General features: G+C 63.9%; 47 protein-coding genes, 1 tRNA gene and 1 pseudogene (1 of these 49 running past the window's edge). 21 read left to right on the forward strand and 28 right to left on the reverse strand.

Features of this window, described 5'->3' with window-relative positions; all coding sequences use genetic code 11:
* Positions 1-236: pseudogene (locus FXB41_RS06425) on the forward strand (IS3 family transposase); the annotation flags it as partial.
* Between the two features lie 77 nt (positions 237-313).
* Here FXB41_RS06425 and FXB41_RS06430 read toward each other — a convergent pair.
* Positions 314-1321, reverse strand: coding sequence for a KpsF/GutQ family sugar-phosphate isomerase (locus FXB41_RS06430; protein WP_007597143.1), 1008 nt, complete (start codon positions 1319-1321; stop codon positions 314-316).
* Positions 1322-1512: 191 nt separating this feature from the next.
* Here FXB41_RS06430 and FXB41_RS06435 point away from each other — a divergent pair, with 191 nt between their 5' ends.
* A complete protein-coding gene (locus FXB41_RS06435; RefSeq protein WP_219680633.1) occupies positions 1513-3294 on the forward strand; it encodes an outer membrane beta-barrel protein in 1782 nt (593 codons plus the stop codon).
* Between the two features lie 214 nt (positions 3295-3508).
* On the opposite strand, the gene FXB41_RS06440 is transcribed toward FXB41_RS06435, so the two are convergent.
* Both FXB41_RS06440 and gltB read right to left on the reverse strand, forming a co-directional pair.
* Positions 3509-4960 carry a glutamate synthase subunit beta gene (locus tag FXB41_RS06440; protein ID WP_219680636.1) on the reverse strand — a complete coding sequence of 484 codons (1452 nt, stop codon included), beginning with the start codon at positions 4958-4960 and terminating at the stop codon, positions 3509-3511.
* Positions 4961-5117: 157 nt separating this feature from the next.
* The gene (gltB, locus tag FXB41_RS06445; RefSeq protein WP_219680639.1) at positions 5118-9851 is read right to left on the reverse strand and encodes a glutamate synthase large subunit; all 4734 of its coding nucleotides are present in this window, start codon (positions 9849-9851) and stop codon (positions 5118-5120) included.
* 492 nt (positions 9852-10343) lie between these two features.
* On the opposite strand from gltB, the gene FXB41_RS06450 reads away from it, so the two are divergent.
* Positions 10344-11084 (forward strand): hypothetical protein, encoded by a 741-nt coding sequence (locus FXB41_RS06450; protein ID WP_219680642.1) that lies wholly within the window; start codon positions 10344-10346, stop codon positions 11082-11084.
* Between the two features lie 225 nt (positions 11085-11309).
* On the opposite strand, the gene FXB41_RS06455 is transcribed toward FXB41_RS06450, so the two are convergent.
* Positions 11310-11771, reverse strand: coding sequence for an Hsp20 family protein (locus FXB41_RS06455; RefSeq protein WP_007597127.1), 462 nt, complete (start codon positions 11769-11771; stop codon positions 11310-11312).
* A 219-nt stretch (positions 11772-11990) separates the two neighbouring features.
* Here FXB41_RS06455 and FXB41_RS06460 point away from each other — a divergent pair, with 219 nt between their 5' ends.
* Entirely contained in the window at positions 11991-12938 is a 948-nt protein-coding gene (locus FXB41_RS06460) for an alpha/beta fold hydrolase (RefSeq protein ID WP_007597126.1), read from the forward strand.
* A 196-nt stretch (positions 12939-13134) separates the two neighbouring features.
* Here FXB41_RS06460 and FXB41_RS06465 read toward each other — a convergent pair whose 3' ends face one another.
* Together FXB41_RS06465 and FXB41_RS06470 are read right to left on the reverse strand one after the other, a co-directional pair.
* The gene (locus tag FXB41_RS06465) at positions 13135-15900 is read right to left on the reverse strand and encodes a di-heme-cytochrome C peroxidase (protein ID WP_219680646.1); all 2766 of its coding nucleotides are present in this window, start codon (positions 15898-15900) and stop codon (positions 13135-13137) included.
* Between the two features lie 175 nt (positions 15901-16075).
* Positions 16076-17872 (reverse strand): adenylate/guanylate cyclase domain-containing protein, encoded by a 1797-nt coding sequence (locus FXB41_RS06470; RefSeq protein ID WP_219680650.1) that lies wholly within the window; start codon positions 17870-17872, stop codon positions 16076-16078.
* Between the two features lie 246 nt (positions 17873-18118).
* On the opposite strand from FXB41_RS06470, the gene FXB41_RS06475 reads away from it, so the two are divergent.
* Complete coding sequence (locus FXB41_RS06475) at positions 18119-18751, forward strand: LysE family translocator (RefSeq protein ID WP_219680653.1); 633 nt, start codon at positions 18119-18121, stop codon at positions 18749-18751.
* Positions 18752-18757: 6 nt separating this feature from the next.
* Here FXB41_RS06475 and FXB41_RS06480 read toward each other — a convergent pair whose 3' ends face one another.
* Complete coding sequence (locus FXB41_RS06480) at positions 18758-19510, reverse strand: sulfite exporter TauE/SafE family protein (protein ID WP_007597114.1); 753 nt, start codon at positions 19508-19510, stop codon at positions 18758-18760.
* An 89-nt stretch (positions 19511-19599) separates the two neighbouring features.
* Here FXB41_RS06480 and FXB41_RS06485 point away from each other — a divergent pair, with 89 nt between their 5' ends.
* Positions 19600-20490: a LysR substrate-binding domain-containing protein gene (locus FXB41_RS06485; RefSeq protein WP_007597112.1), complete on the forward strand. Its 891-nt coding sequence runs from the start codon at positions 19600-19602 to the stop codon at positions 20488-20490.
* 8 nt (positions 20491-20498) lie between these two features.
* Here the strand turns inward: FXB41_RS06485 and FXB41_RS06490 are convergent, their stop codons facing one another.
* From FXB41_RS06490 to FXB41_RS06500, 3 genes are all read right to left on the reverse strand, one after another.
* Complete coding sequence (locus tag FXB41_RS06490; RefSeq protein ID WP_219680655.1) at positions 20499-21464, reverse strand: Bug family tripartite tricarboxylate transporter substrate binding protein; 966 nt, start codon at positions 21462-21464, stop codon at positions 20499-20501.
* Between the two features lie 75 nt (positions 21465-21539).
* Complete coding sequence (hisN, locus tag FXB41_RS06495; RefSeq protein WP_219680659.1) at positions 21540-22322, reverse strand: histidinol-phosphatase; 783 nt, start codon at positions 22320-22322, stop codon at positions 21540-21542.
* A 538-nt stretch (positions 22323-22860) separates the two neighbouring features.
* The gene (locus FXB41_RS06500; protein WP_219680662.1) at positions 22861-23751 is read right to left on the reverse strand and encodes an N-formylglutamate amidohydrolase; all 891 of its coding nucleotides are present in this window, start codon (positions 23749-23751) and stop codon (positions 22861-22863) included.
* 401 nt (positions 23752-24152) lie between these two features.
* Between FXB41_RS06500 and cpdR the strand changes: the two genes are divergently transcribed.
* Both cpdR and FXB41_RS06510 read left to right on the forward strand, forming a co-directional pair.
* Positions 24153-24512 (forward strand): cell cycle two-component system response regulator CpdR, encoded by a 360-nt coding sequence (cpdR, locus tag FXB41_RS06505; RefSeq protein ID WP_007597092.1) that lies wholly within the window; start codon positions 24153-24155, stop codon positions 24510-24512.
* 74 nt (positions 24513-24586) lie between these two features.
* Positions 24587-24661: transfer RNA gene (locus FXB41_RS06510), tRNA-Val, on the forward strand.
* 190 nt (positions 24662-24851) lie between these two features.
* Here the strand turns inward: FXB41_RS06510 and FXB41_RS06515 are convergent.
* Positions 24852-25550 (reverse strand): Cif family virulence factor, encoded by a 699-nt coding sequence (locus tag FXB41_RS06515; protein ID WP_246648659.1) that lies wholly within the window; start codon positions 25548-25550, stop codon positions 24852-24854.
* A gap of 100 nt (positions 25551-25650) precedes the next feature.
* Here FXB41_RS06515 and FXB41_RS06520 point away from each other — a divergent pair, with 100 nt between their 5' ends.
* Positions 25651-25893 carry a hypothetical protein gene (locus FXB41_RS06520; protein ID WP_035995285.1) on the forward strand — a complete coding sequence of 81 codons (243 nt, stop codon included), beginning with the start codon at positions 25651-25653 and terminating at the stop codon, positions 25891-25893.
* Between the two features lie 202 nt (positions 25894-26095).
* The gene (locus FXB41_RS06525) at positions 26096-27370 is read left to right on the forward strand and encodes a lipase family protein (RefSeq protein ID WP_219680665.1); all 1275 of its coding nucleotides are present in this window, start codon (positions 26096-26098) and stop codon (positions 27368-27370) included.
* On the opposite strand, the gene FXB41_RS06530 is transcribed toward FXB41_RS06525, so the two are convergent.
* Both FXB41_RS06530 and FXB41_RS06535 read right to left on the reverse strand, forming a co-directional pair.
* Positions 27367-28458 (reverse strand): enolase C-terminal domain-like protein, encoded by a 1092-nt coding sequence (locus tag FXB41_RS06530; protein WP_219680668.1) that lies wholly within the window; start codon positions 28456-28458, stop codon positions 27367-27369. The genes FXB41_RS06525 and FXB41_RS06530 overlap by 4 nt on opposite strands.
* 390 nt (positions 28459-28848) lie before the next feature.
* Positions 28849-30072, reverse strand: coding sequence for an ABC transporter substrate-binding protein (locus FXB41_RS06535; RefSeq protein ID WP_219680742.1), 1224 nt, complete (start codon positions 30070-30072; stop codon positions 28849-28851).
* A gap of 449 nt (positions 30073-30521) precedes the next feature.
* Between FXB41_RS06535 and FXB41_RS06540 the strand changes: the two genes are divergently transcribed.
* A complete protein-coding gene (locus FXB41_RS06540; RefSeq protein WP_219680670.1) occupies positions 30522-30683 on the forward strand; it encodes a response regulator in 162 nt (53 codons plus the stop codon).
* A gap of 605 nt (positions 30684-31288) precedes the next feature.
* On the opposite strand, the gene FXB41_RS06545 is transcribed toward FXB41_RS06540, so the two are convergent.
* The 8 genes from FXB41_RS06545 to FXB41_RS06575 all read right to left on the reverse strand — a co-directional run bounded on the left by FXB41_RS06545 (position 31289) and on the right by FXB41_RS06575 (position 40330).
* A complete protein-coding gene (locus FXB41_RS06545; protein ID WP_219680673.1) occupies positions 31289-33232 on the reverse strand; it encodes a glycosyltransferase in 1944 nt (647 codons plus the stop codon).
* Entirely contained in the window at positions 33229-34611 is a 1383-nt protein-coding gene (locus tag FXB41_RS06550; RefSeq protein ID WP_035993653.1) for an HlyD family secretion protein, read from the reverse strand. The genes FXB41_RS06545 and FXB41_RS06550 overlap by 4 nt, the downstream gene beginning before the upstream one ends.
* 153 nt (positions 34612-34764) lie before the next feature.
* Positions 34765-36150, reverse strand: a complete 1386-nt coding sequence (locus FXB41_RS06555) for a putative bifunctional diguanylate cyclase/phosphodiesterase (protein WP_311985801.1) — start codon at positions 36148-36150, stop codon at positions 34765-34767.
* Positions 36137-36748, reverse strand: coding sequence for a hypothetical protein (locus FXB41_RS40525; protein ID WP_246648667.1), 612 nt, complete (start codon positions 36746-36748; stop codon positions 36137-36139). Before FXB41_RS40525 ends, FXB41_RS06555 begins: the two co-directional genes overlap by 14 nt.
* 5 nt (positions 36749-36753) lie before the next feature.
* On the reverse strand, positions 36754-37758 hold the full coding sequence (locus FXB41_RS06560; RefSeq protein ID WP_007597075.1) for a TRAP transporter substrate-binding protein: 1005 nt from the start codon (positions 37756-37758) through the stop codon (positions 36754-36756).
* A gap of 212 nt (positions 37759-37970) precedes the next feature.
* Complete coding sequence (locus FXB41_RS06565) at positions 37971-38900, reverse strand: alpha/beta hydrolase (RefSeq protein ID WP_219680676.1); 930 nt, start codon at positions 38898-38900, stop codon at positions 37971-37973.
* A 134-nt stretch (positions 38901-39034) separates the two neighbouring features.
* Entirely contained in the window at positions 39035-39529 is a 495-nt protein-coding gene (locus tag FXB41_RS06570; protein ID WP_219680678.1) for a hypothetical protein, read from the reverse strand.
* A 231-nt stretch (positions 39530-39760) separates the two neighbouring features.
* Positions 39761-40330, reverse strand: a complete 570-nt coding sequence (locus FXB41_RS06575) for an alpha-ketoglutarate-dependent dioxygenase AlkB (protein WP_219680681.1) — start codon at positions 40328-40330, stop codon at positions 39761-39763.
* Positions 40331-40409: 79 nt separating this feature from the next.
* Here FXB41_RS06575 and FXB41_RS06580 point away from each other — a divergent pair, with 79 nt between their 5' ends.
* Positions 40410-40550: a hypothetical protein gene (locus FXB41_RS06580; protein ID WP_007597071.1), complete on the forward strand. Its 141-nt coding sequence runs from the start codon at positions 40410-40412 to the stop codon at positions 40548-40550.
* Here FXB41_RS06580 and FXB41_RS06585 read toward each other — a convergent pair.
* Genes FXB41_RS06585 through FXB41_RS06595 form a run of 3 tightly spaced genes read right to left on the reverse strand, consistent with a single transcriptional unit; the run spans position 40547 to position 44344 of the window.
* On the reverse strand, positions 40547-42133 hold the full coding sequence (locus FXB41_RS06585; protein ID WP_219680683.1) for an ATP-binding protein: 1587 nt from the start codon (positions 42131-42133) through the stop codon (positions 40547-40549). The genes FXB41_RS06580 and FXB41_RS06585 overlap by 4 nt on opposite strands.
* Complete coding sequence (locus FXB41_RS06590; protein WP_219680686.1) at positions 42130-42834, reverse strand: response regulator transcription factor; 705 nt, start codon at positions 42832-42834, stop codon at positions 42130-42132. The genes FXB41_RS06585 and FXB41_RS06590 overlap by 4 nt, the downstream gene beginning before the upstream one ends.
* A 19-nt stretch (positions 42835-42853) precedes the next feature.
* Positions 42854-44344, reverse strand: a complete 1491-nt coding sequence (locus FXB41_RS06595; protein WP_219680689.1) for a DUF4153 domain-containing protein — start codon at positions 44342-44344, stop codon at positions 42854-42856.
* Positions 44345-44531: 187 nt separating this feature from the next.
* On the opposite strand from FXB41_RS06595, the gene FXB41_RS06600 reads away from it, so the two are divergent.
* Entirely contained in the window at positions 44532-45875 is a 1344-nt protein-coding gene (locus tag FXB41_RS06600) for a glycoside hydrolase family 3 N-terminal domain-containing protein (protein ID WP_219680691.1), read from the forward strand.
* Here the strand turns inward: FXB41_RS06600 and FXB41_RS06605 are convergent.
* From FXB41_RS06605 to FXB41_RS06615, 3 genes are all read right to left on the reverse strand, one after another.
* Entirely contained in the window at positions 45872-47491 is a 1620-nt protein-coding gene (locus tag FXB41_RS06605) for an ABC transporter substrate-binding protein (RefSeq protein WP_219680692.1), read from the reverse strand. The genes FXB41_RS06600 and FXB41_RS06605 overlap by 4 nt on opposite strands.
* Positions 47492-47586: 95 nt before the next feature.
* Positions 47587-49041 (reverse strand): dihydropyrimidinase, encoded by a 1455-nt coding sequence (gene hydA / locus FXB41_RS06610; protein ID WP_007597060.1) that lies wholly within the window; start codon positions 49039-49041, stop codon positions 47587-47589.
* Positions 49042-49154: 113 nt separating this feature from the next.
* On the reverse strand, positions 49155-49763 hold the full coding sequence (locus tag FXB41_RS06615; protein ID WP_007597053.1) for a TetR/AcrR family transcriptional regulator: 609 nt from the start codon (positions 49761-49763) through the stop codon (positions 49155-49157).
* Positions 49764-49864: 101 nt separating this feature from the next.
* Here FXB41_RS06615 and FXB41_RS06620 point away from each other — a divergent pair, with 101 nt between their 5' ends.
* From FXB41_RS06620 to FXB41_RS06645, 6 genes are all read left to right on the forward strand, one after another.
* A complete protein-coding gene (locus tag FXB41_RS06620; RefSeq protein ID WP_007597052.1) occupies positions 49865-50560 on the forward strand; it encodes a PspA/IM30 family protein in 696 nt (231 codons plus the stop codon).
* Positions 50561-50600: 40 nt separating this feature from the next.
* Positions 50601-50876: a YiaA/YiaB family inner membrane protein gene (locus tag FXB41_RS06625; RefSeq protein ID WP_007597050.1), complete on the forward strand. Its 276-nt coding sequence runs from the start codon at positions 50601-50603 to the stop codon at positions 50874-50876.
* A 227-nt stretch (positions 50877-51103) separates the two neighbouring features.
* On the forward strand, positions 51104-52168 hold the full coding sequence (locus FXB41_RS06630; RefSeq protein WP_007597048.1) for an amidohydrolase family protein: 1065 nt from the start codon (positions 51104-51106) through the stop codon (positions 52166-52168).
* A gap of 14 nt (positions 52169-52182) precedes the next feature.
* On the forward strand, positions 52183-53295 hold the full coding sequence (locus FXB41_RS06635; protein WP_007597047.1) for an amidohydrolase family protein: 1113 nt from the start codon (positions 52183-52185) through the stop codon (positions 53293-53295).
* Between the two features lie 15 nt (positions 53296-53310).
* Entirely contained in the window at positions 53311-53724 is a 414-nt protein-coding gene (locus tag FXB41_RS06640; protein WP_007597046.1) for a Rieske (2Fe-2S) protein, read from the forward strand.
* A gap of 71 nt (positions 53725-53795) precedes the next feature.
* Positions 53796-54002 (forward strand): hypothetical protein, encoded by a 207-nt coding sequence (locus tag FXB41_RS06645; RefSeq protein ID WP_007615092.1) that lies wholly within the window; start codon positions 53796-53798, stop codon positions 54000-54002.
* Between the two features lie 132 nt (positions 54003-54134).
* Here FXB41_RS06645 and FXB41_RS06650 read toward each other — a convergent pair whose 3' ends face one another.
* A complete protein-coding gene (locus tag FXB41_RS06650) occupies positions 54135-54980 on the reverse strand; it encodes an SDR family NAD(P)-dependent oxidoreductase (RefSeq protein WP_007597044.1) in 846 nt (281 codons plus the stop codon).
* Between the two features lie 196 nt (positions 54981-55176).
* On the opposite strand from FXB41_RS06650, the gene FXB41_RS06655 reads away from it, so the two are divergent.
* Together FXB41_RS06655 and FXB41_RS06660 are read left to right on the forward strand one after the other, a co-directional pair.
* Positions 55177-56673, forward strand: coding sequence for an aldehyde dehydrogenase family protein (locus tag FXB41_RS06655; protein WP_007597043.1), 1497 nt, complete (start codon positions 55177-55179; stop codon positions 56671-56673).
* Between the two features lie 121 nt (positions 56674-56794).
* A protein-coding gene (locus tag FXB41_RS06660; protein WP_219680695.1) for an alkene reductase crosses the window boundary here: on the forward strand, positions 56795-57671 show its 5' portion. It continues 251 nt past the right edge of the window; only the first 877 of its 1128 coding nucleotides appear in the window; the start codon lies at positions 56795-56797; its stop codon lies off the right edge, out of view.

Genomic DNA, 57671 nt, shown 5'->3' on the forward strand with positions numbered 1-57671 from the left:
AAGCCGCCGGCTTCCGGCCTCAATGAGCCGCAGAGCCGACTGCTACGACAATGCCCCTGATGGAAAGCTTCTTCCACACCCTCAAGACCGAACTGATCCATCACCGTCAATATGAGACCCGCAATGAAGCCGAGCGCGACATCTTCGCTTACGTCGAAGGCTTCTACAATCAGACCCGAAGACACTCGGCCATCGGCTATATCAGCCCGGTCGAGATGGAGCTAAAATCGGCTTGATCCATGTCCACTTTTTTGGGGGAAGATCAAGTCTGGATTGCTTCGCTACGCTCGCAATGACGGAGGAGATGGGCCCCCTACGCCACGCCCGCCCGCAGCAAATCGTGCAGGTGCACGATGCCCACCACCTTGTCAGCCTCGGTCACCACCAGCGTCGTGATCTTGCGGGTGTTGAGCACCTCGATCATCTCGGTGGCCAGCATCGAGGGCGGTACGGTTTTCGGCTGCCTGGTCATGATGTCGTCGACCGACGCCGTCAGCAGGTCCGGGCGCATGTGGCGGCGCAGGTCGCCGTCGGTGATGATGCCGACGGCCTCGGCCGCATCGTTGATGATGCAGACGCAGCCGAGGCCCTTGGCCGACATCTCCATCACCGCGTCCGACATTTTCGTGCCGAGCGGCTTGACCGGGATCTCCGCGCCGGTGCGCATGTAGTCGCGGACGAACTTCAGCATCGCCCCTAACTTGCCGCCGGGGTGGAAATGCGCGAACTCCAGCGCGGTGAAGCCGCGGCCTTCGAGCAGGGCGATCGCGAGCGCATCGCCGATCGCGGCCTGCATCAGGGTCGAGGTGGTCGGCGCCAGATTGTGCGGGCAGGCCTCGCGCGCCTTCGGCAGCTCGATCACGATGTCGGCCGCTTGTCCGAGCGAGGACGCCGCGTTCGACGTCACCGCGATCATGGGGATCGCGAACCGCGCGGAATAGTTCACCAGCGTCTTCATCTCCGGCTGCTCGCCGGACCAGGACAGCGCCATGATGACGTCGTCGGTGGTGATCATGCCGAGGTCGCCATGGGCGGCTTCGGCGGTGTGCACGAAGAAGGCGGGCGTGCCGGTCGAGGCCAGCGTTGCCGCGATCTTGCGGCCCATATGGCCCGACTTGCCGAGTCCGGTGACGATGACGCGGCCCTTCGCGTTGCGGATCAGATCGACCGCCTGGGCGAAGCTCGCGCCAAGCGGGCCGCGCAGGGCGGCGGCGAGCGCGTTGATACCGCCGCTCTCCGTTTCCAGCGTGCGGAGTGCGGATTCGACGCTGTCGGGAATGGGGCCGGATGATTGGGTCATCAGCGGTTTCGAACTCGGCATGTTCTGGTCCAGGGAGGAGGGGCGTTCGTCCGTTGGCGCCTGCTTAGCACGCCACGGCCTTCGAGGCGACGAGGGCGCCCCAACCCTCAACCGGTCGTTAACCATAATTGTTTTAACTCCATTAACGATAGTTCCCGCCGATCGGCTGGGATGATCGCGAAAGTGTTTGATTTCGTTGGAGTTCTTCCATCGTGGGGTCGTCTCCAGGCACGAGCCGGAGCAAGCGCGCGCATTTTCTGCGCGCGGCTTTGCCGTGCTTTGCGCTGACGGTCCTCGGAAGCGCCCCCGGGGCGGCCCAGAGCCTCACCCCCGATCTGTTCAGTCCTAACCGCGGTGGCTTCGCATCGCCCGACACGCTGCCGACGCGCCGGACCGCGGGCGTGCCGCAGGCACCGTCGGATGCACTGCCGACGCTGCCAGATCCCAATGCCGATTTGCGCAAGCGCCAGCAGGCGCCGGCGCGCCCGGGCCAGAAACCGAACAGCCAAAACCCGACCAACCCAAACCCGACCAACCAGGTCCCGATCTACGGCCTGCCTGCCGCCAATGGCGCCAGCGCCTCCGGCTACGATTCGCTCAACCGCAAGCGACAGCAGCCGAAGCTCTATCCCGGACAGCCGAAGCCGAAGCGCCCGGTCGGCCCCGGCTCGCCGGTGCCGCCGGCAACGCCGGAGCGAACGCTCGGCCCGCCGCGCATCGCGCCGCCGCCCTCCGAGACCGCGCACAAGACACCGGTGCCGCCGGCGCTGGCCGGCAACGTGCCCGGCCAGCCGCTGCGCCGCCGCCTCAAGCTCGACGAGGATGCGTTCGGCGCGGTCGGCGACTATGCCGGCAGCTTCCTGATCAAGGGCGGGCTCGAGCTCTCCACAGGCTACGACACCAACCCGGCGCGCTTGAACAAGCCGGTCGGCTCGCCGGCCTATGTCGTCGCGCCCGACCTGCTCGTGGCGTCCGATTGGGAGCGCCACGCGCTGGTCGCGGATCTGCGCGGCTCGTTCTCGGGCTACACCAACAACATGCCGGCGACGATCGACGGCTTTGCCTCGCCCTCGCCGGTCGAGGTCGACCGCCCCGATTTCACCGGCCATGTCGACGGCCGCATCGACGTCAATCGCGATCTCAAGCTGACCTCGCAGCTGCGCCTGCGGCTCGCCACCGATAATCCCGGCAGCCCGAACGTGCAGGCCGGCCTGCAGAAATTTCCTGTTTATGCCACCTATGGCACGACCGTCGGCTTCGACCAGACCTTCAACCGCTTCCAGGTCGCGGCTGGCGCGACCGTCGATCGCACCGCCTACACCAACTCGAAACTCACCGACGGCTCGACCTTCAGCAACGATGACCGCGACTTCAACCAGTATGGCGGCGTGGGGCGCTTCTCCTACGAATTGAAGCCGGGCTTGAAGCCGTTCGTCGAGATCCAGGGCGACACCCGCGTGCACGACCAAGCCGCCGACCGCAACGGCTTCTTCCGCGATTCAAACGGCGGCTACGCCAAGGTCGGCACGTCCTTCGAGTTCTCGCGCATCCTGACCGGCGAGGTCTCGGTCGGCTATTCCGCACGCAACTATGTCGATCCGCGCCTGAGCCAGCTCTCCGGCTTCCTGACCTCGGGCTCGCTGATCTGGAACGCAAGCGGCCTCACCACGGTGAAATTCGCCACCGACACGCAGATCGCCGAGACCACTATCCCCGGCTCCTCCGGCGTGCTGGTGCATACCTACGCCGCCGAGGTCGATCACGATTTCCGCCGCTGGCTCACGGCAGTCGGCAAATTCACCTACGGCACCTACGACTACCAGGGCCAGAATCGCAACGACAAGACCTACTCGTTCGAAAGCAACCTGATCTACAAGCTCAACCGCAACATCTGGATCAAGGGCACGCTGCGCCACGACATCCTGGATTCGAACCAGGCGGGGTCAAGCTCGCAGGGCACGGTGGCGATGGTCGGGGTGAGGCTGCAGAATTAGCGCGTGTGGCCGTTGCCATTGGCGATACCAAGCCCGAGGTGTCGTCCTGGCGAAAGCCAGGACCCATTACCCCAGGGAGTAGTTTGGCGAAGACTCGTCGTTTGGTACTGCGACCGGCCAACGATCGAGGGATCACGCGGTATGGGTCCTGGCTTTCGCCAGGACGACAGCGGATTTATTGCCTGACTCCGAGCTTGCGCGGCTCGCGCAAAGTTCAGCGCGGCAGATCCGTCTTCCCCATCAGGAACGTATCGATCGACCTGGCGCACAGCCGGCCCTCGCGGATGGCCCAGACCACCAGCGATTGGCCGCGGCGCATGTCGCCGGCGGTGAACACGTTCGGGCGTGAGGTCTGGTAGTCGAGCGTGTTGGCCTTGACGTTGCCGCGCGGGTCGAGCTCGACCGACAGCAGCTTCAAAAGGCCCTCGTGCACGGGATGGACGAAGCCCATCGCGAGCAGGACGAGGTCGGCGTCGAGCTCGAACTCGGTGCCGGCGATCGGCTTGAACTTGTCGTCGACGCGCACGCAATGCAGCTTCTTGACCTTGCCGTTATCGCCCGAAAACTTCTGCGTCAGCACGGCGAATTCGCGGACCGCGCCTTCGGCCTGGCTCGAGGACGTCCGCATCTTCAGCGGCCAGTTCGGCCACGTCAGGCCCTTGTTCTCGTGCTCGGGCGGAGCGGGCATGATCTCGAGCTGGGTCACGGAGAGCGCGCCCTGGCGCAGCGAGGTGCCGATGCAGTCGGATCCGGTGTCGCCGCCGCCGATGACAACGACATGCTTGCCGCCGGCCAGAATCTCCTGGACGCCGTTCAACGGTTCATTGGACACGCGGCGGTTCTGCTGCGGCAGGAAATCCATCGCGTAGTGGATGCCGGCGAGGTCGCGGCCGGGGATCGGCAGGTCGCGCGGGGCTTCGGCGCCGCCGGTCAGCGCGACGGCGTCGTACTCGTTGAGCATCTCGCGCGGATCGACATTGCCGTCGACGCCGACATGGCTGTTGTAGTGGAAGGTGACGCCTTCGCCTTCCATCTGCGCGACGCGGCGGTCGATGACGTTCTTTTCCATCTTGAAGTCGGGGATGCCGTAGCGCAGCAGGCCGCCGGCCTTGGCGAACTTCTCGAACAGATGCACGTCGTGGCCGGCGCGTGCGAGCTGCTGCGCGCAGGCCATGCCGGCCGGACCCGAGCCGATCACCGCGACCTTCTTGCCGGTCTTGTGGGCGGCGACCTCGGGCTTCAGCCAGCCATTGTCCCAGGCGCGGTCGACGATCGCGCATTCGATGGTCTTGATGGTGACGGGGTTGTCGTCGATGTTGAGCGTGCAGGAGGCTTCGCACGGCGCCGGACAGATGCGCCCCGTGAACTCCGGGAAATTGTTGGTCGAGTGCAGATTGCGCGAGGCCTCTTCCCAGTTGCCCTGGTAGACGAGGTCGTTCCAGTCCGGGATCTGGTTGTTGACCGGGCAGCCCGGTGTACCGGGCGAGACCGAGCCGGTGCCGTGGCAATAGGGAATGCCGCAGTTCATGCAGCGCGCGGCCTGGTCGCGCGTTTCCTTTTCGGAGAGGGGAACGACGAACTCGTGGAAATGCTTCACGCGCTCGGCGACCGGGGTGTACTTGCGGTCATGCCGTTCGATTTCGAGAAAACCCGTGATCTTGCCCATTAAACCCGAAGTCCCTGCCGCTTAAATTCGTTTGCTTTCTCTCCCCTCATCCTGAGGAGCGGCGCGCTTGGCGCCGCGTCTCGAAGGATGAAGGCCCCCGCTGTGGTTTCATGGTTCGAGACGCGCTTCGCGCTCCTCACCATGAGGCTTTTCTTAGCTAAGCCCCGATCGCGATTTTCGGCTCGGCGTCCGCGTTGGCGGCCATCTCGCGCAGCGCGCGCCGGTATTCGACCGGCATCACCTTGCGGAATTTGGGCAGCCAGTCCTTCCAGTTGGCCAGGATGTCGGCAGCGCGCCTGGAGCCGGTCGCCTTGGCATGGCGGGTGATCAGGACATGCAGCCGCTCGACGTCGGAGGCGAGCAGGTCCTTGAACACGTCGACCCGGCCGTGCGCCTCGAGGTCACCGGAGTGGTGATAGGTGCCGGCGTTGATCAGCTCTTCCGACAGCACCGGCTCGAGCTCGACCATCGCCATGTTGCACAGCCTGTCGAAGTCGCCGGTCTCGTCCAGCACATAGGCGATGCCGCCGGACATGCCGGCCGCGAAGTTGCGCCCGGTCTTGCCGAGCACGACCACGATGCCGCCGGTCATGTATTCGCAGCAATGGTCGCCCGCGCCCTCGACCACCGCCACGGCGCCGGAATTGCGCACGGCAAAGCGCTCGCCGGCGATGCCGCGGAAGTAGCACTCGCCTTGAATGGCGCCGTACATCACGGTGTTGCCGACGATGATGCTCTCTTCCGGCACGATGCCGCTGTTGGCCGGCGGCTTGACGATGATCTTGCCGCCCGAGAGGCCCTTGCCGACATAGTCGTTGGCCTCGCCTTCGAGCTCGAAGGTGACGCCTTGCGCCAGCCAGGCGCCGAAGGCCTGGCCGGCGGTGCCCTTGAGGCTGACATGGATGGTCTCATGCGGCAGGCCGGCATGGCCGTAGATCTTGGCGACCGCACCCGACAGCATCGCGCCCGCGGAGCGGTTGGTACTGTTGATCTTGGCCTCGATCTTCACCGGCGCACCGCGGTCGAGCGCAGGCGTCGCCTGCTCGATCAGCGTGCGGTCGAGCACCGCTTCCAGATGATGGTTCTGGCGCTCGGAGTGATAGATCTTCTGGCCCTTCTCTTCCTTCTGCTTGACGAACAGCTTGGAGAAGTCGAGGCCCTTGGCCTTCCAGTGCGCGACCAGCTTGGTCTGGTCGAGCAGCTGCACCTGGCCGATCATCTCGTTGAAGCTGCGGAAGCCGAGCGAGGCCATGATCTCGCGGACCTCCTCGGCGACGAAGAAGAAGTAGTTGATCACATGCTCGGGCTGGCCGGTGAAGCGCTTGCGCAGGACCGGGTCCTGGGTGGCGACGCCGACTGGGCAGGTGTTGAGGTGGCACTTGCGCATCATGATGCAGCCGGCCGCGATCAAGGGCGCGGTGGCGAAGCCGAACTCGTCGGCACCGAGCAGCGCGCCGATCACGACGTCGCGGCCGGTGCGGAAACCGCCGTCGACCTGGACCACGATGCGGCTGCGCAGCCGCTCGCGCACCAGCGTCTGGTGGGTTTCGGCGAGGCCGATCTCCCACGGTGATCCCGCGTGCTTGATCGAGGTGAGCGGCGAAGCGCCGGTGCCGCCCTCGAAGCCCGCGATGGTGACATGGTCGGCGCGCGCCTTGGCCACGCCTGCGGCCACCGTGCCGACGCCGATCTCCGAGACGAGCTTGACCGAGACCGCGCCGTCGGGATTGACGTTCTTGAGGTCGTAGATGAGCTGCGCCAGATCCTCGATCGAGTAGATGTCGTGGTGCGGCGGCGGCGAGATCAGGCCGACGCCCGGCGTCGAATGCCGGACCTTTGCGATGGTCGCATCGACCTTGTGGCCGGGCAGCTGGCCGCCTTCGCCGGGCTTGGCACCCTGCGCCATCTTGATCTGCATCATGTCGGAGTTGACGAGATACTCCGTGGTGACGCCGAAGCGGCCCGAGGCGACCTGCTTGATCGCCGAGCGCATGGAATCGCCGTTCGGCAGCGGCTTGAAGCGGTCGGCTTCCTCGCCGCCCTCGCCGGTGTTCGACTTGCCGCCGATCCGGTTCATGGCGATCGCGAGCGTGGTGTGCGCCTCGCGCGAGATCGAGCCGAACGACATGGCCCCCGTGGCGAAACGCTTGACGATGTCCTTGGCCGGCTCGACCTGGTCGAGGGCGACAGGCTTGCGCTTCTCTTCGTCCGCGTTCTTGATCCGGAACAGGCCGCGCAGCGTCAGGAGACGCTCCGACTGCTCGTTGAGGATCTTCGCGAAGGCGCGGTAGCGTTCCAGCGAATTGCCGCGCGCGGCGTGCTGCAGCAGCCCCACCGACTCGGCGGTCCATGCATGGTCCTCGCCGCGGCTGCGATAGGCATATTCGCCGCCGACATCGAGCGAGGTCTTGTACACGAGCGCATCGCCGAACGCGTCGGCATGACGGCGCACCGCCTCTTCGGCAATCTCGCCAAGACCGACGCCCTCGACGCGGGTATGCGTGCCGGCGAAGAATTTTCCGACGAATTCCGCCTTCAGGCCGATGGCGTCGAAGATCTGCGCGCCGCAATAGGATTGGTAGGTCGAGATGCCCATCTTGGACATCACCTTGAGCAGGCCCTTGCCGATCGACTTGATGTAGCGCTTGACGATCTCGTAGTCGTCGAGCGAGCCGGGCAGGCGGTCCTTCATCGCGATGATGGTCTCGAACGCCAGATACGGATTGATCGCTTCCGCGCCGTAGCCGGCCAGACAGGCGAAGTGATGCACTTCGCGCGGTTCGCCGGATTCGACGACGAGGCCGACCGAGGTGCGCAACCCGGTGCGGATCAGATGATGATGCACGGCGGCGCAGGCCAGCAGCGACGGGATCGGAACCCGGTCGGTGCCGACCATGCGGTCGGACAGGATGATGATATTGACGCCCTCGCGCACCGCGCTCTCGGCGCGCGCGCAGAGCTCGTCCAGCACCTGGTCCATGCCGGCCGCGCCGAGGCCGGCGTGGAAGGTGGTGTCCAGCGTGCGCGACTTGAAGTGCGACTCCGCGACCTCGGAGATCGAGCGGATCTTTTCGAGGTCCGCGTCGGTCAGGATCGGCTGGCGTGCTTCGAGGCGCTTGGTGGTGGCAAGGCCTTGCAGGTCGAACAGGTTCGGCCGCGGTCCGATGATGGAGACGAGGCTCATCACCAGCTCCTCGCGGATCGGGTCGATCGGCGGGTTGGTGACCTGCGCAAAGTTCTGCTTGAAATAGGTGAACAGCGGCTTGGCCTTGGCCGACAGCGCCGAGATCGGCGTGTCGTTGCCCATCGAGCCTGCGGCTTCCTCGCCGGTGGAGGCCATCGGCGTCATCAGGATGGTGATGTCTTCCTGGCTGTAGCCGAACGCCTGCTGGCGATCGAGCAGCGACAGGTTGGAGCGCACGCCGGTGGTCGGCACCTTCGGCAGCTCTTCCAGCACGATCTGGGTTCGCTCCAGCCACTCGGTGTAGGGATGGCTCCTGGCGAGCTCGGCCTTGATCTCGTCGTCGGGGATCAGGCGGCCCTGCTCGAGGTCGACCAGCAGCATCTTGCCGGGCTGCAGGCGCCACTTGGTGATGATCTGGTCCTCGGGAATCGTCAGCACGCCCATCTCGGACGCCATCACGATGCGGTCGTCCTTGGTGACGAGATAGCGCGCGGGCCGAAGGCCGTTGCGGTCGAGCGTGGCGCCGATCTGGCGGCCGTCGGTGAAGGCGATCGCGGCGGGGCCGTCCCAGGGCTCCATCAGGGCTGCATGATATTCGTAGAAGGCGCGGCGCTTCTCATCCATCAAGGGATTGCCGGCCCACGCCTCCGGAATCATCATCATGACGGCGTGCGGCAGCGAGTAGCCGCCCTGCACCAGGAATTCGAGCGCGTTATCGAAGCAGGCGGTGTCCGACTGGCCTTCGTAGGAGATCGGCCAGAGCCGGTTGATGTCCTTGCCGTACAACTCGGAGCTCACCGAGGCCTGGCGCGCCGCCATCCAGTTGGTGTTGCCGCGCAGCGTGTTGATCTCGCCGTTATGCGCGATCATGCGGTAGGGATGCGCCAGCGACCACGCCGGGAAGGTATTGGTCGAGAAACGCTGGTGAACGAGCGCCAGCGCGCTCTCGAAATCCTTTTCGTGCAGATCGGGATAGTACTTGCCGAGCTGATCGGCGAGGAACATGCCCTTGTAGATCACGGTGCGGCACGACATCGAGCAAGGATAATAGCCGGCGAGGCCGCGGTCGCGGCGCTGATAGATCGCTTGCGAAATCGACTTGCGCAGGATGTAGAGCCGGCGCTCGAAATCGTCCTCGGTCTTGGCGGTGCCGTTGCGGCCGATGAACACCTGCATGCAGGCGGGCTCGGTCGGCTTCACGGTGACGCCGAGCGAGGAATTGTCGGTCGGCACGTCGCGCCAACCGAGCAGCGTCAGGCCCTCTTCCTTGATCTGGTCGGCGATGATGCTCTTGATGACGTTGCGCCAAGCGGTGTCGCGCGGCATGAACAGCGCGCCGATGGCGTATTCGCCGGGATTGGGCAGCGCGAAGCCGAGTTCCTTCGCCTTGCGGCTGAAGAAAGCATGCGGGATCTGCACCAGAATGCCGGCGCCGTCACCGGCGCGCGGGTCGGCGCCGACGGCGCCGCGGTGCTCGAGGTTGCACAGGATGCTGAGCGCGTCCGCGACGATCTCGTGCGACTTCTTGCCCCTGATGTTGGCGATGAAGCCGACGCCGCAGGAATCCTTTTCCAGGCTCGGATCGTACAAGCCTACGGCCGGCGGGCGTGAATTGTGTTCCTGAATCGGATCAGTCGTTTTCGAGGCGACCGTCGCCGACAGTTGCTCTGCCACGATGTTTCCGCGCTCGACTTGCGACCCGTTCATGTCCTCGTCCTCTCCATGCGGCAAGCTGCCTCACCGCCATCTTCGGCGCACCTTGGGCGTCCCGCGGCACCCGCTTCTGGGTCACCGCTCGTCCGCTCGCGAGCCGCATTTTCTTAAATTCAGGCCAAGGCGTTCTTCGTCCCCGAGAACGGCTTTGCCTGTTGCCTTCTTGGCGCTCGAAAGCACCGACTTTCGTTGCAATCCCTATGCCGGAACCGCAAGCAAAATTGAGACAGTCTTCCTGTCCTAACCGCCACCTTGCCAAACTTTTGTCTATCACACAAGCGCGCGCAAGTCCCGATTCCCCATAGATCAATCGATCCCTTTCCAAAAGTTGCGCGGCCCCGCTTTTGAAGCAAACGCGCCCTGATCCGGCCCCGCCGACGCCGGAATCCCCAATGAAGCTTCTGATCAACCGTTCGGAAGCCGCGCCACGCCGCAAGAAGCGAAAGAGTGCGATCCATCCGGGGGCCTGACAGGAGCGTCTCGATCATGAAGTTTTTCACAGGATGGATGGCTGCCGCCGCGCTGGCGCTGGCCGCGACCGCCGCACAAGCGCAAGTTCCAGCGCGAGGGGCGATGATCGCGGTCTCGGATTTCGACGGGCCCTATGCGCCGCCGGAGGCCGCGCCGCCCCCGCCGCCGCGCTATGGCTACGAAGAACGCGGGCCGGCCCCGGTGCTGCTGCCATCGACCGAGGTCTACGCGGTGCTGCGCGAAAACGGCTTTTCTCCGCTGGGCATCCCGCGCCTGCGCGGCAGCGTCTACACCATCGCGGTGATTGACCGCCGGGGCGAGGACGGCCGGCTGGTGATCGATGCCCGCGACGGAAGGATTTTGCGCTTCATGCCGGCTGCCGACGCCTACGGTATGGCGCCGGGCTACGAGCAGCCTGCGGTTGCGCCTTACCGCCCGCAAAGCGCGCTACCGCCGCCAACCATGATCCGCAATGGTCCGCCACGCCCACCGGCCCCGATCCCACATGTCGCCAGCCGCTCCGTCCCGCTCCCGAAGGCGGCTCCGCCACGCGAGGCGCCGGTCGCCGCCAAGCCAGCCGAACCCGCGGCGGCGCAGGCAGCGCAGGCTCAACCTACCACGCAGACCGTGGCGGCCGTGCCGGCAAAGCCCGCTGAGGTCCCACCGCAAGCCGCCGCGCCGACCGTAGGTCAGGCCAAGCCTGCCGCGACGATCCTGCCGACACAGGAGATGCCGGCGGCACAAGGGCTGGACTAAGCGTGGCGTTTGATGCGATGGCCCGCATCACACCAACGGTGTCGTCCTGGCGAAGGCCAGGACCCATACCGCGAGGTCCCTCGGTTATTCGTGGTAGGAGTACCGAACGGCAAGTCTTCGCCACATTACTCCCTGTGGTTATGGGTCCGGCCTTCGCCGGGACGACATAAAAAAACGCCCCGGGGCACCGGGGCGTTTTCGCAACTTGGAAGTGGCCGACGTGATTTACGCGGCTACCGAGTTCTCGATCACCTGTGCGCCTTGCGCACCGGTGTTGATCGCGATCTGGCGGGGCTTCTTCGCTTCGGGAATCTCACGGACGAGGTCGACGTGAAGCAGCCCGTTCTCGAGCGAGGCGTTCTTCACTTGCACGAAGTCGGCAAGCTGGAAGGCGCGCTCGAAGGCACGCGCGGCGATTCCGCGGTACAGCACTTCGGCCTTCGAGTTCTCGTTGGCGACTTTCTCGCCCTTGATCGTCAGCGTGTTTTCCTTCGCGACGATGGAGAGCTCATCCTTGGCAAAGCCCGAAACCGCAACGGTGATGCGGTAGTCGTTCTCGCCGGTGCGCTCGATATTGTAGGGGGGATAACCGGGGCTGCCGTCCGAACCGGCCTGGTCAAGCAGGTTGAAGAGGCGGTCGAAGCCGACGGTGGAACGGTAGAAGGGGGTCAGGTCGTAGGTACGCATGGTCAAGTCCTCCATTGAGCGACTGTTGGTAACCCGCCCGCCAATCGGGCCGGGCTTTCGTCTGTGTGCAGCCTGATGTTCCGGTTCCGAAACACTGGTAGCGGCCTGCATCAAGGTGATATGGGTTGAGGAGAACGGCGTTCAAGAGGGCGGATACTTAGCCTTTTCGGCGCTCCCGCCCCCTGATTTGCAGCACTTCGTGCCCAAGCCCTCCTCATCATGACGCTGGTCTCGATACCATCCAATCCCGTTCCCGAAGACGTCGTCAGCGGTACCATCAAGACCCCCGATGGCGTCGAGCTGCGCTTTGCGCGCTGGGCGCCGCCGGCGAACCGCAAGGGCACGGTCTGCGTCTTCACCGGGCGCAGCGAGCAGATCGAGAAATATTTCGAGACCGTGCGCGATTTGCGCGACCGCGGCTTTGCGGTGGCGATGATCGACTGGCGCGGGCAGGGCCACTCCTCGCGCCGCCTGCGCGATCCGCGCAAGGGCTATGTCCGCGACTTCGCCGATTTCGAGATCGACGTCGAGACCTTTGTGCAGCAGGTGGTGCTGCCGGATTGCCCGCCGCCCTTCTTCGCGCTCGCCCACTCCATGGGCGGCACCGTGATGCTGCGGGTGGCGCATGCGGGCAAGCGCTGGTTCGACCGCATGGTACTGTCGGCGCCGATGATCGACCTGCCCGGCCGCGCCACCTCGTTTCCGGCGCGGGCTCTGCTGAAGACGATGCGCGTGTTGGGAATGGGCGGCCGCTATGTCCCCGGTGGCAGCGACCAGATCACCGGGCTCAATCCCTTCATCAACAATCCGCTGACCAGCGATCCCGTGCGCTATGCGCGCAATGCGGCGATCCTTGAGGAGGATCCGACCCTCGGGCTCGCGTCACCGACGGTCGCCTGGGCCGATACCGCTTTCCGCGCGATGAACACATTCAGGGGCAAAAACTACCCGTCCGAGATCCGTCAGCCGATCCTGATGCTGGCGGCCTCCAGCGACACCGTGGTCTCGATCGCGGCGATCGAGGAGTTCGCCTATCATTTGCGCGCCGGCTCCCATCTCGTGATCGCCGGCGCCAAGCACGAGATCCTCCAGGAGCAGGACCGCTACCGTTCCCAATTCTGGGCCGCCTTCGACGCCTTCGTGCCGGGCACGCCGCTGTTCAAGTGAGGATTTGAAGTGAATGGCTGCTGCGCGCGAGGTGCGCTCCCTCGCCCCGCTTAGTTCGCAAGACCCTCATGGTGAGGAGCGCGGAACGCGCGTCTCGAACCATGAAGGCCCGGCTCTCGCCCGCGGCCATCCTTCGAGACGCCCGCTTTGCGCGGGCTCCTCAGGATGAGGGCGGCCTGCTTGGGACAGAGCTCGACTACAGCGTCTTGAGATACTCGATCAGATCGTAGCGCTCGTTGTCGTCCTTGAACACGCGGCCGATGACGCCGGGACGTTTTTCCTCGCCCGGTTTGCGCTCGAAGGAATGGCCGAGCACGCTGTTGCCCTGGATCGGATCCTTGTCCGACCCCGCCGAGAACTCGGTTTCACCCGTCTTGCACTTCTCGTTGGCGGTGACCGCAAAGCCGACGGTTACGGGATCATAGTCGCGGCGGCCCATGCAGAATTTTTGCGGGCGCTCGCTCGCAGGCTTCAGCAACCAGTAGAGAGACGGCACCGAACCGTTGTGCAGATAGGGCGCCGTGGCCCAGATGCCGTTCAGCGGCCGTGCCCGATAGCGTGCCCCACCCACCGGATTGAGGCAGTTCTTGCGCGCGAGATTCCACAATTTCGCCCGCTCGGCGTCCGGAGTCTTCTCGTCGTCCATCCATTTGCGGGCGACGAGATCCACCACCGTCATGAGCCCCAGCGCATAAACCATCTCGGTCGGCGAACTCGCGGTCGAGACATCGCATTGCCACCATTTCTGGAGGTCGGCCGTATTCACCTTCAGGAAGCCGGGCAAATCGACGATCCTGTTGCTGAGCACGAGCGACTGTTCGGGATCCGTCTTGATCTCGTCGAGGGGGATCGTCACCGCGTTCAGCACCTTGCTGTCGCCGCTCGGCTCCCAATGTCCCGAAGACCAGAAAGCCGGGGTGTCGATCGCCGGCAAATGGCATCCGGAACACATCTCAGCGTAGATCTTGCGGCCATTGTCGACCTTCTTCTGATCGAGCCTCCAATTGTCGCCGAGGATTTGCGAGGGCCATTTCGGCGCCAGCAGGCCGCCGAACTTCGGACCGGTGGAGGGATCTGCCGTCTTGAACGGATCTGGCCCCCTGAGCATGTCCTCGATCCAGCCGAGCGTGTTGATATGAACGGAGGACCGCCACAGCCTGTCCTCCGGGTAGGCGTCGGACAGGTTGAGCAGCGCCGTCACGCCGAGGGCTTCGCCCGCGTTGCGGATCAGCGGCTGCTCGATCGAGGCGTCGTATTGGGCGAACTTGAACCAGGGCACGGTCCAGATCGGGGGATAGCTGACCGGGGCGTCCTGGGCGTGCAGGTTCTTTTCGAATCCCTTGATCCCGCTCAGCGCGAGATCCTGTGAAAAGACCTGATTGCCGATGCGATTGAGGGCGTCGAGGCGACCAAACCCTTCCTCGGTGTCACTCTGCTGTCTGCCGTTCCAGGTCTTCTTGCCTTCAATCGTCTTTTGCTGAGTTTGCGCCCAGTCGATCAGGAAGTTGCCGATCGCGCTGAGCTTCTGCTTGAGCGCGGCACGGTCAGCCTTGCTGGCATTGGGGCCGAGTACGCGATCGGCGAAGCGCTGGAAGCGGAACGGCACGTAAAGCGTGTAGGCGATGGACAGGCCGGTGGAGAGCTCGAGCTTCTTCAGATCGGTCATGGCCGGACCGCCGTCGAAACGCACGTCCACGCCCTGGTAGTGGATCTGGCCGGTATGGCAGGCCGCGCAGGTCAGTCCGATCTTGTCCTCTTCGCGATGGCCGGTCGCGGGATCGATGACACCGGTCATCCGTGCGAAGCCGACCGGCAGGCCATCGACGTTCTCTGCCGGCGTCCACCTCGTCGACCAATCCGGCACCTGCGTCGTCTCGTAGACATTGGCGTAGCCGAAGCGGCGCAGTGACGTCGCGTCAGTCTGGATCGACTGCGGGCTCGGGATGAACCCGAAGCGCTCGAGATAGGCGCTGTCCGTCATCATGCCCGGCCGCGAGAACAGATGCAGGCGCGGCTGCTCCAGGGCCATGAACCATTCATAAGGCACCGGGAAGGTCGCTGTGCCCTGGCTGGCATGATGAAACCAGTGCCTGTCCTTCAGCGACCAGTTCTGTTCGAGCCAAAAGGCCGCCTTCGTCTCGTGGACCGTGGGCAAGGGCGGCGGCAGGAGATTCACGAGAATTCCCTTTTGCGGCAGCATGGCGCGCACCTGGTCGGGGAATTCGGCGACCGCAACGAGCAAGGCGAGACCGAGGGCGACGAGCAGGGCCGCAACCTTGAGGGCGCCCCGCACCACGCGCTGGCAGGTCGACAGCACCGGCTGCGAGACGAGCCGCTGATTGATGCGAGCAGGGAATTGCCGCTCGTTGAACAGAGTGCGCACGTCGGCCACGCTGAGATAGCGGTCCTCACCCGCGCCCTTGCCCACGATCTTCAGGAGGATCGGCCATTCGAACTTCATCAGCAGGGGGTAGTACCAGCGCGCGGCGCTGCCGGCGCGCTTGAGGTTGTCGCGCATGAAGACGCCGATTTCCGAGGCGTTGAGACCGGGCTCGGAGCCGCCGCCGTTCGGATCCTGGTAGGTCCGGCCGAAGCTCGCAAACCGCGCAAGCTCGTCCTCATCGACCTTGCCGTCGACGCCGAGCACGCGCGAGCCGGCACCGCGCTTGTCGAGAGGGCCGCCACGCAACGCGTCGAGCTGCGCGCCCGAAAATATGCTCTTGAGGACGTGACCAAGACCGTTGGCGATAAGCGCGACGCCGCGGACCTGGATGCGGGCCGAGACCTTCTTCAGCCCGGTCTCGCCGCTTGCATTCGCGATCGTTTGCGACAGCGTGCCGAGCGGGACGGTTCCGCCGTCAACAAACCCTTCGCCGACGAGGCCGCGGAGGAATGGACACGGATTGTTCGGCGAGACCTGGATCGAGGGGGCGAAGGGGGGCTTCGGAGCGGAGTCATGCATGGCCCAAAATCCTGAAAACGGCGAATCGTGAAATACAGACGCGGCGATAGAGCGCGGAAAGTCCTGACAAACCGACAACACGTTATACTACTTCAGCGTGTAGCGGAGTGTGGCTGAATTCACTGTCGTGTCAATAAAGGCGGAGGGGACATTGCCGGGTGGCCGCGGCTGGCCCTCAGGATTCGGCGACGCGTTTGACGTCGCTCAAGACCAGGGTCAGTTTGCCGAGCGGCACGCCCGCATTCAAGAGTCCGGCGCGGTAATGGGCGAGGTCCTCGGGCCGCTTCCAGTGGAAATTGCGCAAATGGCGGTCGACATTGAGTGTCGGGTAATTAGCCATGAGCACGCGGGTCGCCTCGATCGCCTCGTCGCCCCGCCCCAATTGCGCCAGCGCCGCGGCGCGGATTGCCAGCGCCTGCAAATGGTTCGGGTTGATGTAGAGTTGCTCTCGAGCCCATGACAGGGTCGCGTCATATTGGCCCAGCAAATAATGGCTGAAGGCGTTCAGTGCGGCCCATTGGTAGCGCGGATCGCTGTTGTCGCGCTGTGCGGCCATCGAGAACAGCTCGATCGCCTCGCGGTGCTCGCCGACGGCGAAATGGCAGATGCCGAGCACGCCGCGCGCGCCGTTGTCGTAGGGGTTGAGCGCGACGGCGCGTTTGGCGGCATCCATCGCGGCCTCGTAATGGCCCTCCAGCGCGTGGGTCCAGGACAGGATCGAGAACGCAAATGACGAGCGCGGGTCGAGCCGGACGCTGGTTTCGGCAAGCTTCATCGCCTCGGCCCACATCTCGCGCGTGCCCTTGACCCAGCCGAAATGGATACTCTGGATCTGGATCGTGGCGAGATAGGCATGCGCAATCGACAGCTTGGGCTCGAGCCTGATGGCCTCCCGGAACAGGTCGACGGCGATGGCCAGGTCTTCCTTGGTTTGCCGATAATAGTGCGACAGCCCTTTGAGGAAGCGGTCCCAGGCGGTGACGTCGGTCGACAGCCGCGCCGGCGCCGAGGCCTCGGCCCGGACGATCTCGGTGGCGATGGCGGCGGACAGGTTGGTGGTGATCTCGTCCTGCATCGCGAAGAGATCGCCGATGTCGCGGTCGTAGCGGCCAGTCCAGAGCTGCTCGCCGGTCTCCGGCGCGATCAGCTCTGCGGTGACGCGGATCTTGGCTCCGGCACGCCGCACCGAACCCTGGATCAGATAGCTAGCGTCGATCTCCCGCGCGATCAGGCGGGTGCTGACGTTGTTGCCCTTGAACACGAACGTCGAGTTGCGGCTCAGCACGCGATAGAAGGATTGCAGCGACAGCGCGTGAATCAAATCTTCGGTCAGGCCATCGGAGAAATACTCGTCCTGGGCGTCGCTGAGATTGGCAAAAGGCAGCACGCCGACGATCGCGGTGCGGTACTGCTGCGAGAGGGCGGATGCCTCCCTCAGCGCGGGCGCAAGCGCCGGTGCACCCTCAGGCGTCCAGGTCCAGACCCCGATCGGATCCTTGATGTTCTTGAAGCGGTGGTTGCCGGCATCGACCAGCGGCACGGTGAGATGCTTGCCGGCCTCCTTGTAGGCCTTGGCCGAGATCGCGAAGCCGCCGGGGCTCGCCACGGCTTCGAGGCGGACGGCAATGTTGACATCGTCACCGAAGACCTCGTCCTCGTCGGCGATGACATCACCCATATGGATCCCGAGGCGGAACTGCATGGCGCGATCGGCGGGCAGATGGTGATTGCGCTCCGCCATCAGCGTCTGCATCGCGATCGCGGCCTCGGTGGCGCCGACGATCGAGGGGAATTCCAGCAGGAAGCCGTCGCCGGTGTTTTTGACGACGCGGCCGCCGTGATTGAGGATGATGGGGTGGATCGCGCTGCGATGGGCCTTGAAGGCGGCATGGGTGCCGGCCTCATCGGTGCCCATCATGCGCGAATAGCCGGCGACATCGGCGCAGACAATGGCAGCCAGACGTCTTTCCATATTCCGGAGCTCCAAGAGACTTGCAAGAGACTTGGAAGAGATCGAGGACCGGCCACGGCGTGGCCGTCGCCTCGAATCCCGCGTTCAAAGAACCCGTTCCTTATAGAGCAGATGAGGCCGAGCGAAAGTACGAACCGCATTGCAAATTCGAGGTAAATCCTCGGCAATCCCGGCAGTGGACGGGGACGAGCGAACCCACTAAGCCGGCCTCTTGGGCCACGGTTGGGCGGCGGAGGTACGTCACACATGCTGGGCATTCACGAAATCTGGCTCTTCGTCCTGTCGGGCGTGCTGCTCAACATCACGCCGGGGCCCGATACGGTCTATGTGATCGGCCGCAGCATGCAGCTGGGCTGGCGAGGTGGCGCCGCGGCCGCGCTGGGCATCAGTTGCGGCTGCTTTTTCCATGTCGCGGGCGCCGCGATCGGGCTTTCGGCCCTGCTGATGGCCTCATCGACCGCGTTCTCGATCCTGAAGCTGGTTGGAGCGGCCTATCTCGTCGTGACCGGGCTTCAGATGCTGTGGTCGCGCCCGGTGCCGGCCTCGGCCATCGACGAGCCGGTGCAGAGCTCGCTGCGGAGGGTATTCCTCCAGGGCGTCTTCACCAACGCGCTCAATCCCAAGGTCGCGCTGTTCTTCCTGGCCTTCCTGCCGCAATTCGTCGCAGCCGACTCGGCGCACAAGCCGCTCGCCTTCCTGACGCTCGGCCTGATCTTCATCTGCACGGGAACGCTGTGGTGCCTGGTGCTGGCGGCGTTCGCGGCAAGGGCCGCCCACCGCCTGCGGAGCTCCGAAGGCGCGATCGCCTGGGTCAACCGTGCCCTCGGCGGCCTCTTCATCTATCTCGGCGTCCGCGTCGCCATGCTGGAGACGCGGTAACTTCTTTTACGCGAATTCCTTCAGCAGCGCGCTGCCGGCGAGATAGAGGCCGAGCAGGATCATCGCGATCAGGAACCAGCGGCGAAACGCTTCCGCCGGCATCCGCGCCCGCACCGTTTGGCCGATGTACATGCCGGCAAACGCGCACGCCATGCCGACGGCGCCCGGCACCGCATTGGCCGGCGTCAGCAATCCGCCCGCGGTGAGGTTGAAGGCGAGCGCCAATGTCGCCGTCGTGAAGAACACGCCGAGCGCCTGCACCAGCTCGTCCTTCTCCATGCCGATCGCCTGCATGAACGGCATCGAGGGGATCACCTGCACGCCGGTCGAGGCCGAGATCACGCCGGTGACCACACCGACGACGCCACCGACCCATTTCTCGTTCTTTGGCGCAACGTGAAACTGGAATTTGTTCAGCCCGATGATCGCGTAGATGACGAGCAGGACGCCGAGCACGATCGTGCCGTAGCGCGCATGCGGGCCGGTGAGCGCGCCGGCATTGAGCCAGCACCCGATCACGGTGCCGATCATCAGCGGCCACAGCCGCCGCAGGATGTCGCGCAAATGGGGGCCGACGAAAGTCTGCCAGATGTTGGTGACGATGGCGGGCACGATCACGATGGCGATCGCGCGGCTCGGCGCCATGCTCACGGCGAGCAGTCCCATGGACACCGTCGGCAGGCCAAGCCCGACCACGCCCTTGACGAAGCCGGCGAGCAGGAAGATGGCGGCGATGAGAATGAGGAGCGGGTCGATCATATCTGCACATTGACCGATGCCGCGCGTCGGCACAATCTGTAGCTTACGGAGAAAGCCTTCGTCTGGAGCGAAGGCTGGAGGGACCCGGGATGCGCTTCGACCTCGTCGACCTCCAGCTGTTTATCGCGGTCGCCGACCAGCGCAGCATCACCCGCGGCGCGGAGCGGTCGCATCTGGCGCTAGCCTCAGCCAGCGCGCGCATCAAGGGGCTGGAGGATGCGCTCGGCGTCGCGCTGCTCAAGCGCGGGCGCCGCGGCGTTGAGTTGACCTCGGCCGGCGAGAGCCTGCTCGATCACGCCCGTCTCGTCATTCACCAGATCGACGCCATGCGGGGCGATCTCGCCGGCTTTGCCAGCGGCGTGCGCGCGAGCGTGCATTTCCTCGCGAATACCTCCGGCCTCTCGGAGCATCTGCCGAAGGCGCTTGCCGGCTTCCTGCGCGAGCATCGCGACGTCGCCATCGACATCGAGGAGCGCGAGAGCACCGACATCGCGGCCGCGATCACTGCGGGCGCGGCCGATCTCGGCTTCGCAGCCGAGCACGCGCTGCCCGATCATATCGAGCGATTCGCCTTCAGCGAGGATCGCCTGACGCTGGTGACGTCCAGGCGCGGCCCGTTCGCCGGCCGCCGCGCGATCGATTTCCAGGAGGCGGGCGCTTGCGACTTCGTCGGGCTCACCAGCGCCACCGCGCTTCAGGTGCATATTTCGAAGCACGCCGCTCGGCTCGGCATGCGGCCGCATTACCGCGCACGCCTGCGCGATTTCGACGCGATCTGCCAGATGGTCGCCGCCGATGTCGGCGTTGCCCTGGTGCCCGAAGCCGCGGCCCGCCGCTGCGCGAAACTGATGCCGCTTGCCATGGTCCGCCTGCGCGATACCTGGGCCAACCGCAAACTCGTGATCTGCGCGCGAAGCTTCAAGACGCTGCCGCGCCCGGCAAAGATGCTGGTGGAGCATTTGCGGTCTGCGGCAGTGTGAGCTCTGCGCTACCTCGCGGTCTCCACGCCAGCGTCCTTGATCACCTTCGCCCATTTCTTGGTCTCGTCCGCGATGAAGCTGCGAAAATGCTCCGGCTCATCGCCGACAAGCGTCGCGCCCTGGGCGGCGAGCTTTTCCTTCACCGCGGGATCCGCCATCGCCTTCGTGGCGAGGGCATGCAGCGCCGCGACGATCTCCTTCGGCGTGCCCTTCGGCGCCACCATGCCGTACCAGTTCTCGATGCGCAGATCGGCAAAGCCGGCTTCCGCCGTGGTCGGCACGTCAGGCGCCGTCGGCGAACGCTCGGCGGAGCCCACCGCGATCGGCCGCAGGGCGCCCGCCTTGACCTGCGGCAGCAGCACGGGGAGATCCAGGAACGTCATCTGCACCTGCTGGCCCAGCAGATCGTTCACGGCGGGCGCCGCGCCGCGATAGGGCACGTGCACGATGCCGATCTTCGCCGTCAGCTTGAACAATTCGCCGGCGAGATGCGGCAGGCTGCCGGGGCCGGAGGAGGCGAAGTTGAGCTTTCCGGGCTGCGCCTTGGCGAGCGCGATCAATTCCGCGATGTCCTTTGCGGGAACGTTGGTGGCGACAACGAGCATTTCCGGCACGGTCGCCACCAGCGTCACTGGTGTGAGGTCGTTGAGCGTATCGTAGGCGACCCTTTCCATGCTCGGGCTGATCGCCAACGCGCCGGCGCTGGAGATCGCGATGGTGTAGCCGTCGGGTGCAGCCTTGGAGACGGCATCGGTGCCGAGCACGCCGCCCTGGCCGCCGCGATTGTCGATCAGAACCGGCTGCCCTGACAGCTCCGACATACGCTGGCCGATCACCCGCGCGATGATGTCGTTGGGGCCGCCGGCCGGGAACGGCACGATCAGCTTGATCGGCCTGGCCGGGAAATTCTGGGCGGAGGCGAGCGTCGGAAACAGAAGCAGGAATGCGAGGAGGAGCCTACGCCGGGTTTTCATGCAGGCTCCCTGAAGCATGATCCGGAAAAGTGTGCAGCGGTTTTCCGAGAGGATCATGCGCAAACAATAGATCGCCTATCCGTTGAGCAGTTTCAGTGCTTCTTCGTGAACCCTGGCGTCGCCGGCCGCGACGATACGGCCGCCGCCCTGCGCCGGCTTGCCTTCCCAGGTGGTGACGACGCCGCCGGCGCCGGTCACGATCGGGATCAGGGCTGCGATGTCGTAAGGCTTCAGCTCGGTCTCAACCACGAGATCGACGTGACCTGCCGCCAGCATGCAATAGGAGTAGCAGTCGCCGCCATAGCGCGACAGCCGCGCGCCCTGCTCGATGCGGCCGAAGATGGCGCGGTCGCGCTCGTTCATCAGCAGCGGGCTGGTGGTGTAGGTCGTCGCCTCCGACAGCGAAGCACAGCGCCGGACCTGGAGCCGGCGCTCGCCGGAGGGGCCTTTATAATGAGCGGAGCCGCTGTCGCCGGAAAAGCGTTCGCCGATGAAGGGCTGGTGCATCATGCCGTAGACCGGCGTGCCCTTGTGCAGGAGCGCGATCAGGGTGCCCCAGATCGGAAAGCCGCCGATGAAGGATTTGGTGCCGTCGATGGGGTCGAGCACCCAGACATAGTCCGAATCCTCGCGCTCGTTGCCGAATTCCTCGCCGACGATGCCGTGCTGGGGAAAGTTGGCCTTGATCAGACGCCGCATCACCGCCTCCGCAGCGCGATCGGCCTCGGTCACGGGGTCGAATTCCCTAGTCTTGCTCTTGTCCTCGATCGACAGCGAGGTGCGGAAGAATGGCAGGATGGTTTCGCCGGAGGCGGTGGCGAGCCGTCCGATGAAGGCGGAGAAATCGATCACCGTCACGGCGTATCCTCAAAAAGCGAAAGTCGGGTGAAGCTCACTCCTGCCTAGCTCAAATCGGAAGAATCGTGCAGCGCTGTCTTGCTTTTGCACCCTGGTATTTTGGATGCGGGAAGCATTCGCCTCGTCGAAGACACCCGCTGGGCAAATATCGATCATTGAGTTGAAACCTTAGTTCCGGGCCTGCCTTGTTCGTATGCAAATGACTATCAACCCATTGAATTTCCTTATCAAAGGAACTGAATCTGGGTTTCTCTGGAAGCAACCGAGCTATGTCCTCATTGCATGGGAAATCGCTCGAAAGCCCTTGCACTTTGTGCGTCGCGGCCGCATATTGTTGCGGTGCGGTAGCGCTTCTCGCGTTACTGCTGCCCTCCTTGGGCGTTTCCTCCCTAGACTTGGGCCGCTTCTTCATTAGAAGCGGCCCTTTTTTCTTTCAGCCTCTGCTTTCTCTCAGCATCGGCTTTCATTTCAATGCGCGCCGCGAAACGCGTTCGCGCTGATCGCACCCAACACAATCGTTAGAAGAAAAACGTTGCGCCTATTCCGCCGCGGCCTGGAACGGGCCGAGATCGCCGAACGGGATCGTAGTCGCCAGCACGTCGGCGAGCACGCCGAAGTCCGACGCCACTTGCGCAAAGCGTGGACTGCGCTCGCGCCGCCGCTCGTCCATGTAGATTGCGCGGTTGAGCTCGAGCTGCACGGCGTGCAGGCCACTGGCCGGGTTGCCGTAATGCTCGGTGATGAAGCCGCCGGCATAGGGCTTGTTGCGGCCGATCGAATAGCCGAGGCCGGCCATGGTCTCCTCGACCCGGTCGGGCAATAGCGGCGTGCAGCTCGTGCCGTAGCGGTCGCCGATCACGATGTCGGGCCGGCGCGGCTCGTCGCGGGAGACGCCGACCGAGGGCATCGAATGGCAGTCGACCAGCACGACGGTGCCGAACATCTGGTGCACCCTGTTGATCAGCCGGCGCAGCGCGCGATGATAGGGCTTGTACAACGTCTCGATCCGCCCCAGCGCGTCGTCGACCAGGATGCGCTCGCGATAGATCTCCTGGCCGTCGCCGACCACGCGCGGAATGGTGCCAAGTCCGCCGGCAACCCGCATCGAGCGGGTGTTGGCAAAGCTCGGCAGGCGCCCGGTGAACATCCGGGGATCGAGCTCGTAGGGCTCGCGGTTGACGTCGACATAGGAGCGCGGAAAGTTGACCCGCACGGTCGGAAAGCCGCGCTCGCTGAGATGGCCGATCAGCTCGTCCATGAAGGAATCTTCGGAACGCCGCAGCGTCGGCAGGTCGATCCTGGAGGCGCTGAGAAATTCGTCCGGATAGGTCGAGCCGGAATGGGGCGAGTTGAAGATAACAGGCGCGCGCCATTGCGCGGGCTCAACGATCTCGAAGGCTGGCGACTTGTCGCCGTCAAACCGGGTCATCTTCTCAGGCTTCGTCCCTTGGTGTCAGGCTTCGTCCCTTGGCAATCAGGCTTTGCCCGTTGGTATCAGGCTTCACCCTTGGCGCCGCACGATCCAACAAGCCCGGCACCGGCCTCAACGCATTGATTCGGCCGATCGGGCGGCTCTTATGTGTCGTCATTGTCCGGAATCGCAACCATCCTGCCAAGCGAAAAGATGAGATCTGTGCTGGAACATGTCTTAACCCTGCGGGCAGCGAGGTGGGGACCGGCAAGTACGGCTCGATTGCTTCGAACTGCTTTCAGGTTCACAAGGGGCCGGCAAGCACGGCCGGCTGAGGGTAAAGATTTTCACCCCAAATTTACCCTCCGTCGGGCTTAGTGACCTCTGCTGATATCCTCTGGGGATTCGACATTTCCGCCATGCCAAAGATCCTGCTCGCCGAAGACGACAACGACATGCGCCGTTTCCTGGTCAAGGCGCTGGAAAACGCCGGTTTTCAGGTCTCGTCCCACGATAACGGCATGGCCGCCTATCAGCGGCTGCGGGAAGAGCCGTTCGAAATGCTGCTCACAGACATCGTGATGCCGGAGATGGACGGCATCGAGCTCGCCCGCCGGGCCTCGGAACTCGACCCCGACATCAAGATCATGTTCATCACCGGCTTCGCCGCGGTCGCCCTGAACTCGGATTCGGACGCCCCCAAGAACGCCAAGGTGCTGTCCAAGCCTGTGCATTTGCGCGAATTGGTCAGCGAAGTGAACAAGATGCTGGCGGCCTAAATCGGCCGCCTTCCGTCCTTGCACCGGCTCCCCTGAGCCGTTATAGGGACCCGACCCGATCTAGACGACATCTAGGGCGCGTAGCTCAGCGGGAGAGCACTACCTTGACATGGTAGGGGTCACAGGTTCGATCCCTGTCGCGCCCACCATCCTTCGCTCGCGATAGCCGAGTGAAGGATGCCACGCCGAAGCCCAAGGGGCGCAGGCGGGCTCCCGCCGCGAGCTACGGCTCGGCAAGCCACCAATCTGATTGCGGCGAAGCGTGTCCGGCGTAGCTCGAAGAGCGGAGACGGACTGGAGCGGCAGCCTCCTTAGCCGACATACCGCCGCTAAATCCCCCTATTTCAGTTCCGTATTCGCGACCGGAAGGATGGAGGCGACGTGCCAGCCGTCCGCATCCTGAACGTAGGTCTGGCTGATCAGAAACGTATTTTGTTGTGGCGGCTTGCCCGGAAGGCCGCGCGTAAAGACGATCGGCACGAGGACCTGCATGACCTCGTTCGAGATCACGGCGACGTGGAATTTCGACATGTCGGGTTCGAGGTGCCAGGTGCCTTCGTAATACGCCTTGAAGCGGTCGGCGACCGCATCGCGCCCTCTCGTCTCTATGCCTCTCGCAAACAACAGCGTGCTCGGCGAATTCCAGAGCATGGCTTTCACATCGTCCGCGTTATGCGCATTCTGCGCGGCAATGAACTTGTCGAAGATGGTTCGCGCCTCGGCATCATTTGCGGCAGCCAGCGCAGGTCCGACCGGCCAGAACGTTGCGGCGAAAAACAGCGCTGCGGTCATCACGGCAAGATGGAGGCGTCGCGCAATCGGTCGTGACCCGGCGCTGGCCAAAAACTTCCTGGGAAGGATCATGTTCACCTCGTTGTTTGCCGGCTGGCGTTTTGAATGCTGGTTGTCATACCATTGATCGCTTCGCTGATTTTTCAGGATCGCGCGATCAGAGCTCACAGCTGCATCACAGATGCGTTGGATCAGGCTGTCGGATGCCGCGGGACGCAACCGGCAAGCTCTCGCCGCCGGCGTCAAGTTGAGTTATCGTCTTGCAGTGTCATTAGCTCGGATGACATCCGGGCCACGATGCCGCCTGGCGCGATCCGGCCACATCACGGTGAAGGGAATGCGCACCATGCGAGGGAGCTGTCTTGCCGTGGCGATATTGTCGCTGATGGCGTCGCGGGCCGACGCCGCCATCATCGACTGGCAGGCTGAGCTCCAGCGCTGCCGCGCGCTGCGCGAAAACGTGGCGCCACTGCTGCAAGCCGGCCAAGGGATATCCGCGGTCGGCCGCTCCAATACGGCCGTGCGCCGTTGCATCTGGATCCAGCGCCGGGCGGTGCGCAAGAAAATCCCCGGCGCGGAGACCTGGTAGCTACGCAGACCGGCATCTGCCCATCTCTGAACAGACGTGTCCGAAAAGACGTGTCTGCAAAAAACTTGCCTGAAATAGACTTGCCTCAAATAGACTTGGACCCGCGCACGATCGTCTCCATAATCGACGCGGAAAGTGCATTGCTGCGGCAATCAACCCGCCAACAAAAATGCGGCACACTGCAAGGGAACTGGAGACGCCGATGTTCAAAACCCCGAGTCCGAAATTCGTGATGGCGCTCGCCGTCGTCACAGGCCTCGCGATGGCGCAAGCCCACGCGGATTCGTCGCTGCCGGTGGGACCGAAAGTCGGCGATCAGGACCTGTCCGGCTTTTATCGCTGGCCCCAAGCCCTCCCAGAAAGCCCCGGCGTGATGCTGCGCAGGGAGGCGATGCTTGCGCAGCCGGAGATCACGAGCGCCGGTGTCGCCGAGCGCATCCTCTACACGTCCACGGATGTGCGCTGGTACGCCGGTATCGTGCCGGTGAGCGGTACGGTCTATCTGCCCAAGGGCGAGCCGCCGGCCGGAGGCTGGCCGCTGGTCGCGTGGGCGCACGGCACGCTCGGCGTGTCGGATTCCTGTGCGCCGTCCTGGACCGGGCACAAGCCGCGCGATGCCACCTACATCCAGCGCTGGCTCGAGAACGGGTTTGCGGTGGTGGCGACCGATTATCAGGGGCTCGGCGGCGCGGGGCCGCATCCGTATCTGATCTGGGAGGCGGAAGGGCGCTCCGTGCTCGACGGCGCGCGTGCTGCGCTCGCCGCGTATCGCGACAAGCTCGCTTCAAAGGTTTTCGTCACCGGACAATCGCAAGGCTCGGGCGCCGCAATCGGCGCGACCGTGATCGCGGAAAGCTACGCGCCCGACGTGCCGCTGATCGCCACCGTGGCGACGGGCCTGGTGTCCACGTTCCCCGATGGTCCCTATAAGCCGCCGCAGACGACCGCGATCGCTTCGCCGATCTATACGTCGCTGATGATGCTCGGCGGCTCGTTGCCGGATGGCGCGCCGTCCGCCGACGATCTCGTCTCCGACAAGGGCAAGCCGGTCCTGAAAGCGGCGCGTGAAAGCTGCACGCCTGAGATGCGCGAGGTCGCGCGCAAGGACGGCATTACCGCCCAGAACGTCTATGTCGAGCCCATCGCCAATGTGCTGGCGCGGTTGACGCCGATCACGGACATGAAGGCCGTGCGGCTGAAGGTGCCGGTGCTGCTCGGGACCGGTCTTGCCGATTCCACGCTGGTCCCGACACGGCAATATGCCGAAGTCGCGGCGCTGTGCGCGGCCGGCAACGAGGTGGTCTGGAAGACTTATCCCGGCGCGACGCACAATGGCGGCCTGAACGCGGCCTTCCCGGATGCGCTCGCGTTCTTCCGCGGCATGCTCGCCGGACAAAAGCCGCGGGCCAATTGCGCGGGAATTGCCGAGCCCGGCGCTCCGGGCGAGGCCGCGAAGGGCATCGCTTTCAACGATTAGCTCACGAGATACTTCTTCACCGCCGCCTCGTCCCACACAATTCCGTTGCCGGGCTCCTCGCCCGGCAGGGCAAAGCCGTCCTTGACGATCAGCCGCGTTGAAAGCACCGCGTCGGCCCAGTCGACATATTCGAGCCAGTGCGCGGTGGGCGTTACGCACAAAAGATGCGCGCTGACTTCCGAGAACAGATGCGTCGACATCTCGATGCCGGCGGCGTGCGCCAGCGCGGCGGCGCGCAGCCAGCCGGTGACGCCGCCGATGCGCTGCACGTCGGGCATCACGAAGTCGCAGGCCTCGGCGGAGAGCGCGGATTGCATCGCGAACGCGCTGTCGAAATTCTCGCCGATCTGGACCGGCGTGCGCAGCGCGTCCGCGATACGGGCGTTGCCCTCATAATCGTCGTGACGGATCGGCTCCTCGATCCAGGTCAGCCCCTCGTCGTCGAGCATCTCGCCGCGGCGGATCGCCTCGGTCACCGTCAGCGCCTGGTTGTAGTCGCACATCAGCGTCACGTCGTCGCCGACGGCCTTGCGCACCGCGCGCACCACCTTGAGGTCTTCCCGCGCATCGGGACGGCCGACTCGGATCTTTGCGGCCTGAAAGCCCTCGGCCAGCAGCTTGTGGGCTTCCTCCACCGCGGCATCCGCCGGCATGATGCCGAGCCCCTTCGAATTGTAGGCCCTGACCGGTTTTGGCGCGCCGCCGAGCAGCCGCGCCAGCGGCAGGCCGCGTGCGCGTGCCAACGCGTCCCACGCCGCCATGTCGATGCCGGATTGCGCCAGCCGCTGCAGGCCGGCGAGGCCGAGCAGGGTGAAGCGCTGGGTCAGCTTGCGCTCGATCTCGAACGGCAGCAGCTCGTCGCCCGCAAGCAGCTCCGACATTTCCGCGACCATTGCCGTCAACGGCTTCAAGGCCGACGGCGTGATCGAGAACAGATAGGCGTGCCCTACGGCACCCTTGTCGGTCTCGCAGTCGATCAGCACCAGCGGCGCCTTGGCAACCGCACCGGTCGAGGTCTGGAGCGGCAGTTTCATCGGCACGATCACGGCGCGGGCAGTGAAGCGCCTGATGCGGATGGTCTCGGTCATTCGGATGATCTCCGGAAGTGAATGCAGGTTCGTGCCGATCTTAAACGTCTGTGATGAAACGAAAAGCCGCCGACCGCGACCACCATAAAATGGGGTTGCGCGGGAGTTGAAGCCGGCGTGAGAAGCCGAATTCAGTCCGGGCGTGCCCGGATGTTGCCAAGACTCAGGTGCGTCGCCTCTCCCGCTTGCGTGAGAGGTCGGCGCCGTCCGGGCGATGCGAAGCATCGTCCCGCGCGCCGGGTGAGGGCTTTCTCCTCTTGGGGGCTCTCGATTGCGGATGCACCGTCTCCCCAACCCTCCCCCGCAAGCGGGGGAGGGAGCGCACCTCTCCCTTCGATGCGATAAACGCCGACGCTCCCTCAAGCGGGCAACTGCCCTGCCCGAGTCAGCTCACCGCGCCGCGCCTTCCGTGAAGGCCGTCTCGATCACATCGCCGAAGGGTTGCCAGGAGCGGCCGTCGAACTGGACCAGCCGCATCTGCCTGATCGGCAGGTAGCTGTTCGGCGAGGTGTTCATCCTGATGTTGGGCAGCGCGACCGAGGGTTGATAATTCCTCAGCGAAGCCGCCTGACGCATGATGTTCTCGCGCGAGAGGTCATCGCCGCATTGCTTCAGCACCTGCGTCAGCGCCTCGGCCGCGGCATAGCCATAGAGCGCCGCGCTGCTGTTGGTGCTTTCGTCGTGATGGTATTTGTCCATGAAGGCGAACCAGTCCTTCATGGCGGGATCGTCCTTCCATGCGGGATCGCTAGGATCCTTCAGGAAGGCCGCCGAGATCACGCCGGAGGAATTCTCTAGGCCTGCGGGCGCCATCGCGTTGGCGATCGAGGCCGAGGCGTCGTTGACGATGAAGACCGGGCGCCATTTCATTGACGCTGCCAGCTTGATCACCTTGGACGCCGTCGACGGTACGCCGAGAAAGACGAAAATATCGGCACCGGCGCGCTTGAGGATCGAGACGTGTCCGTCGAGATGCTCGTCGGCAATGTCGAAGGCGATGTCGACGAGGACGAGACGGTTCAGATCGCCAAGGCCTTCCTCCATGCCCTTGAGAAGCGCACGCCCGAACTGGTCGTTCTGCCAGAGCACCACGATCTTCTTCCTGGGATAATAGGCCTGGAGATAGTTGGCGTAGATGCGCCCCTCCGACCGGAACGACGGCTGCCAGCCCATGGTCCAGGGAAACGCCTTGGCCTGGCTCAGCTCCTCGTCGCCGGAGGCGACGAACAGCTGCGGAATCTTCTTCGCGTTCAGATACCAGCGCGCGGCGAGATTGCCCGGCGTGCCGAACGAGCCGAACATCAAATGCACGTCGTCCGTCTCGACCAGCTTGCGGGTCAGCTCCAGCGCGGTCGTGGGGTCGGAATTGTCGTCGCGGGTGATGAAGCGGATCTTGCGGCCGTTGATGCCGCCGCGCGCATTGATCATGTCGAAATAGGCGGCTTCCGCCTGGCCAATGGCGCCGAACTCCGAGAGGGGTCCCGAATAGGGCATGACATTGCCGATGCGGATTTCGTTGTCGGCGGTGGGTTGATCGGCGCGCTCCTGCGACATCGCCCCGAGCGAGGCGTAGGAGATGATCAGAACGAACAGCAGCCTGCCGGTGACGCGCATGCTCGACACCTTGTCGTTGGCCCCCAACGAGGTCGGCTCACTCCGCAGCAAGGCGATTGATCTACGTCAAGCGTTTGTCAAAGCTGTGGCCGGACGGCGGGCTTCTTGCCGGCCGAACGGAATGGCAAGCGTATTGACGTGCCGACCGTGGCGGGCCGTCCGCGGACCTCGAACTCGATCTCGACCCCGCGGTCGCGAAACCGGACGATACAGTGCAGGTTGCCGATGAAAAATGATTCTATCTGTGAAAGTTCACATTTGGGATAGCGGGCCTTAGTTTGGCTGGTGGTCAATATTGACCGGTGGCAGCAGAGCTTGCCGTTCCATCATGTTCCATCACCGCTCCCATTGGCATCCATCGATGACAGAGAGTATTGCGCTCCCGCCGGATCCAGGCAAGCCTCATGACCATTCAACGACCGCCTTGTCCTAAATGCCAGGCAACAACGATGCTGGTGCGCATCACACCTGGCCCCGCCGGTTTTGACATTCGTACCTTCGAATGTCCCGCTTGCGATTTCGTCGATCAGATCGCGGTCGATCTGGTCGACCCGATGAGATCGGCCCATACCTTGGCTTGGTTTCACAGCGAATTGCGGGCGCCTACGTAGGAACGCGCCCTACCCGGAACGATCGAGCGCCGAAAGCCTGGACGTGGGCGTTGGTTGAGAATAACCGATTGCAACGCTCGGCTTGGCAGGGACGGTGACGTGCTCAGTATGGATCGGTCCGACCTTGAGTGTTCCGCTCAGCGCTATTCTTCAGCGATCTTAGTGCTGCGCTTTGACAAACATGTCGAAGGAGGGTTTCCGAAAGACGGACGACCAATTCTTTCAAGTCCTTGTTCTCCTTTTCGAGAGAGTGGAGGGCGCGCTCCATTCGCAGTTCGTCTTCGAGACTCCGGGGCCAAAGGGTTGGCTGTCTTCGCTCGGTGATCATCCCTTCCTCCCAACAGCGCTACGTATCTCTTCGCGCTCTTTGGCATGACGCCCCCCAAAAAAACTACGTGCTCTCAACGACGATTCGCAGCTCAATATTGCTCAGCTTCGGCGGTTATCGCATTGGGTATCAGAAGGCTCGATTTGCCGGGGCGCTCTCAGTCGCCGCACTCGGATACGATGCTCCTTGCTACGAATCTCCTCGCTGTGAGGAAATGAGGCCTGCTAGGACAGCCATGTTGTCCAACCCTTCTACCTGCCGCCGGTGGTAGACGTAGTCACCCGAAGATCCGCATCAATAATGCTTTGCCGACGGGAGCGGCGCGTATGCCGGTGAATGCACTGACGTAGTCACCGGAATAGAAAGCGCGAATGAGATCGATGCGCGTGTTCAGGGTTTCATCAAACCGGACCGCAAATCCATCCCCGGTTCGTCGCACGACCAGGGCAGCTACTTTTCTTTCCTGGAGGGTGCAATGAACCGCGGTCCCGACTGGCGGTGGCTTGTCGCTCACGAAGCGGGCGCCCGTGATCGACATGTCTGCCAAACGGTAGATGAACTGCCGGCCACCGAGATTGAAAAGAACCGGCTCATCTCGCTCGAACCGCTCGGCCTTCCGTCGCCGCGGCTGCTCGATCGACACCAAGCAGACGATCATCAGAATGATCGCGTTGTACAAACTCCAGGCGAGCGCCAGGCTGCCATAGGCGATCATGTCGCCTTGCACATGAAGCACGAAGGCATAGACGATACCCGCGAGCGTAATCGCCAGTGCGGTGCCGTATACCCTGAGCAGTGGCCACTCGATGAAGCGTTGATCGCGATCCCCGCCCTTTGCGGTGACCTTGAATTTGTGCCCCTGCGTCTTGAGCAGCCCCGCCGCCACGGCCTTGAGAACCGCCGGCAGTGCAATGTATTGAGCGACATCCGACATCACCGCCATGGAGCGTCCGCGGGAAATCCAGGCCATGGTGAGCGAATACCAGACATAGAAGGGTAGGAAATATCCGAGGAGTTCGAAAAGATCCGCCTGGACGGCTTTGACGCCGAAGAGAAGATAAAGGCTCGGAACGACGAGACCGAATACCTTGACGACATAGGTCGAGGTCCAACTCATGAATGCTTCGATGAGAGACAGCCTGTCGATAACATCCAGCTGCGATCTTCGGGAAAAAGGGCCACTTCGCCCGCGAAAGATCTGCATGAAGCCAAGACACCATCGGCTGCGCTGGGTGATGTACTCCTTGAGGCCCTCCGGGGCCAGCCCCAAGGTCAGACGTTCGTTCAGGTACACCGTGCCCGCGCCAATTTCCTTCAGCCGCAGCGTCAGCAAGTAGTCCTCCGTCACGGAGTCGGTCGGAAAGCCGCCAATTTTCGCGAGGGATGAGAATCTGATGACCGACGACGTGCCGCAACAAAAAGCCACGCCCCAAGCGTCTTTCGATGGCATCAGAATATCGAAGAAGAAACGCTGCTCGTCCGGCCAGACCTTGGTCGCGGCCAGGTTGGTTTGGATCGGATCCGCATTGATGAAATGCTGAGGCGTTTGCACCACGCCTACGCGCTGATCGCCGAACAAGCACATCGCGCGGGCGAGGAATTCGGGCATCGGAACGAAATCGGCGTCGAGGATCGAAATGAAGTCAGGGGGATCGGCGAGCTCCGCCACATGCCGCAGGGCGTGATTGATGTTGCCAGCCTTGGCGTCGGTGTTGTCGGGGCGCGCCAGATAGCGGCAGCCGAGCTGGCCGGCAAGCTTTTCGAGCCAGTCACGCCGCCCGTCGTCCAGAACCCAGACACGGTAGTTGGGATAGTTCATTCCCGTGGCGCCGATGATTGTGCGCTCCAGGATCGACGTTTCCTCGTTGTAGGTGCAAACGAATACGTCGATCAGCGGAGCTTGCCGCCCGGCAAACCACCGCCCGTTGGCTTCGACTTGCGGCGTACGATCGGTCGTGCGGCTGAGAAATACCAGCGACAGTGCACCCGCTGCAAGCGATGCAGCCTCGACGATGAGGAACAGAAATCCCACGGCGAAATCGGCGGTCCAGCCGACGGGCGGGACCGTTGCCGTCATGCGCCATCCAAAATAACGGAGCATGAGCAGCAACACGATTGAAATCATCAGCGAACGCGCCGCGGAGTTTTCGTGCCTGAGCCAGGGAAGGACGGCAACGCAGAACCCGAGCGCAATAAGGCCCGGCGTCAGCGCGGCGATCATGGCTTTCTCGCCGTGTCTGCCGAGAAGATGACGCGTCCGGTTCGCCCGACCGGACAATCGTTGGAGCCATCGTTGAGGTCGGGGACAGAAATCGTCGCGCGATACGGTTCCTTGCTCAGCGCATCGGGATTAATGGCGAGGTTCGCTGCGGCCCCTGCGGAGCCGGTGAGATTGACGACGGTGCCAGCCAATTCGGGCCCGCCGGCGCTCGGCCGGAAATGTGCGAGAGATCCCAGTTTCAGCCCGTTATACACGCTCTCAGTGACGTTCGCCGTCACCACGGCACCGGAACAATCGAGTAGACGGACGAGCGGTTGTCCGGCCCGGACGTCCTCTCCAGGCGCCGTCATGACCTCCCATATTCGGCCGGCGATGGGGAATTTGATGTCCGCCTCGGAGCGGCTGATGTAACGAGATCGTTCGGATTCAATCTCGCCGACGAGCCACGAGATTTGCGCATCAGCATGCGCTACGTCCGCGGTGAGCCCTTCAGCCCGCTGCCGCATTTCCTCCTCACGCTGCACCGAGCTCGGACGATCGTTGTAGCTGTCGCCGAGGAACGTGCCCTCGCGCGCGGCGGTGAGCTCAACCTGGGTTGCATCCAGGCGGCGGCGCGCGCCGATTTCGGTTTGCTGGGCAATGGTTTGATCCCGCGTCAAGCGCCCAAGCTCGACAGACGAAACGCTGCCCGATTTGATAAGCGATGAAGCTCGTTCCACCGCGGCCGCCGCCTCCTCGCGACGCGCTGCGGCGGCTTCGATTGATGTTTGGATTTCTGCGATGCGCGCCTCGAGCTGACGGATGCGCCCCGCTGTGAACAGGGCCGCCTGACGCGCCAGATCCTTCTGCGCCGCCTGGGCTGAAGCTATCTTCGAAACGAGGCTCGGCCTTTCGTTTTCGAGGCGAGACATCTGACTGCGTAGATCATCGAGCCGCACGCGGTCTCCGCGCGGATTGACGACACGAAGGATGAAAGTGCCCTCGCCGACGATGCCTAAATCGCCTGCCAGACTGGCCCCCGCTGAAATCTTCCCGTCGATCGGCGACCTCAATGTCACGAGCCTGGAATTGACGACGGCTTCGACGCTTGACGTCTGGAAAAGCGCCCTGAGCGGCAGCCAGCCGAATACTGCGACGATGGCGATGCCCGCTGCGGCCTTCACAAATCGGCGAAGCGTCCGGCTCGGCTTGGATTGCGCCAGATCCGCGGCCGCAGCGCCGCCAGTTGCCGGGGCATCGGTATTGCCGGGACTGAGACGCGCATCCAACGCGCGTTGCAAACCGTGCGCGTCATGGTTTCCGTCCATCGCGAGAGGCTTCGCGATATCTGGACCGCCGCTTTCGAGCGTCGAACCGAAACGCGTTTTGTTTTGCATCATACACCTGACAGCTAACGCGCAACCTCAGAGCGAGATGCCGTCGGCCGGACCCAAATGCAATCTTGGTGTTGAAAGAGTTAGTTGAAACAAGAGAACTGTCTGCAATAGAGAGCCGCCAAGAGCCGCGTTGGCCGAACGGGAACAGGGTCGGTGCTACCGTTCGGCTGATAAGTTGACGAGGTGCAGCTTGGTGGCTTGGGCCGGCGCGGGCGAAGCCGGTGGCATTGCCTTCTCAAAGTCCGCGAGAATGCTGGCGCCGAGCTCCGAGGCGGGGATCGGCCGGCCGAAGAAGAAGCCTTGCACCTGATCACCCTCGGCCGCCTCGAGAAAAGCTGCCTGGTTGGCGGTTTCGACGCCTTCGACCGTGACGCGCATGTGCAGTTCCCGTCCGAGCGCGATGATCGCTTTCACTACTGTCCCGACCTGACAATGGGGGCCGTTGAGGCTCTGCATGAAGGCTCGATCGATCTTGATCTTGTCGAACGGAAAGCGCCACAGATAGCTGAGGCTCGAATAGCCAGCCCCGAAATCGTCCATCACGATGGCAACGCCCATCGTCTTGAGCGTCCGGAGTTGCGCCATGATCGTTTCGGTGTTGCCGAGCAGCAGGCTTTCGGTGATCTCCAGTTCGAGCCGGTGCGCCGCGAGTCCAGCCTCTGTTAGTGCGGTGGCGACGATGTCACCGATGTTGCCCGCCACGAACTGCGCGGGTGACAGGTTCACTGCAACGGTCAGGTGCGCCGGCCAGGTCGCGGCCGTGCGGCATGCCTCCCGCAATACCCACGCCCCGATCTTGTCGATAAGCCGCAAGTCCTCGGCGACCGGAATGAAGGTCAATGGCGGAATGAGGGTTCCGTCCGCCGCGGGCATCCGGATCAGCGCTTCGAATCCGGCAAGGCGGCGCCGGGATACTTCGAAGAGCGGCTGGTAATGCAATTCGAAGCGATCATTCAGCACCGCCTCGCGAATCGCCCTCTCAAGCTCGATGCGCGCTTGCAGCTCGGTGTCCATTTCGGGCAGGAAAAACCGGATGCAGTTGCGGCCGGCTGCCTTGGCCGCGTAGAGCGCGAGGTCAGCACTCTTGAGCAACCCCTCGGGGCTGGTGTCTTCCCCCGTCGCCAGCGCCACGCCGATGCTAGCGGTGGTGAGGATCTCGTGCTGCTTGAATTTCACGGTCGCATTTATCGCGGCGGCGAGATGGCTCGCAAACGACTCGGCCTGAGCTTTGCCGGCGATGCCGCACTGCACGACCACGAATTCGTCGCCGCCGAGCCGCGCCACCACGTCGTCGATCCTGACCGCGGCGCGAAGACGCTTGGCGATGGACTTGAGCAGAAAATCGCCGCCGTCGTGACCAAGCGAATCGTTGACCTCCTTGAAACGGTCGATGTCGATGAAGTGTACGGCAAGGCTGCTGCCCCGCATCGGCAGGCGAGCGATGGCGCTCTCCAGTTTTTCGATCAGCTGCGGGCGATTGGTCAGCCCGGTCAACGCGTCATGATGGGCGAGAAACCGGATGCGCCGGTCAGCGTGCTTCACCTTTGTTTCCCGATACCAGGCAATTGCGGGAATGGAGAAGGCGAGACCTGACAGCAGGCAAAGAAACACGGCTGCGGTCAGGAACGTATTCGGTTTCATCCACGTAGGCCGCAACGACAGCGGTGAGGCGACCGTCGGTCTGGATCGGGACATAGGCGCGGGCGAAGAATGCCGGTCGGTCGGGCGAATTTCCCTCCCCGACGTCGATGATCGGTTGACCGTCAACCGCTGATCGCGCTGCATCGGGGCTATATTCAGACAAGTCGACGAGCGCGATCTTTTCGCGGGTCGAAACGAACTGGGAGTAGCCATTACGGTTGAATATTTCGTAGTGAAAGACCTCGCCGGAATTTCGCGCCGACCGGAAGAACGCCATGCTCGCGGCGGAAGGCTGCTCGCCGCCGGCGATCTGCTCGAGATCGGCGACACTGGCCGCAAGGAACCTCGCCCAGCTACGAGCGGTCGACGTCGCATCTTGACGGAGAAGATGTTCGGTCGTGATTTTCAGGGTGGTCCCGGCGCCCAGCAACAGAATGGCGAGCGCGGCGACGATGGTGACGATGTTTCGCTGAGGCCGGATCCCGGCGAGTGACGGCATCAGTGCTACCGCGTCGATCGCATTTTCGTGAGCTCGGCCCGAGCGGTTTTCAGCAGCTCGGCATTGCGCTCACTTTTCGAAGCCCAATCGTCGGCAACGGCCGCGAACACGGCATTGGCCGCATCGAGGTCCGACGGCGAGGGTATGGTCACCTGGCGTTTGGGATCGGTCTTCAGCTCACCCATGATGCTGTTTTCCACGGCTTCGTAGGTATCCATGAAGCGCCCGGCAGACCATGCACCACTGTATTTGAGGATGATCGCCTGCGCCGATTTCGGCAGCCGGTTGAACGTCTTCCGATTCATCAAGACCATCAGCGGCGCGCCGCCGACACCAAGAAGGTAATGATAAGTCGCAACGCGTTTGATGCCGTAATCGACCACTGAAGCAGGGTTCACGAGGGCGCCATCGATGCTGCCGTTGCCGATGGCTTCGGAGATCTTGTTGACCGGCAGGAGCACAGGCCGCGCCCCGAGCTTTTCGAGCGCTGCGGCTTCGCCAGGATTGTTGACGCGAATTCTCTTGTCCTTGAGATCGTTCAACGACGTGATCGCGATATTGCTGTGGATCGTCTCAGGCTCGCTGACATAAGCGCCGATCACGATGTAGTCATCGTATCCTTGCAGCGCGTTGGCGGCCATCAGCCGGCCGAACACCGCAACGGACTCCCGCATGCTCGCAAACAGGCCGGGCATTTCGATGATTGCGTTATCCGCAAACCGGTTGCGCGTCAGCCCCGTCACGACGTAGGCGATGTCGGCCCTACCGTCGAGCACGAGCTGGGGCTGCTCAGCCGGATCCTTGCCAAGCGCGCCGCTGAAATAGGTTTCAATTTCGATCTGGCCTCTGGCCTCGGTGTTGACCGCCTCGACGAACGGCTTGACCGCGGCGAGATAACTCGTCGAGCGGTCGGAGCTGAAGAAGGCCAATTTGAGCTTGACCGGTTCGGCGGCTGAGGTCGAAATCAACGCAAACGAGATCACCGCGCATCGTGCCAGCAACGTAAGCATCGGTTTTCCGATCGTGGCAGCGACGGGTCACACAGTTGTGCGAAACGCCGATTTTCTCGGTCTCTAGCGGACCCTCATAGATTGAACTACTTCAAGTAACTCTCCTAGATAGCACGCGGTGCTCCAGGCGGCGACCAGGATCGCGAATCGTGGTTTAAGGCGTGCTAACGTCGGCGAGGCGTGGCCGGTATCGGCGTGCTCCCGGCACGCCGCTACGGCAGACCGCGCGCCTCGAGCTGATGCACCAGCAGCAGCGTCGGCTCGGCGAGGCTGTCGCCGGAGCCGTCGAGACCGAAGGCGCTCGCGATGCCGTCGCGGCTGCGCAGCAGCGCACTACGCGGACAATGGCCGGCGCCGCAGAGCGTCTTCTTCAGGGTCTCGCCCTGCGCCGTGATGCCGGCGGAATCATCCGCGGCCCAGGCCAGCACGATCGGGACGTCGACATTGAGGATGCCGGGGAAGACCGAGCGCTTGTTGTACTGGCTGGCGTCGCTGCCGAGATAGGCCTTCTCGCTGTCGCTCGCGTCCTTGCCGGCGCGGTAGACGCCGGACACCAGCACGACTGCCGCAACATCGGCGCGGTCGGTCTGGAGTTCGGGATGGGCCAGCAGGGTGGCGACATGGAAGGCGCCGGCGCCGTAGCCGACTGCGACGATCTCGCGGGCATCGCCGTTGAACAGGTCGATATTGCCGTGGACCCAGGACAGCGCCGCCGCTACGTCGGTCGCACCCGCCGGCCACGTCGCCGAGGGCGCCAGCCGATAGTTGACGCGCACGCCGACCATGTCGTTGCGTGCGGCAAAGCACATGGCTTGGTCCTGGATCTGACGCGACAGCTCCGGCGCGGCGCGGTCGCCGGTGAAGGTGTCGCCGGTCACGAACAGCAGCACCGGCCGCGGCGTATCCGCCTTGGTCGTGGCGGTGGCGACATCGAGCACATTGGCTTCGCTCTCGCCGTAGCGCAGGCCGCGCGAGAAGGTGACCTGCTCGCACAGCCGCGCGGTGCCGCCCGCGGTGGTGTCGTTGTCGGTGAGGCCCACCCGGACGAGATCGGACGGCGCGTCCGGCCGCATCGGTAGGGGACCTTGTGCGGAGGCTGCCGTCAGGCCCAGAGTCAGAAAAAATGCGAGAAAATTCTTCATGTCGGTGTTGGCCCTGCGTGCCCGATATGGGCTCGCGCGTTTGGCCCGTCTTTTCAATTCGCCTTATTAGTTAGCTGGTCATGAGGCGATTTCACGGCACCCATGGTTCTCTCGGTTCGTCCTCCGCGCGTGGTTCAATTCCCCGGCTGAAACGTGCACTCCGCCCCGCTGCCGTCCTTCCGGCGGATTGCGTTGGGGTCGATCGTGCAGCTCAGCTTGGTCAGGCTCTCGAAATTCGATCCCGCGGCGCCGTCGGACGGAATGCCGGCCAGTGCTTCGGTGGCGAAGATCTCGCTGGCCGTGGAGCCGTTCACCGTCCTGGTCTTCTTGCCGAAGGTGACCTCGCAGTTCCGCATGGTGATGTCGACATTGCCGGCGCGACAGACGATTCGATCGGCGGTCACCACGATCGGCTTCTTGTAGGGAATGTCGCTGTTGGCGGCGAATAGCATCGCCATTGCCTTCTTCTCGGCGCCGGACAGGACCGACGATAGCGGCGCGATCACCCCCGCGAGCGCCAGCGCCGTCGAGCCCGAGACTTTTGCGGGCGTCGCGTCGGAGGCATCGGCGACGCCGGAGGCGGTAGCGACAACGAGGGTGCAGGCGAGGATCAATCGACCGGGCTTCATCTTGGCTCCCTGGACCTGCAGTCGCGGCTTCTTCCCGCGCGGCGCGTGGAACCAGTTTAGCATGTAAACGCGAATTGGAAGGCAAGTTCGCCGGGCCTTGCGCCTTTGCGCGGTGCGGCTGTTTTGCCCCGAGGTGTCAAACGGTTATGCCGCGGGGCCGAGCCTCGCGCCGACACGGCCGTTCTACTGTGCATGGGGTTGTTTTCGCGTTTTTTTGTTTTGGCCCGCTCTTCAGGCCTGCTTCATCGTCCGGAAGGTGATGGAATAGCGGCGCGCCTCGACCGGCGGGATGCTGTGCTCCCATTGCGACCGCGCCTCCCCGTCCATCATGTAAAGCGAGCGCGGCAGAGCTTCGAGCGTGTGGCGCTCCCATTTGTCGCCGCCGCGGCGGCGGAAGCGGAATTTGCAGGACGAGCCGAGCGACAGGCCGAGGATTTTGTCGAAATGCGGCTTGTCGCGATGCCAGCCGATGCCGACGCCGGCGTCGTATTCGGTGCAGAGCACTTGCCGCACGCTGCCGGCGGCAAGCCCCGCCCATGCCTCGACCTGCCGTGCGGCGGGGACGACCCAGTCCGGGATCGGCTCGGCCTCGGCCAGCCGCTGCAATGTGTAGTCATAGCGATAGCCGAAGGACGCCACCCGGCGGTTGCCCTCGAAGGCGCCGAACTGGAAGCGCTGGAGCGGCAATGCTGCGATGCGGCCGATGAGCGCCTGCTCGGCGGCGGCCTCGACGAAGTCATCGGTGTAGCGAAGGCCGGCAGGCCCTGCTTGCGGATCGGCGAACAAACCAAGCTGCGTCATTCCTCGCATTTCCGTGATGGAACCTAATGGTGGCTGATGCGACTTACATATGACGCGGAAAGTAACGTGCGAGGCTGTCATGGCAGAGAAGCATACCGCCGATCCGGCAGAGATCATGCGGGCGACCGGTCATCCTGAGCTGGAATACGCCGCCGGCTGGACCATCGCCGGTCTGGTCACGATCGGCACCATCGTCGCCGCCTGGGTGTTCGCGATCTAGCCCATTGGAAACTGGAGCTCGAATGCCGCGCCGTCCTCGGTCGGCTTGAGCCTGATCGAGCCGCCATGGCTCGCCATCACCGCGCGCGCGATCGCGAGCCCCATCCCGGTGCCGCCCTGGTCGCGGCGGGTGGTGAAGAACGCGTCGAAGATCCTGTCGCGGTTCGGCGCCGAGATCGGATCGCCGTCATTGCTCACGGTCAGACGCAGGGTCGTGCGCTCGTCGATCGCCTCCAGCCTGATTGTCCCGGCGTTGTGCCGCATCGCATTGTCCGCGAGGTGCGACAGCACGATCAGCGCCTTCTCAGCCGACATGCCGATCATCAGGTCAAGGCTGCCGCTGGCCTCGATTGAGCTCGCTGGAAACCGGCTCCTGAGGTCGGCAATCACGGGCGCCAATTCGGTGCGCTCGTTTTGCGGCAGGCTTTCGGCACGCGCGAGTTCGCGCAGCCGCTGCGCCATCGCTTCCAGCCGATTTGTGTCGGACAGGATGTTGGCGATGAACGTCTCCTGCTCGGCCGGCGTCAGGCTCCCCGCTTTGCCCCGAACCGAATCCTGCAACAGCTCGGCGGCGCCCTTGATCGAGGTCAGCGGCGATTTCAGCTCGTGGGTGAGGTGGGCCGAGAAGGTCGCGATATAGTCCGAGCGCCGCGCCAGCTGCTCGGCCATGCCGAGGAAGCTGTGCGAGAGCTGCGCGAACTCGCGCGTACCGTAATGTCGGAGCGGCCTGAACGCCTCACGGTCGCCGCGGCCTATTCTGGTGGCGCGATCGATCAGTTCGCGCATCGGCAGCGTGATGGTGCGCGAGAATACGAGGCCGATCGCGATCGTGCCGAAAACCACAGCAAGCCCCGCCAGCACGAACTTGGCCCGCTCCTGATAGAGATGGTCGAAGATGTTGCTCGGCGTCCGCGTCGTGTAGATCACCCCCGCGACGCGGTTGTTGACGATGACAGGCATTGCCGAAAACACGTGGACGCCGAGGCCGCGGCTGAAGGAATAGATCGACGGCGGCGGCTTGTCGGGCACGCGGTTGCGCAAGGTGGCGCGGTATTGGCCGTGCAGCGCGTCCGCGACCTCCTCGATATGGGCGAGCGATTGCCCGACCTCCTGCCGCCCCGCGATCACCACGCCTTGAGGATCGAGGATGCGAAAGCCTGCCAGCGTCACCTTCTGGGTCTCGCGGATGATCGGCGTCAGCTTTGCGCCGATCTCGACATAGGCGGGTTGCGCCGGCCGGGCCGCCGCCAGCGCCTCGGGCCGCCGCCGCAGCAGGTCGTTGGCGGTGAGATCGAGCGCGGGGCGGATCGGGGTGACCTGGTCGCCGGGGTCGGGCAGCACGTTCGGTGGCACCTCGGCGCCGAGCGTGAGGCCGCTGTCGAGCCGCGCCGTGACCTCCTGCGCATAGATCGTCGCGAGCACGCGGCTCTGCGCGATCAGCTCGGCCTGGGTCTGGCGGATCAGCTGGTTGTCGTAGAGACGGAAGAAGAACAGGCCGACCAGCGGCAGCACGCCGACGGTCGCCAGCACCGTGAAGATCACGAGGGTAAGCGACGGCCGCCATTTGTCTGGCGCCGCGCTCATGCGTCCTTCTCGCAGCGGCCGAGCTTGAAGCCGACGCCGTGGATGGTCTCGATGACATTGTCGCAGGCTAGCGCCGCGAGCTTGGCGCGGATGTTGCGAATGTGGCTGTCGATGGTGCGGTCGGAGACCTGGATGTTGAGCTGGTAGGCGGCCCGCATCAGCTGCTCGCGATTGAAGACCGAGGTCGGCCGGGTCAGGAACGCGCGCAAGATGCCGAATTCGATCGCGGTCAGCTTCAGCGGCGTGCCGGCGAAGGACGCGACATGCTGCTCGGGATCGACCAGGAGGCCGCCTTGCGCAAGTGCTGACGGCCCGGCCTTGGCCTCGCCATTGCGGGGGCTGAGGCGGCGCAGGATGACGTTGACCCGCGCCACCAGCTCGCGCGGACTGAAAGGCTTCGTCACGTAGTCGTCGCCGCCGATCTCGAGGCCGAGGATGCGGTCGATCTCCTCGTCGCGCGCCGACAGGAACAGGATCGGCACGTCGGAGCCTTTGCGCACCTCGCGGCAGACGTCGAGGCCGTCGAACTCGGGCATGCCGATGTCGAGTACGATCAGGTCGGGCTTGTCGGCGGCAAAGCGGCTCAGCGCCTCCTTGCCGTCGCGCGCCTCGATCACGTCCATGCCGGCTTTCTTCAAGGCAACGCGGATGACCTCGCGGATGTGACCCTCGTCGTCGACGATGAGAATGCGGTGCGCCAAGAATCTCTCCGCTGCCTCGTTAGCCCGTCGGCCGAGCTTTCGCCAGCGCGTCCAGCCTGCGCTGGAGTCGCCAATTCCGGAAGCCCCAGCTCCGCCAAGCCAGATCCTGAAGCTGGACTTCTACAAGCCGATCGCGCCGCGACCCAAGGCAGTTGTCGTCCGACCGATGAGCGATGACCTTGTCGAGGGCAGGCAGCGCCTGCGGTCCAAGTGTGAAGAGGTAGTTGGCATCGATGTTCAAGCCCTTACCCGACATTTCGTTGCTGTGGCTCAGATTATAGTCGGCGATGAACGCATCGAAGTTCACCAGCGAGCAGCCATACAGCGTGATCGTTAACGCGATCAGATTGGCGCCGACAAGCCACCGGTTGGAGCGGTCGAGCGCGATGCGGGCGACAATCAGGATCAGCCCGAGCGCCACCAGCCCCATCCAGATGAAGGCTGCGATGCGCCAGTAGGTCAGCATGTAGATGTCAACGTAAAGGTCGAGGCGAAGGATGGCGGAGGCAACCAGCAGGACGTTCTGTCCCACCCAGAGATAGACCAGCGGCCGGACAATCTTCGATTTCTCCGCCGGACCGCCCGGCCGCATCGCCACCAGCACGAAGGCGGCGGCGAGGAGCGCGGTCGCGATCAGCGGATAGGCGCCGCGATGAGCATAGGCCGCATAGGTCAAATTGGCCGGCAGCGCGACATGGCCCCAGAGGTAGATGCCGTCGAGAATGGACTGTGCCGCGAACAGCAGATTGAACAGGATCAGCGAGCGCAGAATGGTGGAGGGGCCCAGGAACTCAGCCGAGACTTGGGACGGCAGTGGCGGCGGCACGGGGCCATCGACGATCGTCGTTGTGGCAATCGTCTTGCGCCGCCAGCGCACATGGATGGACGGCCAGACCAGCGCCAGCATCATGGTCCAGAACAGCACGCGCGGGATGCTGACATAGTCGAGGATGAGCTTTGGATTGAGCAGAGACACCCACTGCTCGATCACCGGATTGGCGGCCGCGAACAGCGCGACGAAGACGGTGCTCAGCACAGCAGGCATCAGCCAGAGTGCGATGCCGCGGGTGAACCCCGACATGCTGAAGATATGCAGCGCGTCGAGGAAGAACCTGAAGGGCCCGAGCAGGAAGAGGTTGCGCAGCGCGCGGGCACGTTCAGGGAGCCCGGTCGTTTCCGGATTGGTCGCGAGCAGGAGCGCAATCATTAGTGACGCGAGCAGGATCAGGAAGGACAGCGTGTTGACCTCCTCGATGGCCGGGACGAGGCCGGCGACGAGAATACTCCCGCCGATCGTGGCGCGCCGCAAATCCAGGGTCGTATGATTGAAGAGCGCCGATACCAAAGCCGTCGCGATCGCAAAGAGCGTCAGCGATAGCCCGATCCGCTGGCCGTAGAACAGCCAGTCGGCGAGCGCGGCGAGAACCAGCGCGAGGCCGACTTTGGGCGGAATCGAGGAAGGCCTGATCGGCTGGAGGTCCGAGGTGATCGTCGTAGCCAGGCTCGTCATGTCCGGAAGACCTTTCGTGATGGGCGGCATCACGAAGTTTGAACGTCGTTTGTGCAGAAGGCGGGATCGTCGTCTGCACGATTTCAGGAGTCTTTTGCAGATTATGTGCAGGCGCGCTTTTGGTCCTTACGCGGCGCGAATCGCTTTGATAGGTGCGATGCGTTCATCACCTTGGGCGTGACGCATCATGCAATTCCTCAATCGCATCGGTCTCATCCTACTCTGGTTGGCCGCGCCTCTCGTCGCATTTGCGGCCGCGAACAAGAACGATCCTTATCTGCTCGTGCTGCGGGGCGCCGGAAACATCGCGCTTGTCCTCACAAGCATCGTGATTGTGCTCATCCTGCTGCGTAGCGGGCGTTGGCGCACGATCGCCGGCCGGCTCCTTGTCATAGTCTGGTGCGTACCGCCGCTCCTGATGTCGGCGGCGCACCTGAAATTCGAACTGCGCAAGTACGATGTTCTTGCCGCCAGTGCGGCCGAGGCGCGTCAGCTCGGACCTCACTTCATGGTCGGTTATTCCTCCTTCCCGGAGATCGCGCGCCTTGCCGAGCAAGGATTGATCGGCGGCATCTACGTCACCCGGCACAACATCCGGGGGCGGACCGTGGAGGCGCTGCGTGCCGAGATCGCGGCGCTCCAGGACAAGCGGCGAGCCGCCGGCCTGCCGGCGCTGGTCGTCGCCGCGGACCAGGAGGGCGGCATCGTCGGGCATCTTGCGCCGCCGTTGACGAAGCTGCCGGCGCTGGCGACGCTTGCCGGGCTTGCCCCCGATGACCAGCAGGCCAAAGCGGCAGGGTTCGGCCGCATCCACGGACGTGAACTCGCCGGGCTCGGCGTCAACCTCAATCTTGCACCAGTGCTCGATCTCAAACCGCCGGTCCGGCGCAATCGCCTCGACTTTCACACACTCATCGGTCAGCGCGCGATTGCGACCGATCCGGCCGTCGTCGGCGCGATCGCGAGCGCTTATGTGCGTGGGCTGGAAGAATCCGGCGTCGGTGCCACGCTCAAGCATTTTCCCGGCATCGGCCGCGTTCGCACCGACACGCATCATTTCAGCGCCAATCTCGACACGCCGGTGAAGGAGTTGGAAGCAACCGACTGGCTTCCGTTCCGCGAGGTGCTGTCGCATTCGCGCAGCGCGCTCATGGTCGGGCACGTCACGCTCACGGCCGTCGATCCCGACCGAGCTGCCTCGCATTCGAAGCGCGTCGTCGAGGGGATCATTCGCGACAAATGGGGCTATCAGGGCGTCGTCATGACCGACGATCTCGTGATGGGGGCGATCTACCAGCACGACGTCTGCCGGGCCGTTGTCGAGGCTATCAACGCGGGCGTCGATCTGCTGCTGGTCGCCTATGACGGCGCGCAATTCTACCGGATTTTCGCTTGCGCCCTGGATGGATCGCGGCAGGGCAAGCTCGATACGGCGATGCTGAGCGCGAGCGAGGCGCGGCTCGCGCGGGGTTTCCCGTCCGAGCAGGCGCGAGCCGCCTCACGCCCCGTGAGCGTCGCCCGCCAAAACTAGCCCTTCGCGAACTGACGGTAGTCCGGCTCGCGATGAAACCAGAACTCGTAACCGGTGATGGCCTTCTGCATGGCGACATCGTGGATCGGCTGGTTGAGCGGGACGACGGGAACATCGCGCATGCAGAGCGCGATGAAATCCTTCACGGCCTTGTCGTACTCGGCAGCATCCGTGGTGAACCGTGCCTTGTCGATCAGCGCGTCCATTTCCTTGTTCTGGTAGGAGGAGATGTTGAAGATCGAATTGTTGCCGTGGAAATTCCAGTAGAAGTAGTATTCGGGATAGTCGAGCCAGCCGCTGAAGCGGTTGAGCGCCAGAGGCAGCTCTTTCTTGTTCAGCGTCGTGCGCCAGTTCGCGCCGGGGATCTTCTCGATCGCCGCCTTGATGCCGATCTTGGCGAGACTTTCCTGGATCAGGATCGCGGTCGGCTCGCCGACCGTGGCGGTGCCGGTGTCGAGCGACAACGTTGTCTCCAAGCCGCTTTCGAATCCCGCCTCCTTCATCAACGCTTTGGCCTTGTCGAGATCGGTGACGTAGGGAAACGCCTGCGGCCAGACCGGCTTTGAGACGTCTGCTGCTCCGCCATACATGGGAACGGCACGCCCGAAGAACGCGCTGTTCTGGATCTGCTCATACGGCATCGCCCAGGCGACGGCTTGGCGCAGCTTCACATTGTCGAACGGCGGCTTTGCCGTGTTGAGCGCGACGGACCAGAGCGCGTTCGGGATCGGCACGCCCGAAACCTTGACCTTACCCTCCTTGATGATCTGCTCGAAGTCACGCGGTGCAAAGCCGCTGGAAATGTCCGCATCACCCCGCTCCAGCATGGCGCGGCGGGTGCCGGCGGAAGGGACGTCGCGCGCGATCACGCGCCGGAGCTTCGGGAGAGGTCCGCTCTTCCAATCGTCGAAGCGCGCCAGCACGGTCTCGCTGCCCGGTTTCCAGCTTTCGATCCTGTAAGCGCCGCCGCCGGCCTCGTTGTTCCTGAGCCACGCCAGTGCCCACGGGTCTTCCGCCGTCGCGTTCTTTTTCGCAAGCTCCGAGTTGATGATGAAGGGCACGACCACCGCGACGTTGAACAGCAGCATCTTGTCCTTGCGCACATAGTCGATGCGGAAGGTGTGATCGTCGACCACGACAAACTGCTCGGGTTTTTCCAGCGATCCCGCCGACATCTGGAAGGTCGGAAAGCCGCCGACCTTCACCGCGCGGTCGAACGACCATTTGACGTCTTTCGCGGTGACCGCCGTGCCGTCGTGGAATTTCGCGTCCTTTCGCAATTTGAAAGTGCAGGACATGCCGTCGGCCGCAACCTCGAAGCTCTCGGCGAGTTCAGGCGCGAGCGTTTCGCGGTCATAGGACAGCGTGCCGTCGGGGAGCGTCTTGGAGGCGTAGCTCAGCAGGCGATCGTAGCAATTCCAGGACAGCCCGTTCACGGTTTGGTTGGAGCCGACGCCCTGCATGTCGAGCGAGTTCGGCCCGAGTTCCTGCACCACCAGCAGCGTCTCGCTGCGCCCTTGCGCCGTGGCAAAGCGCGGAGCGAGGGCGGTCATTCCGGCGAGGCCGAGGCCGCCGAGCACGCCGCGACGGTTTAGTTCGAATGATGATGCGCTCATGGGTGCCCCACTCTTGAGAAATTTGCACCATAAAGAGGCAAGGCGCATGCCATCGGCCGCGCTTCACGGCGTCGCATCCCGTGCGGATCTCAGTCCTACGGCGTCACCGCTCCGCGGCGCACGGCGCGCGGGGCGGTCAGCTCTTTCCAAGTGGAATTGGCGACATGCACCGGCGAGAACGCCGGGCGCTCGACATAATGGCCGTCACCGGCCTCGGCGCGCAGATCGCCATCCTTCCAGACGATTCGGCCGCGCGACAGCGTCGCCGCCGGTCCGCCGGTGCAGGAAAAGCCCTCGAACACGTTGTAGTCGATCCGGCTCATCTGCCGCTTCGCGCTGATGGTCCTGCTCGCCTTGGGGTCCCAAACCACGACATCCGCGTCCGATCCGACGGCGACCGCGCCTTTGCGCGGATAGATGTTGAGGATGCGGGCGATGTTCGCCGAGGTCACCGCGACGAACTCTTCCTTGGTCAGCCGTCCTGTTGCAACGCCCGCTGTCCACAGCAGCGCAAGACGATCTTCGAGGCCGCCGGTGCCGTTCGGGATCTTTCTGAAATCGCCGAGCCCGAATCGTTTCTGCTCGGTAGTGAAGGCGCAGTGGTCGGTCGCGACCACTTGCAGCGAGCCGGCTTGGAGACCGGCCCAAAGACTATCCTGATGCGACCTGTCGCGGAACGGCGGCGACATCACGCGCTGCGCGGAATGATCCCAATCCTTGTTCTGATATTCACCGGCGTCCAGCAGCAAGTGCTGGATCAGCGGCTCGCCATAGACGCGCTTGCCAGCTGCGCGTGCCCGCGCGATCGCCTCATGCGCTTCGCGGCAGCTCGTGTGTACGATGTAGACTGGCGTCCCCGTCATGTCGGCGATCATGATGGCGCGGTTGGTGGCTTCGCCCTCGACCTCCGGTGGCCGTGAATACGCGTGTCCCTCTGGCCCGGTGACACCGCGCGCGATCAGCGCCTCCTGCATCAGGGCGACGACGTCGCCGTTCTCCGCATGCACGACGGGCATGGCGCCGAGATGGGCGCAGCGGGCGAACGAGTTGTAGAGCTCGTCGTCGTTCACCATCAGCGCGCCCTTGTAGGCCATGAAGTGCTTGAAGGTGTTGATGCCGTAGGTTTTGACCACGGTCTCCATCTCGTCATGGATCTGCTTCGACCAGGATGTTACGGCCATGTGGAAGCCGTAGTCGGAGGCCGCCTTCTCGGATTTGTGCCGCCACTCCTGATAGGCCGCGAGCATCGACTGGCCGGGATCGGGCAGACAGAAATCCACCACCATGGTGGTGCCACCGGCCAGCGCCGCCTTAGTCCCTGATTCGAAATCGTCCGCGGTGACAGTGCCCATGAACGGCATTTCGAGATGGGTGTGCGGATCGATGCCGCCCGGGATGACGTAGGCGCCGCCGGCATCGATGATCTCGCTGCCGGTGGGCGCGTCGAGCGATTGCCCGACCGCGACGACGGTCGCGCCGTCGATTAGCACGTCCGCGCGGCGCGAATGATCATGATTGACGACGGTGCCGCCGCGGATGAGGAGGGGCATTGGATGCTCCGGAGAGGGAAGTGGACCTCGCGAAGCTAAGCGCGCTGCATGGGATGTGACAGGTGAAATTTTAGCCAGTCGCCGCCGACAGTTGAGCTGTGCGCTCTCAGCCTCTACGCCGCCCGCGCGATCAGCCCGTCGATCATCGCGCGCACCAAGCCCGCGATTTCCGCCCGAAGCGCCGGTAGCGGTACCGCGACCAGCTTCTGCTCCAGCCCCAGCGCCACCATGCCATGCACCGCCGAGAACAGGCTGCGCGCAGTGATGCCGAGCTCCTCCCGACCGCGTTTTGGAAACAGCGCGGCCAGCGGCTCGTGGACGTGGCGGAACAGCTGCATCTGGTCGTCGATGGACCAATCAGGAAGGGGCTTGTCGGCGTCCATGCGGTGCTCGAACAGAGCGCGCCACAGTTCGAGATTTTCCGCGGCGAAATCGCAATAGGCGAGGGCGATGCGGACCAGCCTCCCCTGCGGCGACGGCTCGCCCGCGCTTTCCGCCGTGCTCAGGGCCTGGTCGAGCCGAAGCAAAGTGCGCGAGCCCACGCGCAGGATCAGCTCGTCCACATCGGCGACGAGATTGTAGACCGCGCCGTTGGCGCAGCCGATCTCGCGGGCGAGATCGCGGGTTTTCAGGCCCGCCAATCCCTTCTCGGCGATCATTCGTTCCGCCGCCAAGATCAGATCGGATCGAAGTTTCTCTCTGCGTTCCAATGCCTTAGCCATTTGCAATCAAATTTCTGAGCGCTGCTCAAACATTTCTTGAACGAAGTTCAAGTTTCTTGCTACAAACAAACGTGAGCAGCGCTCATAACAGGGAGCCAACAATGTTCAAGACCGTAGTGACACTTTTCCGCGGCAGCGTGGCCGCCGCCGGCGAGGAGCTGGAAGACCGGACGGCCCTTCTGATCCTCGATCAACAGATGCGCGACGCGGCAGCCGCCCTCGAGCGTGGCAAACGGACCTTGGCGCTGGCGATCGCGCAGGACCAGCAAGAAGGTCGCAAGCTCGAGGCGACCGTCGCCCGCATCGCCGATCTCGAGACGCGCGCGGTTGCGGCGCTCGACGGCGGCCGCGAGGATCTCGCCAACGATGCCGCCGAAGTCATCGCAGGCCTGGAGGCCGATCGCGATGCAGCGCTGACGGCACGCGCCTTGTTCGCAACCGAGATTGCGCGGCTGAAGCGGCACGTCGCAAGCGCGCAAGCCCGCATCACCGAGCTCGACCGCGGCCGCCGCGTCGCCCGTGCCTCGGAAGCGGTGCGCTCGCTTCGCCGCAGCGGCATCGAGGCGGCACGCCCCTACGAATCCACGCTGCCGGAGGCGGAGAGCACTTTGAGGCGTCTTCGTGAGCGGCAGATGGAAGCCCAGGCCGCTGACGACGCGCTGGTCGAGCTCGACGCGGCCACCGGCCCGCGCGCCACCGCCGAAAAACTCGCCGAGCAGGGTTTTGGCCCCCGGCTCAAGACGACCGCAGACGACGTGCTGGCGCGGTTGAAGTCCAAGCGCACGCCGACTGTCTGATCCCAATCCCCATCATCATTCGAACCAACAGGAGACCATCATGAACCAGAATGGCCAGCCCCACAGCGGCGCCTGGGTGACCTTCACTTACGTGTCCTTTGCAGCCTCCGCCTTCCTCGTCGCCATCGGCATCTTCTTCCTGCCGATCGATTTCTGGATGAAGGGCTATCTCACCATGGGGGTTGTGATGCTGATCCAGACCTGCGTCACCCTGACCAAGACCATCCGCGACAATCACGAAAGCAGCCGGATGGTGAACCGCATCGAGGATGCCAAGGCGGAACGTCTGCTGATGGAAGTCTCCAAGGCCGCTTGACGGGCATAGACAATCCGCAAGGAAGCAGCGGAGCAATGCGCTCCGCGGCTTCGGCGCCGGAACGCAGTTCGCGACACCTCATATCGCGCCTGCGAAATGCAACAGAGCCATGACGATCGCGCGGGCGTGCGCTCTTGCGCAACCGCACGGGCAGGGGCAGTCTTCACAGGCGGCGCACAAGAACGCCGCCAATAAGATGTGCTTACAAGATCTCGGCGAGGAACCTCATGGCAGCGACGCGGATCGACTGCGACATCCACCCGGCGGTTGGTGGCACGCGCACGACGCTACTGCCCTATCTCAGCGATCACTGGAAAGAGCAGGTCGTGAGCCGCGCCATCGACGGGCTCGATCTCACCTCCTATCCGCCCAGCATGCCGCTAAGCGGCCGCGCCGACTGGCGTCCGGCGAACGGCACAAAGCCCGGTTCCGATCTCGCGATGGTGCAGAAGGGCGCGTTCGAGCAGTTGGGTGCCAGTCACGCGATCATCAACGTGCTCTATGGCGCGCAGGCCGTGTTCGACCCCTACATGGCGGCCGACTTCTGCAAGGCGATCAACGACTGGATCGCCACTGAGTGGCTGTCGCGCGATCCGCGCTTGCGTGCCTCGATCGTGGTGCCGATGCAGGACCCGGATCTGGCGGTCGAGGAGATCGAGCGCCGCGCCGGCGATCACCGCTTCGTCTCTATCCTCGTGCTGGCGCAGGGCGAGACGCTCTTGGGACGGCGGCATTTCTGGCCGGTCTATCGGCTCGCGGAAAAGTACAAGCTGCCGCTCGCGATCCACGCCGGCACGCAATATCGGCAGGCGCCGAGCTCGGCCGGATGGCCGTCGCACCGCTACGAATATTACTTCGTCGAGGCACAGGCATTTCAGGCGCAGATCTTGAGCCTGATCTATGAGGGCGTGTTCGGCAAGTTTCCGAATCTCAAAGTCGTGCTGATGGAATCCGGCGTGAGCTGGCTGCCGGCCTTCATGTGGCGAGCCAACAAGACCTGGCGCGGGGTGCGCGTCGAGGTGCCCTGGGTCGAGCGCGAGCCGGCTGCGATTATTCGCGACAATTTTCGCGTCACCATGCAGCCGTTCGATGCGCCGGGTGACGTCAGAAGCGTTGAGGAGATCATCGACCAGATCGGTTCTGAGAAGATGTTCCTGTTCGCGTCCGACTATCCGCATTGGCAGTTCGACGGCGACGATCCGATCCCGCCGAACCTGCCGAACAGCATCATCTCGAAGATGTGCGTGGACAACCCGCTGGAGACGTTTCCGCGGCTGTCGCTCGCTAACTGACCTTGGAGGTTTGCATGAGTGAGGTCATCGACCGCCCGCTGCGGGAAGACGAGAAGCCCGCCGCTTCGCGGCTGCGCATCGTCGATTGCGACGTCCATCCGAGTCTGCATTCGTTCGACGATCTCAACGAGTTCCTGCCAAAGCGCTGGCAGCAGCATCTGAAGGAATATGGCAGCCATTTGCGCACGCCCTATCTGTTCACCACGCCCTATCCGCGCTCTTCGCCGCTGATCGCGCGCCGCGATGCGTGGCCGCCGACGGGCGGGCCGCCCGGTTCGGATCTCGCCTTCATGCAGAAGCAGCATCTCGATCCGCTCGACGTTGAGTTCGGGATTTTGCAGGTGCTCGATCTCTTCATCTTCTCGCAGCAGAACCTCGAATTCGGCGCCGCAATCCAGCGTGCCATCAACGATTGGCAGCTGGCGTTCTGGTCGCATCGCGACCCGCGCCTGAAGGCTTCGATCCTGGTCGGGCAGGACGGTGTTGATCTCGCCATCGCCGAGATCGAACGCTGCGCGAAAATCGGCGAATACGTCCAGATCAACGTCTCGCCGCGCGCCAACGAGCCGCTGGGCCGTCGCCGCTACTGGCCGATCTACGAGCGTGCCCAGGAACTAGGTCTGCCGCTCGGCATCCATGTCGGCGGCTATGGCGGGCATGCGCCGACCGGTGGCGGCTGGCCGTCCTATTACGTCGAGGAACACCAGTCCAACGCGCACACCATTGCGGCGCAGCTTGCCAGTCTCGTGATCGAGGGTGTGCCGGAGCGTTTTCCGAAATTGAAGTTTGTCTTCATCGAGGGCGGCTTCGGTTGGATTCCGTCCGCGGTGTGGCGAATGGACCAGCATTTCGAGCGCTTCCGCAGCGAGGTGCCGCATCTCAAGCGCAAGCCGTCGGAATATGTCCGCGGGCATTTCTGGTTCACGACGCAACCGATCGACGAGCCTGACGAAGCCCGCCACCTGCGCTCTCTGATCGAATGGGTTGGCATCGATCGTCTCCTGTTCTCGTCGGACTATCCGCACTGGGATTTCGACGATCCGCGCTTCGCCTTCAAGACGCCGCTGACGGAGGCCGAGCGAAAGAAGATCTTCAGCACCAATGCCCGCGCGGTCTACAAGTTCTGAGAAGGTCTGCACGGTATGGCCCGTCACATCGTCGCGTCCACCTCGGAGATCCCACCCGGTGGCAACAAGGTGGTCGATGTCGCGGGCCGCGACATCGTCGTGTTCCACGTCCATGGCGAGTTCTTCGCGCTGCTGAACCGCTGCCCGCACGAAGGCGCGCCGCTGGAGAAAGCGGCGTGCGTGGCGCGGCTGACCTCGCCCGAGCCCGGCATCTATCAGCGCTCGCGCGTCGGCGAGATGCTGCGCTGTCCCTGGCACGGCTGGGAGTTCGACATGCGCAACGGCCAGTCGTGGTTCGATCCGAAGCGCGTCAAGATAAGGTCATATCCGGTCGCTGTGGAGCGCGGCGAGGAACTCCAGAAAGGCCCGTATGTTGCCGAGACCTTTCCGGTGCATGTCGAGGACAGCTACGTGATTGTGGAGGTCTGAGCAGCCGTTTCGGATTGTGATTTTGCCGCAGGTGGGATAAGCCTCGCCCGCATTTATGGCGGAGACGAGCTTTGTCGAAACAATCCCTGCGTGAGGAGGCTGAGCGCCTGATCCGCGAATCGATGGAAAAGAAAACCGTCGTCGTCAAGCAGGGTGATACCCGCATCGAGGCCGTCTGCGGTAAATGCGGCGCCCCGAACCGTGTGCAGGCGCCAAAGGGCCAGACCCGCATCAAGTTCGCCTGCAAGAATTGCGGGCATCAGCAAGAGACGCTGTAGAGCGCCCCCTGTGTAAACCCTCATCCTGAGGAGCCCGCCGGAAGCGGGCGTCTCGAAGGGTCGAGGGCCCCAACCGGGCCTGCATCGTTCGAGACGCGCGTTCCGCGCTCCTCACCATGAGGATCAAACAGCCTAATTCCCCTTCACGAACTTCGCGAATGCATCCGCATGGTCCGGATGCCAGCGTGACAGCGGCGGGCGGTTCTCCACGATGTCACCGGCGGCCCACAGCATGCGCTTTTCGTCGAGCGCGCGCGGGACGTCGTTGTCCGGGCACAGGATGTAGAAATCGCCGGCCTCCAGCCGCGCCAACATGAAATCCACGGTCTGCTCGGCCGTCCAGGCGCCGGCCGGCTTCTCTGTCCGGCCCTTCGCGGTAAGGGCCGTGAAGACGAAGCCGGGAATCAGCAGATGCGCGGTGATGCGGCAACCCGCAGTGTTCCGCAACTCGTGCTGCAGCGCTTCCGTAAAGGCCTTCACGCCGGCCTTGGAGACGTTGTAGGCGGGATCGCCGGGCGGGGTGGTGATGCCCTGCTTCGAGCCGGTGTTGATGATGAGCCCCGCCCTGCCGCGCGCGATCATGTTGGGCGCGAAGATGCGCGAGCCAGTGATGATGCCCCACATGTTGACGCCGATAATGCGCTGCCAATTGTCGGGTTCGCCGAACAACGTGCTGCCGGGCTGGATGCCCGCATTGTTCATGAGGATGTCGGTGCCGCCGAAGCGCTCGCGCACGGCGCGCTCGAGTTCCGCCACGCTCTCGGCCTTGCTGACGTCGATCGCGAAGGGCATCACATGTGTGGCGGACGTCAGGGATGAGAGTCTTGTTGCGGCGTCCGCCAGCCGCGTTTGATCCACATCGGCGATACACACTTTCATGCCGTTCCGCGCGAAGGCTGCTGCGGCGGCGAATCCGATGCCGGACGCACCGCCGGTGATCACGGCTACATTGTCTTTGACGATCGCGGGATGCGGCATGGTTCGGTCTCCGGGGGAGGGGCTCGGTCGTGACATAACACGACACTTGCGCGACCCTGCACAAGTCGGCATGGGAGGTCTTCGTTCCGCACCGACTTTGCGCCTCTCCTTTACGCCTGTCCGGCACCGCAGTATTCTATCGACCTAACGATCCCGCCCAGATCGAACCAATCAATCATTGACAGGGAGTTCAGCCATGGCTGTGTCGCAGGCTATTCCAATCACGCGCCACCCGTTCGCCAACGGGTCCTACAAGCAGATGCTGATCGACGGGAAGTGGGTCGATGCTGCCTCCGGCAAGCGCTTCGAGACCCATAACCCCGCGACCGGCGAACTGCTCGCAACCGTTGCCGAGGGCGACAAGGAAGATATCGACCGTGCGGTCGCTGCCGCTCGCCGCGCCTTCGAAGGGCCCTGGAGCAAGGTCAAGCCGTTCGAGCGGCAGAACCTGCTGCTGAAGCTTGCCGACCTCGTCGAGAAGAATTTCGACGAATTGTCGCAGCTCGACACGCTCGACATGGGCGCGCCGCTCAGCCGTACCCGCGCCTATCGTCTGCGCGCCGTCGGCATGTTGCGCTATTATGCCGGCCAGACCACAGCGATCCATGGCGAGACCATCGAGAACTCGCTGCCCGGCGAAATCTTCTCCTACACACTGAAGGAGCCGATCGGCGTCGTCGGCGCCATCATTCCCTGGAATGGTCCGCTGACCGCGACGATCTGGAAGATCGGCCCGGCGATCGCGACCGGCTGCACCGTCGTGCTCAAGCCCGCCGAAGAAGCGCCGCTGACGTCGCTGCGCATCGCCGAGCTCGCGATGGAAGCGGGCGTCCCGCCCGGCGTCATCAATGTCGTGCCTGGCTTTGGCGAGACCGCGGGCGCGGCGCTTGCCGCACATCACGACGTCGACAAGGTTGCCTTCACCGGCTCGCATGTCACGGGCCAGTCGATCATTCGCGCCTCGGCCGGCAACCTCAAGCGTGTCTCGCTCGAGCTCGGCGGCAAGTCGCCGGACATCGTGTTCGCGGACGCCGATCTCGATGCCGCCGTGCCGGGCGCCGCGATGGCGGTGTTCGCCAATTCGGGGCAAATCTGCAGCGCCGGCACCCGGCTGTTCGTCGAGCAGTCGATCTACGAGGAGTTCGTCGGCCGCGTCGCCGAGTTCGGCAAGAAGCTGCAAGTGGGCAACGGTCTCGACCCCAACACCCAGATCGGACCGCTGGTGTCCGAGCAGCAGCTCGAGCGCGTCACCAGCTATCTCGACATCGGCCAGAAGGAAGGCGCCAAGGCGCTCGCCGGCGGTGGCCGCGTCACCGAAGGCGCGCTTTCAAAAGGCTTCTTCGTCTCGCCGACGGTGTTCGCGGGCGTCCAGGACAATATGCGGATCGCGCAGGAGGAGATCTTTGGACCCGTCATCTCCGCGATCGCATTCAAGGACATGGACGAGCTGGTCAAGCGCGCCAACGCCACCACGTTCGGTCTCGGCTCGGGCCTGTGGACACGGGACGTCAGCAAGGCGCATGCGGTTGCGAAGCGCCTGCGCGCCGGCTCGGTGTGGGTGAATTGCTACCAGGCGATGGACCCGGCAGTCCCCTTCGGCGGCTACAAGATGAGCGGCTACGGCCGCGAATCCGGCAAGCAGCACGTCGAGGAATATCTCAACGTGAAGGCGGTGTGGATCAAGACGGGCTGAGGTCTGTTCTCTTCGCGGATTCCGTGGCAGGGAATATCTGCTTTTGTGGGGGCGGCGCCTTTTCGGGTGGCCGCCCCTCGCTATATGACGCGCATCCTTCCTTAGCCATTCTGGAACCAGCATGAAATTCGAGGCGTTGTTTCAACCGTTGCAGGTCGGTCCGTACAAGCTCGCGCATCGCGTCGCGATGGCGCCATTGACGCGCATGCGGGCCGAGCGCGAGAGCTTTTCGCCGCGGCCGCTCAACGCCGAATATTACGGTCAGCGCGCCACTCAAGGCGGCCTGATCATCGCCGAGGCCTCGCCCGTGCTCTCGCACGGCCGCGGCAATCCGGCGACGCCTGGCATCTATTCGGAGACGCAGATCGCGGGCTGGCGCAAGGTGGTCGACACCGTGCACGCCAAGGGCGGCATCATCTTTCTCCAGCTCTGGCATGTCGGCCGCGTCTCGCATTCCTCCTTCCACGGCGGGGAGCTGCCGGTCTCGGCCTCGGCGATCCCGATCAGGGCCGAAGGCATGAAGGCAATGACCGCCGACGGCAAGATCTCCGACTACGAGACGCCGCGCGCGCTGGACACGGACGAGGTCAAGGGCATCGTCGAGGCGTTCAGGCGGGGCGCGAAGAACGCGTTGGCCGCCGGGTTCGACGGTGTCGAGATCCACGGCGCCAACGGCTATCTGCTCGAGCAATTCCTGCAATCACGCAGCAACCAGCGCACCGATCAATATGGCGGTTCGATCGAGAACCGCGCGCGGCTTCTGCTCGAAGTGACCGAGGCCGCGATCGAGGTCTGGGGCGCGGGCCGCGTCGGCGTGCGGCTGTCGCCCCACGGCATTGCCAATGATTCCGGCGAGCCCGATCCGATGCCGCTCTACACGCACGTGGTCAAGGCGCTTGACAAGCTCGGTCTAGCCTATCTGCATTTCATCGAACCGCGCTCCAGCGGCTCGGGGCGCGCAGAAGTCAATTGGCAGAACGTGCCCTCGGCGATGCTGC

Origin of the sequence: Bradyrhizobium canariense (genome assembly GCF_019402665.1) — a bacterium.
GTDB lineage: Bacteria > Pseudomonadota > Alphaproteobacteria > Rhizobiales > Xanthobacteraceae > Bradyrhizobium > Bradyrhizobium canariense.

Bases quoted from the DNA above. Each gene is read 5' to 3' on its own strand.
- FXB41_RS06430 (WP_007597143.1), bottom strand. From the start codon at position 1,321: ATGCCGAGTTCGAAACCGCTGATGACCCAATCATCCGGCCCCATTCCC.
- FXB41_RS06440 (WP_219680636.1), bottom strand. From the start codon at position 4,960: ATGGGCAAGATCACGGGTTTTCTCGAAATCGAACGGCATGACCGCAAG.
- gltB (WP_219680639.1), bottom strand. From the start codon at position 9,851: ATGAACGGGTCGCAAGTCGAGCGCGGAAACATCGTGGCAGAGCAACTG.
- FXB41_RS06450 (WP_219680642.1), top strand. From the start codon at position 10,344: ATGAAGTTTTTCACAGGATGGATGGCTGCCGCCGCGCTGGCGCTGGCC.
- FXB41_RS06455 (WP_007597127.1), bottom strand. From the start codon at position 11,771: ATGCGTACCTACGACCTGACCCCCTTCTACCGTTCCACCGTCGGCTTC.
- FXB41_RS06460 (WP_007597126.1), top strand. From the start codon at position 11,991: ATGACGCTGGTCTCGATACCATCCAATCCCGTTCCCGAAGACGTCGTC.
- FXB41_RS06465 (WP_219680646.1), bottom strand. From the start codon at position 15,900: ATGCATGACTCCGCTCCGAAGCCCCCCTTCGCCCCCTCGATCCAGGTC.
- FXB41_RS06470 (WP_219680650.1), bottom strand. From the start codon at position 17,872: ATGGAAAGACGTCTGGCTGCCATTGTCTGCGCCGATGTCGCCGGCTAT.
- FXB41_RS06475 (WP_219680653.1), top strand. From the start codon at position 18,119: ATGCTGGGCATTCACGAAATCTGGCTCTTCGTCCTGTCGGGCGTGCTG.
- FXB41_RS06480 (WP_007597114.1), bottom strand. From the start codon at position 19,510: ATGATCGACCCGCTCCTCATTCTCATCGCCGCCATCTTCCTGCTCGCC.
- FXB41_RS06485 (WP_007597112.1), top strand. From the start codon at position 19,600: ATGCGCTTCGACCTCGTCGACCTCCAGCTGTTTATCGCGGTCGCCGAC.
- FXB41_RS06490 (WP_219680655.1), bottom strand. From the start codon at position 21,464: ATGAAAACCCGGCGTAGGCTCCTCCTCGCATTCCTGCTTCTGTTTCCG.
- FXB41_RS06500 (WP_219680662.1), bottom strand. From the start codon at position 23,751: ATGACCCGGTTTGACGGCGACAAGTCGCCAGCCTTCGAGATCGTTGAG.
- cpdR (WP_007597092.1), top strand. From the start codon at position 24,153: ATGCCAAAGATCCTGCTCGCCGAAGACGACAACGACATGCGCCGTTTC.
- FXB41_RS06520 (WP_035995285.1), top strand. From the start codon at position 25,651: ATGCGAGGGAGCTGTCTTGCCGTGGCGATATTGTCGCTGATGGCGTCG.
- FXB41_RS06525 (WP_219680665.1), top strand. From the start codon at position 26,096: ATGTTCAAAACCCCGAGTCCGAAATTCGTGATGGCGCTCGCCGTCGTC.
- FXB41_RS06530 (WP_219680668.1), bottom strand. From the start codon at position 28,458: ATGACCGAGACCATCCGCATCAGGCGCTTCACTGCCCGCGCCGTGATC.
- FXB41_RS06535 (WP_219680742.1), bottom strand. From the start codon at position 30,072: ATGCGCGTCACCGGCAGGCTGCTGTTCGTTCTGATCATCTCCTACGCC.
- FXB41_RS06540 (WP_219680670.1), top strand. From the start codon at position 30,522: ATGCTGGTGCGCATCACACCTGGCCCCGCCGGTTTTGACATTCGTACC.
- FXB41_RS06545 (WP_219680673.1), bottom strand. From the start codon at position 33,232: ATGATCGCCGCGCTGACGCCGGGCCTTATTGCGCTCGGGTTCTGCGTT.
- FXB41_RS06550 (WP_035993653.1), bottom strand. From the start codon at position 34,611: ATGATGCAAAACAAAACGCGTTTCGGTTCGACGCTCGAAAGCGGCGGT.
- FXB41_RS40525 (WP_246648667.1), bottom strand. From the start codon at position 36,748: ATGCCGTCACTCGCCGGGATCCGGCCTCAGCGAAACATCGTCACCATC.
- FXB41_RS06560 (WP_007597075.1), bottom strand. From the start codon at position 37,758: ATGCTTACGTTGCTGGCACGATGCGCGGTGATCTCGTTTGCGTTGATT.
- FXB41_RS06565 (WP_219680676.1), bottom strand. From the start codon at position 38,900: ATGAAGAATTTTCTCGCATTTTTTCTGACTCTGGGCCTGACGGCAGCC.
- FXB41_RS06570 (WP_219680678.1), bottom strand. From the start codon at position 39,529: ATGAAGCCCGGTCGATTGATCCTCGCCTGCACCCTCGTTGTCGCTACC.
- FXB41_RS06575 (WP_219680681.1), bottom strand. From the start codon at position 40,330: ATGACGCAGCTTGGTTTGTTCGCCGATCCGCAAGCAGGGCCTGCCGGC.
- FXB41_RS06580 (WP_007597071.1), top strand. From the start codon at position 40,410: ATGGCAGAGAAGCATACCGCCGATCCGGCAGAGATCATGCGGGCGACC.
- FXB41_RS06585 (WP_219680683.1), bottom strand. From the start codon at position 42,133: ATGAGCGCGGCGCCAGACAAATGGCGGCCGTCGCTTACCCTCGTGATC.
- FXB41_RS06595 (WP_219680689.1), bottom strand. From the start codon at position 44,344: ATGACGAGCCTGGCTACGACGATCACCTCGGACCTCCAGCCGATCAGG.
- FXB41_RS06600 (WP_219680691.1), top strand. From the start codon at position 44,532: ATGCAATTCCTCAATCGCATCGGTCTCATCCTACTCTGGTTGGCCGCG.
- FXB41_RS06605 (WP_219680692.1), bottom strand. From the start codon at position 47,491: ATGAGCGCATCATCATTCGAACTAAACCGTCGCGGCGTGCTCGGCGGC.
- hydA (WP_007597060.1), bottom strand. From the start codon at position 49,041: ATGCCCCTCCTCATCCGCGGCGGCACCGTCGTCAATCATGATCATTCG.
- FXB41_RS06615 (WP_007597053.1), bottom strand. From the start codon at position 49,763: ATGGCTAAGGCATTGGAACGCAGAGAGAAACTTCGATCCGATCTGATC.
- FXB41_RS06620 (WP_007597052.1), top strand. From the start codon at position 49,865: ATGTTCAAGACCGTAGTGACACTTTTCCGCGGCAGCGTGGCCGCCGCC.
- FXB41_RS06625 (WP_007597050.1), top strand. From the start codon at position 50,601: ATGAACCAGAATGGCCAGCCCCACAGCGGCGCCTGGGTGACCTTCACT.
- FXB41_RS06630 (WP_007597048.1), top strand. From the start codon at position 51,104: ATGGCAGCGACGCGGATCGACTGCGACATCCACCCGGCGGTTGGTGGC.
- FXB41_RS06635 (WP_007597047.1), top strand. From the start codon at position 52,183: ATGAGTGAGGTCATCGACCGCCCGCTGCGGGAAGACGAGAAGCCCGCC.
- FXB41_RS06640 (WP_007597046.1), top strand. From the start codon at position 53,311: ATGGCCCGTCACATCGTCGCGTCCACCTCGGAGATCCCACCCGGTGGC.
- FXB41_RS06650 (WP_007597044.1), bottom strand. From the start codon at position 54,980: ATGCCGCATCCCGCGATCGTCAAAGACAATGTAGCCGTGATCACCGGC.
- FXB41_RS06655 (WP_007597043.1), top strand. From the start codon at position 55,177: ATGGCTGTGTCGCAGGCTATTCCAATCACGCGCCACCCGTTCGCCAAC.